General features: G+C 65.2%; 57 protein-coding genes (1 of these 57 cut by a window edge). 23 read left to right on the top strand and 34 right to left on the bottom strand.

Translation table 11 applies throughout. The annotated features are described in order from the left end of the window. Positions 1-228: 228 nt before the first annotated feature. Positions 229-984, top strand: coding sequence for an SDR family NAD(P)-dependent oxidoreductase (locus tag F812_RS0114005; protein ID WP_020086618.1), 756 nt, complete (start codon positions 229-231; stop codon positions 982-984). A 347-nt stretch (positions 985-1,331) separates the two neighbouring features. Here F812_RS0114005 and F812_RS0114000 read toward each other — a convergent pair whose 3' ends face one another. The 7 genes from F812_RS0114000 to F812_RS0113970 form a co-directional block, all read right to left on the bottom strand. Beyond that, a complete protein-coding gene (locus F812_RS0114000) occupies positions 1,332-2,126 on the bottom strand; it encodes an MBL fold metallo-hydrolase (RefSeq protein ID WP_020086617.1) in 795 nt (264 codons plus the stop codon). Beyond that, positions 2,123-2,926 (bottom strand): TatD family hydrolase, encoded by an 804-nt coding sequence (locus tag F812_RS0113995; protein WP_020086616.1) that lies wholly within the window; start codon positions 2,924-2,926, stop codon positions 2,123-2,125. The genes F812_RS0114000 and F812_RS0113995 overlap by 4 nt, the downstream gene beginning before the upstream one ends. A 52-nt stretch (positions 2,927-2,978) precedes the next feature. Continuing rightward, positions 2,979-4,598, bottom strand: coding sequence for a methionine--tRNA ligase (gene metG / locus F812_RS23950; protein ID WP_020086615.1), 1,620 nt, complete (start codon positions 4,596-4,598; stop codon positions 2,979-2,981). Between the two features lie 153 nt (positions 4,599-4,751). Continuing rightward, a complete protein-coding gene (locus F812_RS0113985) occupies positions 4,752-5,879 on the bottom strand; it encodes a DNA polymerase III subunit delta' (protein WP_020086614.1) in 1,128 nt (375 codons plus the stop codon). A gap of 2 nt (positions 5,880-5,881) precedes the next feature. After that, positions 5,882-6,508, bottom strand: a complete 627-nt coding sequence (gene tmk, locus F812_RS0113980; RefSeq protein ID WP_020086613.1) for a dTMP kinase — start codon at positions 6,506-6,508, stop codon at positions 5,882-5,884. Between the two features lie 489 nt (positions 6,509-6,997). Then, on the bottom strand, positions 6,998-8,188 hold the full coding sequence (locus F812_RS0113975; RefSeq protein WP_245257681.1) for a D-alanyl-D-alanine carboxypeptidase family protein: 1,191 nt from the start codon (positions 8,186-8,188) through the stop codon (positions 6,998-7,000). Between the two features lie 121 nt (positions 8,189-8,309). Next, entirely contained in the window at positions 8,310-9,002 is a 693-nt protein-coding gene (locus F812_RS0113970; protein ID WP_020086611.1) for a hypothetical protein, read from the bottom strand. A gap of 349 nt (positions 9,003-9,351) precedes the next feature. Here F812_RS0113970 and F812_RS0113965 point away from each other — a divergent pair, with 349 nt between their 5' ends. Continuing rightward, on the top strand, positions 9,352-11,295 hold the full coding sequence (locus tag F812_RS0113965; protein WP_040498489.1) for an acyl CoA:acetate/3-ketoacid CoA transferase: 1,944 nt from the start codon (positions 9,352-9,354) through the stop codon (positions 11,293-11,295). A gap of 69 nt (positions 11,296-11,364) precedes the next feature. Here F812_RS0113965 and F812_RS0113960 read toward each other — a convergent pair whose 3' ends face one another. Further along, complete coding sequence (locus tag F812_RS0113960; RefSeq protein ID WP_020086609.1) at positions 11,365-12,735, bottom strand: aminotransferase-like domain-containing protein; 1,371 nt, start codon at positions 12,733-12,735, stop codon at positions 11,365-11,367. A 94-nt stretch (positions 12,736-12,829) separates the two neighbouring features. Here F812_RS0113960 and F812_RS0113955 point away from each other — a divergent pair, with 94 nt between their 5' ends. Together F812_RS0113955 and F812_RS0113950 are read left to right on the top strand one after the other, a co-directional pair. After that, on the top strand, positions 12,830-13,237 hold the full coding sequence (locus F812_RS0113955) for a DUF983 domain-containing protein (protein ID WP_020086608.1): 408 nt from the start codon (positions 12,830-12,832) through the stop codon (positions 13,235-13,237). 85 nt (positions 13,238-13,322) lie between these two features. Beyond that, positions 13,323-14,252, top strand: coding sequence for an EamA family transporter (locus tag F812_RS0113950; RefSeq protein ID WP_020086607.1), 930 nt, complete (start codon positions 13,323-13,325; stop codon positions 14,250-14,252). Here the strand turns inward: F812_RS0113950 and F812_RS23945 are convergent. Together F812_RS23945 and F812_RS0113940 are read right to left on the bottom strand one after the other, a co-directional pair. Continuing rightward, positions 14,176-15,966 carry a glucan ABC transporter ATP-binding protein/ permease gene (locus tag F812_RS23945; RefSeq protein ID WP_020086606.1) on the bottom strand — a complete coding sequence of 597 codons (1,791 nt, stop codon included), beginning with the start codon at positions 15,964-15,966 and terminating at the stop codon, positions 14,176-14,178. The two genes, F812_RS0113950 and F812_RS23945, sit on opposite strands and share 77 nt — an antisense overlap. A gap of 122 nt (positions 15,967-16,088) precedes the next feature. Further along, on the bottom strand, positions 16,089-16,475 hold the full coding sequence (locus F812_RS0113940) for a response regulator (protein ID WP_020086605.1): 387 nt from the start codon (positions 16,473-16,475) through the stop codon (positions 16,089-16,091). Positions 16,476-16,755: 280 nt separating this feature from the next. Between F812_RS0113940 and F812_RS26595 the strand changes: the two genes are divergently transcribed. The 4 genes from F812_RS26595 to F812_RS0113920 all read left to right on the top strand — a co-directional run bounded on the left by F812_RS26595 (position 16,756) and on the right by F812_RS0113920 (position 21,132). Next, positions 16,756-17,511, top strand: a complete 756-nt coding sequence (locus F812_RS26595; protein WP_040498487.1) for a Crp/Fnr family transcriptional regulator — start codon at positions 16,756-16,758, stop codon at positions 17,509-17,511. Between the two features lie 75 nt (positions 17,512-17,586). Then, a complete protein-coding gene (locus F812_RS0113930) occupies positions 17,587-18,789 on the top strand; it encodes a putative DNA modification/repair radical SAM protein (RefSeq protein WP_020086603.1) in 1,203 nt (400 codons plus the stop codon). After that, positions 18,789-20,213: a UdgX family uracil-DNA binding protein gene (locus tag F812_RS0113925; protein ID WP_020086602.1), complete on the top strand. Its 1,425-nt coding sequence runs from the start codon at positions 18,789-18,791 to the stop codon at positions 20,211-20,213. Before F812_RS0113930 ends, F812_RS0113925 begins: the two co-directional genes overlap by 1 nt. Positions 20,214-20,304: 91 nt before the next feature. Next, positions 20,305-21,132, top strand: a complete 828-nt coding sequence (locus F812_RS0113920) for a pentapeptide repeat-containing protein (RefSeq protein ID WP_020086601.1) — start codon at positions 20,305-20,307, stop codon at positions 21,130-21,132. A gap of 18 nt (positions 21,133-21,150) precedes the next feature. On the opposite strand, the gene F812_RS0113915 is transcribed toward F812_RS0113920, so the two are convergent. From F812_RS0113915 to ettA, 5 genes are all read right to left on the bottom strand, one after another. Further along, positions 21,151-21,678, bottom strand: coding sequence for a hypothetical protein (locus tag F812_RS0113915; protein WP_198011199.1), 528 nt, complete (start codon positions 21,676-21,678; stop codon positions 21,151-21,153). Positions 21,679-21,688: 10 nt separating this feature from the next. Continuing rightward, positions 21,689-22,345, bottom strand: a complete 657-nt coding sequence (locus F812_RS0113910) for a glutathione S-transferase family protein (RefSeq protein WP_020086599.1) — start codon at positions 22,343-22,345, stop codon at positions 21,689-21,691. Between the two features lie 87 nt (positions 22,346-22,432). After that, positions 22,433-22,675, bottom strand: a complete 243-nt coding sequence (locus F812_RS0113905; protein ID WP_020086598.1) for a hypothetical protein — start codon at positions 22,673-22,675, stop codon at positions 22,433-22,435. Between the two features lie 100 nt (positions 22,676-22,775). Continuing rightward, entirely contained in the window at positions 22,776-23,165 is a 390-nt protein-coding gene (locus F812_RS0113900) for a hypothetical protein (protein ID WP_020086597.1), read from the bottom strand. A gap of 17 nt (positions 23,166-23,182) precedes the next feature. Continuing rightward, complete coding sequence (gene ettA, locus F812_RS0113895) at positions 23,183-24,844, bottom strand: energy-dependent translational throttle protein EttA (RefSeq protein WP_020086596.1); 1,662 nt, start codon at positions 24,842-24,844, stop codon at positions 23,183-23,185. A gap of 172 nt (positions 24,845-25,016) precedes the next feature. On the opposite strand from ettA, the gene F812_RS0113890 reads away from it, so the two are divergent. Then, positions 25,017-25,718, top strand: coding sequence for a DUF1003 domain-containing protein (locus F812_RS0113890; protein ID WP_020086595.1), 702 nt, complete (start codon positions 25,017-25,019; stop codon positions 25,716-25,718). A gap of 42 nt (positions 25,719-25,760) precedes the next feature. On the opposite strand, the gene F812_RS0113885 is transcribed toward F812_RS0113890, so the two are convergent. The 4 genes from F812_RS0113885 to F812_RS0113870 form a co-directional block, all read right to left on the bottom strand. Next, entirely contained in the window at positions 25,761-26,444 is a 684-nt protein-coding gene (locus F812_RS0113885; RefSeq protein ID WP_020086594.1) for a hypothetical protein, read from the bottom strand. Positions 26,445-26,550: 106 nt separating this feature from the next. Next, positions 26,551-27,537: a mitochondrial fission ELM1 family protein gene (locus F812_RS0113880; RefSeq protein WP_020086593.1), complete on the bottom strand. Its 987-nt coding sequence runs from the start codon at positions 27,535-27,537 to the stop codon at positions 26,551-26,553. Between the two features lie 109 nt (positions 27,538-27,646). Beyond that, complete coding sequence (locus tag F812_RS25555) at positions 27,647-28,378, bottom strand: CPBP family intramembrane glutamic endopeptidase (protein WP_020086592.1); 732 nt, start codon at positions 28,376-28,378, stop codon at positions 27,647-27,649. 36 nt (positions 28,379-28,414) lie between these two features. After that, positions 28,415-29,455 carry a mitochondrial fission ELM1 family protein gene (locus F812_RS0113870; protein WP_245257680.1) on the bottom strand — a complete coding sequence of 347 codons (1,041 nt, stop codon included), beginning with the start codon at positions 29,453-29,455 and terminating at the stop codon, positions 28,415-28,417. A 148-nt stretch (positions 29,456-29,603) separates the two neighbouring features. Here F812_RS0113870 and F812_RS0113865 point away from each other — a divergent pair, with 148 nt between their 5' ends. Next, on the top strand, positions 29,604-30,089 hold the full coding sequence (locus F812_RS0113865; protein ID WP_020086590.1) for an Lrp/AsnC family transcriptional regulator: 486 nt from the start codon (positions 29,604-29,606) through the stop codon (positions 30,087-30,089). A gap of 18 nt (positions 30,090-30,107) precedes the next feature. On the opposite strand, the gene F812_RS0113860 is transcribed toward F812_RS0113865, so the two are convergent. From F812_RS0113860 to carA, 6 genes are all read right to left on the bottom strand, one after another. Continuing rightward, entirely contained in the window at positions 30,108-31,358 is a 1,251-nt protein-coding gene (locus F812_RS0113860) for an MFS transporter (protein ID WP_020086589.1), read from the bottom strand. A gap of 65 nt (positions 31,359-31,423) precedes the next feature. Continuing rightward, a complete protein-coding gene (greA, locus tag F812_RS0113855; RefSeq protein WP_026868122.1) occupies positions 31,424-31,897 on the bottom strand; it encodes a transcription elongation factor GreA in 474 nt (157 codons plus the stop codon). 115 nt (positions 31,898-32,012) lie between these two features. Continuing rightward, positions 32,013-35,366: a carbamoyl-phosphate synthase large subunit gene (carB, locus tag F812_RS0113850; protein ID WP_020086587.1), complete on the bottom strand. Its 3,354-nt coding sequence runs from the start codon at positions 35,364-35,366 to the stop codon at positions 32,013-32,015. Between the two features lie 168 nt (positions 35,367-35,534). Continuing rightward, positions 35,535-36,182 carry a hypothetical protein gene (locus F812_RS0113845; RefSeq protein WP_020086586.1) on the bottom strand — a complete coding sequence of 216 codons (648 nt, stop codon included), beginning with the start codon at positions 36,180-36,182 and terminating at the stop codon, positions 35,535-35,537. Between the two features lie 108 nt (positions 36,183-36,290). Beyond that, positions 36,291-36,881 carry a hypothetical protein gene (locus F812_RS0113840; protein WP_020086585.1) on the bottom strand — a complete coding sequence of 197 codons (591 nt, stop codon included), beginning with the start codon at positions 36,879-36,881 and terminating at the stop codon, positions 36,291-36,293. Positions 36,882-37,038: 157 nt separating this feature from the next. Then, positions 37,039-38,241: a glutamine-hydrolyzing carbamoyl-phosphate synthase small subunit gene (carA, locus tag F812_RS0113835; protein WP_020086584.1), complete on the bottom strand. Its 1,203-nt coding sequence runs from the start codon at positions 38,239-38,241 to the stop codon at positions 37,039-37,041. Positions 38,242-38,489: 248 nt separating this feature from the next. Here carA and F812_RS0113830 point away from each other — a divergent pair, with 248 nt between their 5' ends. The 3 genes from F812_RS0113830 to rpoD all read left to right on the top strand — a co-directional run bounded on the left by F812_RS0113830 (position 38,490) and on the right by rpoD (position 43,440). Next, positions 38,490-38,960, top strand: coding sequence for a GatB/YqeY domain-containing protein (locus F812_RS0113830; protein WP_020086583.1), 471 nt, complete (start codon positions 38,490-38,492; stop codon positions 38,958-38,960). A 222-nt stretch (positions 38,961-39,182) separates the two neighbouring features. Further along, a complete protein-coding gene (dnaG, locus tag F812_RS0113825) occupies positions 39,183-41,189 on the top strand; it encodes a DNA primase (RefSeq protein WP_020086582.1) in 2,007 nt (668 codons plus the stop codon). A gap of 271 nt (positions 41,190-41,460) precedes the next feature. After that, positions 41,461-43,440: an RNA polymerase sigma factor RpoD gene (gene rpoD / locus F812_RS0113820; RefSeq protein WP_020086581.1), complete on the top strand. Its 1,980-nt coding sequence runs from the start codon at positions 41,461-41,463 to the stop codon at positions 43,438-43,440. 65 nt (positions 43,441-43,505) lie between these two features. Here rpoD and F812_RS0113815 read toward each other — a convergent pair whose 3' ends face one another. Continuing rightward, positions 43,506-43,955 carry a hypothetical protein gene (locus tag F812_RS0113815; protein ID WP_020086580.1) on the bottom strand — a complete coding sequence of 150 codons (450 nt, stop codon included), beginning with the start codon at positions 43,953-43,955 and terminating at the stop codon, positions 43,506-43,508. Between the two features lie 173 nt (positions 43,956-44,128). On the opposite strand from F812_RS0113815, the gene F812_RS23935 reads away from it, so the two are divergent. Next, complete coding sequence (locus F812_RS23935) at positions 44,129-44,323, top strand: hypothetical protein (RefSeq protein ID WP_051113837.1); 195 nt, start codon at positions 44,129-44,131, stop codon at positions 44,321-44,323. Positions 44,324-44,696: 373 nt separating this feature from the next. Here the strand turns inward: F812_RS23935 and F812_RS0113805 are convergent, their stop codons facing one another. From F812_RS0113805 to F812_RS23930, 3 genes are all read right to left on the bottom strand, one after another. Next, a complete protein-coding gene (locus F812_RS0113805) occupies positions 44,697-45,053 on the bottom strand; it encodes a tRNA-binding protein (protein ID WP_020086578.1) in 357 nt (118 codons plus the stop codon). Positions 45,054-45,233: 180 nt separating this feature from the next. Continuing rightward, complete coding sequence (locus tag F812_RS0113800; RefSeq protein ID WP_020086577.1) at positions 45,234-45,428, bottom strand: hypothetical protein; 195 nt, start codon at positions 45,426-45,428, stop codon at positions 45,234-45,236. A 144-nt stretch (positions 45,429-45,572) separates the two neighbouring features. After that, the gene (locus F812_RS23930) at positions 45,573-45,809 is read right to left on the bottom strand and encodes a hypothetical protein (protein WP_020086576.1); all 237 of its coding nucleotides are present in this window, start codon (positions 45,807-45,809) and stop codon (positions 45,573-45,575) included. A 171-nt stretch (positions 45,810-45,980) separates the two neighbouring features. On the opposite strand from F812_RS23930, the gene F812_RS0113790 reads away from it, so the two are divergent. Then, positions 45,981-46,346, top strand: coding sequence for a hypothetical protein (locus F812_RS0113790; protein WP_020086575.1), 366 nt, complete (start codon positions 45,981-45,983; stop codon positions 46,344-46,346). A 3-nt stretch (positions 46,347-46,349) separates the two neighbouring features. Continuing rightward, positions 46,350-46,958, top strand: a complete 609-nt coding sequence (locus F812_RS0113785; RefSeq protein WP_020086574.1) for a nucleoside 2-deoxyribosyltransferase — start codon at positions 46,350-46,352, stop codon at positions 46,956-46,958. Here the strand turns inward: F812_RS0113785 and F812_RS0113780 are convergent. Further along, positions 46,930-47,913, bottom strand: a complete 984-nt coding sequence (locus tag F812_RS0113780) for a zinc-dependent alcohol dehydrogenase family protein (RefSeq protein WP_026868121.1) — start codon at positions 47,911-47,913, stop codon at positions 46,930-46,932. The genes F812_RS0113785 and F812_RS0113780 overlap by 29 nt on opposite strands. Positions 47,914-48,030: 117 nt before the next feature. Here F812_RS0113780 and F812_RS0113775 point away from each other — a divergent pair, with 117 nt between their 5' ends. Both F812_RS0113775 and F812_RS23925 read left to right on the top strand, forming a co-directional pair. Further along, positions 48,031-48,507: a YbhB/YbcL family Raf kinase inhibitor-like protein gene (locus F812_RS0113775; RefSeq protein ID WP_020086572.1), complete on the top strand. Its 477-nt coding sequence runs from the start codon at positions 48,031-48,033 to the stop codon at positions 48,505-48,507. Positions 48,508-48,639: 132 nt separating this feature from the next. Further along, positions 48,640-50,196, top strand: a complete 1,557-nt coding sequence (locus F812_RS23925) for a diguanylate cyclase domain-containing protein (protein ID WP_020086571.1) — start codon at positions 48,640-48,642, stop codon at positions 50,194-50,196. Positions 50,197-50,220: 24 nt separating this feature from the next. On the opposite strand, the gene F812_RS0113765 is transcribed toward F812_RS23925, so the two are convergent. The 4 genes from F812_RS0113765 to greA (F812_RS0113750) all read right to left on the bottom strand — a co-directional run bounded on the left by F812_RS0113765 (position 50,221) and on the right by greA (F812_RS0113750) (position 52,516). Then, positions 50,221-50,769 (bottom strand): BPSL1445 family SYLF domain-containing lipoprotein, encoded by a 549-nt coding sequence (locus tag F812_RS0113765; protein ID WP_020086570.1) that lies wholly within the window; start codon positions 50,767-50,769, stop codon positions 50,221-50,223. A gap of 150 nt (positions 50,770-50,919) precedes the next feature. Next, the gene (locus F812_RS0113760) at positions 50,920-51,399 is read right to left on the bottom strand and encodes a hypothetical protein (protein ID WP_020086569.1); all 480 of its coding nucleotides are present in this window, start codon (positions 51,397-51,399) and stop codon (positions 50,920-50,922) included. Positions 51,400-51,573: 174 nt separating this feature from the next. After that, complete coding sequence (locus F812_RS0113755) at positions 51,574-51,879, bottom strand: hypothetical protein (protein ID WP_020086568.1); 306 nt, start codon at positions 51,877-51,879, stop codon at positions 51,574-51,576. Positions 51,880-52,048: 169 nt separating this feature from the next. After that, positions 52,049-52,516: a transcription elongation factor GreA gene (greA, locus tag F812_RS0113750; protein WP_020086567.1), complete on the bottom strand. Its 468-nt coding sequence runs from the start codon at positions 52,514-52,516 to the stop codon at positions 52,049-52,051. A 49-nt stretch (positions 52,517-52,565) separates the two neighbouring features. Between greA (F812_RS0113750) and F812_RS0113745 the strand changes: the two genes are divergently transcribed. From F812_RS0113745 to F812_RS0113725, 5 genes are all read left to right on the top strand, one after another. Then, positions 52,566-52,985, top strand: coding sequence for a secondary thiamine-phosphate synthase enzyme YjbQ (locus F812_RS0113745; protein WP_020086566.1), 420 nt, complete (start codon positions 52,566-52,568; stop codon positions 52,983-52,985). Positions 52,986-53,038: 53 nt separating this feature from the next. Next, positions 53,039-53,332 (top strand): hypothetical protein, encoded by a 294-nt coding sequence (locus tag F812_RS23920; protein WP_020086565.1) that lies wholly within the window; start codon positions 53,039-53,041, stop codon positions 53,330-53,332. A 160-nt stretch (positions 53,333-53,492) separates the two neighbouring features. Further along, complete coding sequence (locus tag F812_RS0113735; protein ID WP_020086564.1) at positions 53,493-53,918, top strand: ketosteroid isomerase-related protein; 426 nt, start codon at positions 53,493-53,495, stop codon at positions 53,916-53,918. A 50-nt stretch (positions 53,919-53,968) separates the two neighbouring features. Continuing rightward, a complete protein-coding gene (locus tag F812_RS0113730) occupies positions 53,969-54,559 on the top strand; it encodes a hypothetical protein (RefSeq protein WP_020086563.1) in 591 nt (196 codons plus the stop codon). Further along, a protein-coding gene (locus F812_RS0113725; RefSeq protein WP_020086562.1) for a carbon-nitrogen hydrolase family protein crosses the window boundary here: on the top strand, positions 54,559-54,824 show its 5' portion. 640 nt of this gene lie beyond the right edge of the window; 266 of the gene's 906 nt are visible here — the first part of the coding sequence; it begins with the start codon at positions 54,559-54,561; its stop codon lies off the right edge, out of view. The genes F812_RS0113730 and F812_RS0113725 overlap by 1 nt, the downstream gene beginning before the upstream one ends.

The raw sequence follows: 54,824 nt of genomic DNA, 5'->3' as shown, positions 1-54,824 counted from the left end.
AGCGCGCGTGGTGCCCGGAGCGATAGCTATCCGGAGAGCTGGTGTAGCGACGCCCTAGACTTGCATATGACCCTCTAGAACAAATCCGGCCCTGCGGCGTGCTTTCCTCTTGGAAACTAATCCGAGAGGCGGCACTTCTCTGCCGCAAGCTTCCCGGCTTACAGTCTCCTTCTTGGCTCACGATAAAACCAACGCGCTTCCGCCCGGAAGACGCCTGAAAGGCCAGTCATGGCATCGCGCCCCCGCTTCAAGGACCGTCTCGCCCTCGTCACCGGCGCGTCACGAGGGCTCGGCCGTGAAATGGCGCTGGCGCTGGCGCGCGAGGGGGCTCACGTCGTCATCTGCGCTCGCTCGGCGGGTGCTCTCGAAGAGCTCGACGACGAGATCCGCGCGGTGGGCGGGCACGCGACGATCCTGAAGCTCGACCTGCGTGCCGCCGATCGCATCGACCAGCTCGGTCCGGTGATCTACCAGCGCTGGGGCAAGCTCGACGTTCTGGTCGCGGCCGGCGGCATTCTCGGCTCGCTCTCGCCGCTGCCGCATGTGAGCGCCGATGCCTGGAACTCCGTGCTCGACATCAATCTCACGGCCAACTGGCGGCTCATCCGCACGCTCGATCCGCTGCTCAAGCGGTCTGACGCGGGCCGTGCGCTGTTCGTCACGTGCGAAGCGGCTCACGGAAACGACGCGTACTGGGGGCCGTATGCCGTTTCGAAAGCCGGGCTCGAGGCGCTGGCCAAGACCTACGCGCAAGAGCTCGCGAACACCAATGCGCGCGTTGCGCTGCTCGACCCCACGCCCATGCGGACCGGCCTCCGCGCCAAGGCGTTCCCGGGCGAGGACAAGAGCAAGCTCGCAGATCCGGCGCAGGTTGCGGCCTTCGCGCTTCCCCTCCTCCTGCCTGCTTCCGAGCGCAACGGGGACGTGGTGCGCTATCATCCGGACGGCGTGGCCGCGTCGCTCGCAGCCAGCAACGACGCCTGAGCTTAGCAGCGCGAAACTGCCCAATGCGCGTGCTTCGGCATTTGAACCTCGGGCCTGCCTTCGACGTGTCTGGACCCCGATCTTCATCGGGGTGACGTTGAATGTAGGCTGACGGCCCGCCATACTCCGACGTCATCCCGGCGCAGGTCGGGATCCAGACGGCATTCGTCCACGCGTGGAGGCGTGGTGCTCAGGATGCCTCATCTCGGTCTCGACCGTCACTTGTCGGATTGCTGGCAATCGACGCGTTGGGACATGGGACTCTCAGGCCTGCCTTCGACGTGTCCAGGCTCATGCCTTCGCCGGAGTGACGCCGATGTGGGAGCGGCACGGCCGAAGTTCGCCTGTCAGACTTCGATCACCATGTTGTCGTAGGCGGGTTCGACGTTTGCTGGAAGCTCACGGCGCAGCGCCTCGTAGTCGAGATCGCCGGTCATGTGGGTGAGGATGGCGCGTTTGGCGCGGAGACGCGCAATGTGCTCCAGCGCCTCCTTCACGGAGAAATGGCTGGGATGGGGCGTGTAGCGCAACGCGTCGACGATCCAGAGATCCAGGTCTTCCAGCAACGCCACCGAATCGAGCGGCAACGCCGACACATCAGGCGAATACGCCACGGAGCCGAACCGGAACGCGAGGCTTTCTATATCGCCGTGAAACTGGCGGATGGGCAGCACATCGATCGGACCGCCCGCGCCCTCGACGCTGATCATCTCGCCCGGAGTCAGCGTTTTCGGGACGAGGATCGGCGGGTAGGTGGAGCCGGCCGGCGTCTCGAAGCAATAGGCGAAGCGGGTGACGAGACTTTCGCGCGTTACCGGATCGAAATAGCAGGGCACGCGGCTCTTCATGGCGTAGGCCACCATGCGCAGGTCGTCGATACCGTGCGTGTGATCTGCGTGGTCATGCGTGAAGAGCACCGCATCGAGTGCGTCGGCGCGCACGGAGAGAAGCTGCTCGCGCAGATCCGGCGGGGTGTCGATCAGGATGCTGGTGACGCCGCCCGGGCCGCGCCGCTCGACCAGCATCGCGCAACGGCGGCGGCGGTTCCGGGGGTTTTGCGGATCGCATCTGCCCCACATGGCGCCAATGCGCGGCACGCCGCCGGAGGAGCCGCACCCGAGGATCGTGAGACGCAGGCTCATGGGGCGGCCATCTCCGCCGTCTGCGGCCGCCGCGCCTTGGTGTAGAGGCGGAAAAAGTTGTCGGTCGTCGCGCGCGCGATCTCGGCTTCCGAGACGCCACGGATGCGCGCGAGAGCGGACGCGGTATGCACGACGTAGGCGGGCTCGTTGGTCTTGCCGCGATAGGGCACGGGCGCGAGGAACGGCGCGTCGGTTTCGACCAGGATGCGATCGAGCGGCACGTCGCGCGCGATCTCCTGCAACGCTTCCGTCTTCTTGAAGCTGATCACGCCGCTGAAGGACACATAGAGACCGAGATCGACGGCCCGCAGCGCCAGCTCGCGCCCGCCGGTGTAGCAGTGAAGCACGGCGGGGAACGCGCCTTTCTTGTGCTCGTCCTCAAGGATGGCGAGCGTATCGGCGTCGGCTTCGCGCGTGTGGATCTCGAGCGGGAGGCCGGTTTCTCGCGCCGCCGCGATGTGGGCACGGAAGCCTTCGGCCTGAGCCTCGGGGCTGCCGTTCTTGTAATAGTAATCGAGGCCCGCCTCGCCCACCGCCACCACCTTCGGATGCTGCGAGAGCGTCACGATCTCGCTCGACGGGATGCCGCGCTCCTCGTCCGCGTTGTGCGGGTGGGTGCCGACGGAGCACCACACATCGTCGAAGCGCTCCGCGACGGCGAGGATCTGATCGAACTTCCGGATGCGGGTTGAGATGGTGACCATGGTGCCGACGCCGGCCGCTTTCGCGCGCGCGACCACACCCGCGAGATCTGGCGCGAACTCGGGGAAATCCAGGTGGCAGTGGTGGTCAACCAGCATCGGGCACTCCTCCCTCGCCCTCTTAACGGAATGCGGTGGGCAAGGGGTTGATTTAGGTCGTCTCGGGCTTTCCGCCCTTCTTCTGCTTCGGCGGCTTGGGCGCAGGGGCGGGCTTCGCAGCCTCCTCCGGATCCACGTAGCGCGGGAAGACGCCCTGCGGCTCGGGGATCGCGGCGCCGGGCACAAGGCGGCCGGCGGCTCCGAGCTTCGCGAAGGCGCGCGCCTCCGTATCGCCAGGCAGCAGCAGGTCGAGCAGCTTGCCCGCAAGCTCCGGCATAACAGGCTGCGCGAGGATGCCGAACTGGCGCACGATCTCGGCCGTCACATAGAGAATGGTCTCCATGCGCTTGGGGTCCGTCTTCTTCTTCGCCCACGGCTCCTCGGCCGCGAAGTAGCGGTTGGCGTCCGCGATCACTGCCCACACGGCGTCGAGGTAGCGGGTGACGGCCTGCTTATCCATCGCGGCGCGGGCTTCGCCATAGAGGGCGTCCGTTGCCGCGAGGATCGCGCTGTCCTCAGCCGTGAACGCGCCCGGCTCCGGAATCTTGCCGTCGCAGTTCTTGTAGATCATCGACAGCGAGCGCTGCGCGAGGTTGCCGAGGTTGTTCGCGAGGTCAGCGTTGATGCGGTTGGCGATGGCCTCCGGCGAATAGTTGCCGTCCTGGCCGAACATCACCTCGCGCAGGAAGAAGTAGCGCAGCTGATCGCGGCCATAGGCGCGCACGAGATCGAACGGATCGACCACGTTGCCGACCGACTTCGACATCTTCTCGCCCTTGTTCAGCACGAACCCATGCGAAAAGATGCGCTTTGGCAGATCGACACCCGCCGACATCAGAAAGGCCGGCCAGTAGACGGCGTGGAAGCGCACGATGTCCTTGCCAATGACGTGCACGTCCGCCGGCCAGAAGTCCGCGCGCGGCCCGACCGGCTTGTTGAGGAGGCCGGTCGCAGTGACGTAGTTCGTCAATGCGTCCACCCACACGTACATGACGTGGCCCGGCGCATCCGGTACGGGAATGCCCCAGTCGAGCGTCGAACGGGAGATCGAAAGATCCTCGAGCCCGCTCTTCACGAAGCTCACGACCTCGTTCCTGCGCTCCACGGGCAGGATGAAATCGGGATTGGCGTCGTAGTGGGCGAGCAGGCGATCCTGGTAGGCGGAGAGGCGGAAAAAGTACGTCTCCTCCTCGTTCCAGTCGACGGGCGTGCCCGTCGGGATGGCGTAGCGCACGCCTTCGCGGACCTCGGTTTCCGATTCCTTGTAGTAGGTCTCGTCGCGCACCGAATACCAGCCGCCATACTTCTTCTTGAAGATGTCGCCGGCCTTCTCCATGCGCCGCCAGATCTCCTCGCACGTCTCGTAGTGACGCGGCTCGGTGGTGCGGATGAAGTCGTCGTTGGACAGGCCCAGAGTGGCCGCCATCTCGATGAAGCGCGCGGCGTTGCGGTCGGCGAGCGCGCGGGGTGTGAGGCCCTCCTTCACCGCCGTCTGCTTCATCTTGAGGCCGTGCTCGTCAGTGCCCGTGAGGAAGAACACGTCCTTGCCATCGAGACGCTCGAAGCGTGCGATGGCGTCGGTGGCGATTGCCTCGTAGGCGTGTCCGATGTGGGGAACGCCGTTGGGATAGGAGATCGCCGTGGTGATGTAGAATTTAGCTCGCCCGCTCATGGGACCTCTTGGAGACTTGGTTGTCGCCGGGTTTCACTGGCCGATCGTTCACGCTGCCGAACGCGCGCGGACAAGCCGTCACATTCGGCCGGGGCGCATCGGCACTGACATGAACCGGGTCATCGTCGAGCGGGCCTTCACTGGTAAAACCGTTCACGTGCGCGCGGCCGCCTCAAGGCGGGTAAATACGTCGAGGATCAGGGCCTTCCGGTCGAGGTTGAGGGCCGCCGTCTCGGCTTTGTCCGCGGCCACTCTTTCCCATAAGCCGGCCCAGGTGGCAAGCCGAGCGGGGCCGATCAACCGCCGCGCAAGGGCAATTTCGGCCGGATCCCCCTCGCCCCGGGCCTCCGCGTTGACGAGACGGGCCACCCAGTCGGTCAAAAGCTCGAAGAAGAGCTCGTAGCGCTGGTCGGCCGCCTGGCTGGACAGCTCGTCCCCCAGCGCGTGGACGGCACCCCAATCCACCGTGGGCAGACCGCTCAAGATAGCGGAGATGCGGTCGTGGAGCGCGAGCCCCTTGGCAGCGTGCAGCGACAGGACACGGCGCACGCTTCCGCCCGAGAGGCGCGCCAGCCGTTCCCATTCCGAGGGGGTGGGGGCGCCGCCCGATACCTCCTCCCCGCTCGCCGCGAAGGCCTGGGTCACGGCGCGGCGCAGAGGCTCCTCCGCCAGCGGGGCCAAATCGAGCGTGCGCACGCGCGAGCGGATCGTGACGAGAAGGCGTCCCGGAGCCGACGAAATGAGAAGGAACACGGTGCGCGGCGGCGGCTCCTCGAGCGACTTCAGGAGCGCGTTGGCGGCCGAGATGTTGAGCTCGTCCGCACGATCCACGATCACAACGCGCCAGGCGTCGTCATCTGTGGTGCGGCCGAGGAAGGTCTTGAGGCGGCGCACCTCGTCGACCGGGATGCTCGCCGGGAAGCGCTTGCCCTTCTGATCGTAGGCGCGGCGGATGACGAGCAGGCCCGGATGGGAGAGCGCGAGAACCTGGCGGAAAGCGCGCGTCTCCGGCGCGACGTCGAGGGTCCCGGGCGTTCGCTCGGCGGGATCGGCCAGCACGTAACGGGCGAAGCGATAGGCGAGCGTGGCCTTGCCGATGCCTTCCGCGCCTGCGACCAGCCAGGCGTGATGCATGCGGCCGGATGCGAACGCGGCTTCGAGCATGTGCTCGGCGGCCTCGTGGCCATAGACGCGCTGGGTGGCGCGCGGGTGCGGAAAGCCTTCGAGGCGATCGGCCTCGGGCAGCTCCTCGATCTCCTGGACGGCTGGAGCGCGGGCCATCGCTATGGGGCCTTCACAAGGAAACGCTCCGCGACCGTCCGCCAGATTTCCCCGGCGATGGTGTCGGGATCGCGATCGGCGTCGATCAGGAGGCAGCGCGCGGGCTCGGCGCGGGCGATCTCGCGAAAGCCCTCCCGCAAGCGGCGATGGTAATCTGTGCTCTGCGCGTCGAAGCGCGAGAGGGCTCCGCGGGCCTCCGCCCGCTTCAGGCCGACCTCGGCGGGAAGATCCATCACGAAGGTGAGATCCGGGACCGTGGGCGCGACGGAATGGCTCTCGATGGCGCCGATGAGGTCTCGCGGCACGCCGCCGAGAAGACCCTGATAGACCCGCGTCGAATCGATGAAGCGATCGCAGACGACCCACGTTCCATGGTCCAGCGCCGGACGGATCAGCTTGCCGACGTGCTCGGCGCGTGCCGCCGCGAAGAGCAACAGCTCCGTCACGGGCTCCGGCGAAGAATCGAGCACGAGGGCGCGCACGCTCTCGCCCAGCGGCGTGCCGCCGGGCTCCCGCGTCACCACGGTCTCGATACCGCCGTGGCGCAGCCGTTCGGCCAGCCGAGCCACCTGGGTCGACTTGCCGGAGCCTTCGCCGCCCTCGAATGTAATGAACAGTCCACGTGCCATGCGGCGGAGACTAGTGGGTCGCCGCCCGAGATCAAGCAAATCCCCGCAGCTCATGCCTGGCGGTGAAGAAATGGACACCACAAGCACCTCACCCTGGATGACCGGGTCGAGCCCGGCCATGTTATGAGGGGCGATGCGGGGCTATGGCCTGAATGGCGCCCCTACGTTACACGTTTCTGGACCCCGATCTTCATCGGGGTGACGGAGAGTTTTGGCAACGCGGTCCTACAAGACGTCGCGTCTCGCGAAACAAGCGTCATCCCGGCGCAGGCCGGGATCCAGAGGCGCTGCGGATGTTCCGCCAATCGTGTGGTCGCGCGAGCCGCGGGTGGCTCACGTCGACCGGTCCCAAGATCAAAAGACGTAGTCGCAGGCCCCGTTCGAGCCATGATGTAGACGTAAAACGCATTCGCCACGCCCCCTCCGCCATGGCTGCCCGCAGAGGCGGCCATCCACCGGCCACCTTCACCCGCGCATCCCGACGAAAAATCAGAGCTTCACAAGGCGCAAGGCCAGATGGAGGAGTGAGTCCACGCCGCGCCACATGAACCCGGCCTCGTCGACGTCGATTTCCGCGTAAAGCGGCGTCTCGCTCACGGCGATGGGCTCCGGACTGCCGGGAACCGTGCTGGTGACGCGGAACATGGCCACCTGATCGCCCTTCCGGACCGGCGGCTTCAAGGGACCCTGATAGACGATCTCGCCGCGGATCTTCTGGTTCACCGGGAACTTCGGCAGGATGACCTCGAGATCGCCCTCGCCGGTGAGCGGCACATAGAAATCGGTGCCGCCCCAGACGCGCGCATAGCCGATCGCCTCTCCGGCGTTGAACAGCTTGGCGCGGGCGACACTCTTCGCCCCCCACTCCAGCATGCGCCGCGTCTCGTCCCGGCGGTCCTTCTCGTTTTCGAGGCCCATGATCACGCCGATCAGGCGGCGTCCCTCGGTCACAGACGACACGACCATGCCGTAGCCCGCCTGCGAGGTGTGGCCCGTCTTCATGCCGTCGACGCCGATATCGGCAGAGAGAAGCGGATTGCGGTTGTAGAACTTGTGCTTGCGATACTGAAACTCGCGCTGGCCGAAGACTTTGTACTGCTCGGGATACTTCTTGATGATGTAGCGGGCGAGCAGCGCGAGCTCGCGCGCCGTCATCAGGTGCTCGGGGTCGTGGAGACCGGTCGAATTGCGAAAGGTGGATTTCGGCAAGCCGATGCGCCGCGCCTCGGCCTCCATCATCTTCGCGAACTCCGGCACGGAGCCCCCCATCCCTTCCGCGACGGTGATGCAGGCATCGTTGCCCGACTGCACGACGATGCCCTGGATCAGCTCGCTGATGGGCGTCTTGTTGTGGATCGGAATGAACATCGCCGAGGTGCCCGAGGGCGCGCCGCCGGTGCGCCAGGCGTATTCGCTGGTCTGGAACTCGTCCTCCGGCTTGAGCTTGCCCTCCTTCAGCGCCTTGAACAGCACCGCGAGCGTCATGAGCTTGCTCATGCTGGCGGGAGGAACGAGCTCGTCGGCCGATTTCTGAAAGATGATGGAGCCCGAATCGTAATCCATGAGGATCGCGTTCGGCGCCTTGGTGGTGAAACCGCCCGACTGCTGGGCGTTGGCAACGGACAGTAACGCCGGCAGCAGGCCAAGCAGCACTGCGGCAACCGTCATCATCCGTGTCATGAGCAGGGTCCTCGCCGGAGGGGCAAACCGGCGTTAACTATGGCGCCCCCCGGCCGCGAGTCAATGCGTGGGAGCCCCTAGAACGGTCTCGCGTTTTTCGGAGCGCGCACGGGCACTTGCCTTACTGCGACGTCGCGTTCGTGGAGGTCTGCCAATCCTTGGCGTTCATCGAGATGGTGCCCGACTCGAACGCGCGGGCGTCGTAGAACGGCAGGAGGCGCTCGAAGCTGACGGAAATCGGCTTTGCAGGCGTGGACGTGCCGAACAGAGTGTTCTTGCTCTCGGCCTGTGTCACCGTCAGGGTGAATTCGTAGGGTCCGACCTCGCGAATGATCTGCTCGGGCTTCTCTTCCTCCCCCCGGGTGTAGAACAGCAGCGACTCCGTGCGGCTCGTGCGCCCGGCGAGCGAGATGGGCGCGAAGCCCGTGTAGCTGCGCGTGCGGGTGCGATCCATCGACCAGACGCCGAACTCGGCGGCGTAGAAGTGCTTGGTCTGTTTGGTTCTCGGATCCGTCACGGCGAGATCGAGCTGCAGGACGGTGCCCGTCTCCGCGCCGTCGTTGGTGATCGTCACGGGGATCGAGATCATCTCGAAATTGGTGTTGGTATAGGGCGCGGCGTAATAGATCACGCGCGGCACGAACACCTGAAGGTCGGCACTCTTGAGGGACGTGTCCCACAGGCTGTAGCCCGAAAACAGGACAGCGACCGCCGATAGCACCGTCGCGCCGAGGCCGCCGGAAAAGCGTGTCGCATTTTCGACGGCGATATCCGAGCCGTCCTGAACGCCTTTTGCTGCAGTACGAAATACCATGTTCTTCCCCCAAGACGTGCGGATGGCCGCCGGCCATTCTCGATGCCGGTGCAGCGCGTGCGCTGCCTCCGGCCCCCTGACGGTCGCATGGTCAAACCAGCAATCCGGCGAAGGTGTGGCCCGCCGCGATCATGGTGCAGTGCAGCGCATCGTTAATGGGGAAATGGGGGTGGGTAGGTCCCAACACCACCCCTTAGTGTAGGACGATTGGCAGCGTCGCCAGACCATTGCCCGGCGTTTTGCGCGTGCCTATACCACAGCCTCACAAATCGAGCATTCCACCGGCTTTCCAAGCGACCCTGCTTCCTGGAAAGTGCGAAGAGTGGAGGCCTTGGGGGAAACGAACGAGATGCACAGAAACAAGGTCATTTCTGCCGACGAAGCCATCGCCCGCATCAAGGACAACGACGTCATCGCCACGACGGGCTTTGTCCAAAGCTGCATTCCGGAAATGCTGCATGCCGCGCTCGAGAAACGGTATGTCGAGACGAAGGCGCCTCGCGATCTCACCCTCATCATGTGCGCGGGTGCTGGCGACAGCAAAGGGCTGGGCACCGGCCGCCTGCATCACGACGGACTTCTGAAACGCGTGATCGCCGCCAACTTCGGCCGCATGCCGAAGGTTGCGCAGGCCGCGCAGGACAACAAGATCCAAGGCTACAATCTTCCCCAGGGCGTCATATCGAAACTCTACCGGAGCTGCGCTTCCGGAAGCCCGGGCCTCTTCACGCGCGTCGGCCTTCACACCTACGTCGACCCGCGTCTCGGCGGCGGCAAGGTCAACACCGTCACCAAGGAAGACCTGGTGAAGCTGGTCGAGGTCGATGGCAAGGAGTGGCTGTTCTACAAGGCGACGCCGATCAACGTCGCGCTCATCCGTGCGACCAGCGCCGATCCGCTCGGCAACCTCAGCATGGAGAAGGAGTGCCTGACGCTCGACGTGCTGGCGCAGGCGATGGCCGCGCACAACAACGGCGGCGTCGTCATCGCGCAGGTCGAGCGGCTCGTCGCCGACGGCTCGATCAAGCCGAAGGACGTGAAGGTGCCGGGCATTCTCGTCGATTGCGTCGTGGTGGCGGATCCGCCCGAGATGCATCGCATGAACTACGGCGTCATGTACGATCCCGCGCTCGCCGGCGAGGTGCGCGTCACCGTCGACAGCCTGCCGAAGATGGAGCTCGACGAGCGTAAGATCATCGCGCGCCGGGCCGCGTTCGAGCTGCCGCCGAACGGCGTCATCAACCTCGGCGTCGGCGCGCCGGACGGCGTCGCGAACGTCGCCAACGAGGAGAAGGTTACGCCGCTGCTCGTCATGACGACGGAAGCGGGCGCGGTGGGCGGCGTGCTCGCGGGCGGATCGAGCTTCGGCTCATCGGCCAACGCGCACTCGATCCTCGATCAGAACCAGATGTTCGACTTCTACCACGGCGGCGGTCTCGATCTCACCTGCCTCGGCATGGCGGAGTGCGACAGCCTCGGCAACGTCAACACCTCCAAGTTCGGCGGCAAGCTGAACGGCTGCGGCGGCTTCATCGACATCTCGCAGAACTCGCGCGCGGTGGTGTTTGCCGGAACGTTCACGGCGGGTGGTCTCGAAGTCGCTGTCGAGGACGGCAAGCTCAAAATCGTCAAGGAAGGCCGCGCACGCAAGTTCGTGAAGCAGGTCGAGCAGGTCACCTTCTCCGGCACCTACGCCGCGCAGAAGGGGCAGCCCGTGATCTATGTGACGGAGCGTTGCGTGTTCCTGCTCACGGATCACGGCCTCGAGCTGATCGAGGTTGCTCCGGGCATCGACATCGATCGCGACATCCTTCCGCACATGGCTTTCAAGCCGCATATCCATCGGCCGATCACGATGAACCCTGCGCTCTTCCGCGACGAGCCGATGGGTCTTTTGGCGGATCTGCTCAATCTCAACCTCAAGGACCGCATCAGCTACGACGCTGCCCTCAACGTTCTCTCGATCAACCTCGAGGCTTGGAGCGTGCGCAAGAAGGCGGATGTCACCGACCTTCAAAAGGCGATCATCGACGCGTGCACGGCCGCGGGCCGCCGCGTCAACGCCATCGTCAACCAGGACGGCTGCCGGATCGCGGAAGACCTTTACGACGAGTACGCCGACATGGTGGCGTATGTGAGCAAGCACCACTATGCGCGCATGGCCCGCTATGCGACGAGCGTGATCACGCGCACGAAGCTGCAGGACGCGCTGCGCCGCCGTGGCCTCGAAACGCGGGTCTACGAGAATGCGGACGAAGCCTACAAGGTGATCGAAGAAGCGGTCGCCTCGTAACGCGCATGCCGGAACCGAGAGAGGGCTCGCCTGATTGGCGGGCCCTTTTTTATTGTCCGCCGCGAGACTTCACACCACGGCCTCGCCGGGCGCGCGTGCATTGAGTGCCTCGGACAGGATTTCGAGCGCCTTGGCGAGTTGCATGCGGTTGCGCGCGGCGCCGAGCGCGATGCGAATGGCGTTGGGGGCGGGACCGTCCACGGCGAACGCTTCGCCTGTCACGACGGCGAGGCCTCTCCCATGGAGATGCGCGGCGAAGCCCGCTGCGGACCAGCGATCGGGAATGGGCAGCCATACGTGATGACCGTTCGGATGCGCAGTGAAGGGGTGGCCTGCGAGTGCGTTTCGCGCCAGCGTCTGGCGCTCTTTCGCTTCAGTGCGGATCGCGGCGATGATCTCGTCCGCCGTGCCGTCCCGCAGCCATCGCGTCACGACCGCAGCCATCAGCGGGGCGGGCATCTGCACGGTGGCGCGCAACGTCGTGCAAAAGCGCGCCGCGATTGCGCTATCCGGCACGACGACAAGCGAGGTGCGGAAGCCCGGCGCGATGCATTTCGACAGGCTCGCCGCGAGGTACGCGCGCTCCGGAACGAACGTCGCCACCGGTGGAAGGCCCGGGCAGAGAAACGTATAGGGATCGTCCTCGATCAGGGTGAGCCCCCGCTTGCGGACGACCTCGGCAATGCGCGCCCGGCGCTCGGCCGGCATGGTGGTGGTGGTCGGATTGTGGATCGTCGGCATCAGGTAGACGACCTTGGCCGCGTGCTCGCGCGCCGCCCGGTCGAGGGCTGCCGGCTTCAAGCCGTCGGCATCGCTCTCGACGCCGATCAGCGTGATACCTGCCACGGCGGCTGCGGCCTTGAGGCCCGGATAGGTGAGCCGCTCTGTGAGCACGGCACCGCCCGTGGGAACCAGCATCTGAAGCAGGCAGAAGAGTGCCGGTTGCGTGCCCGGTGCGATGACGAGGCGGTCGGAGCCGACGGCGGGGAAAAGACGATGCAGCCATTCCGCCGCCACCTGCCGCTCGGCCGACGTGCCGCCGGGCTGCTGATACGTGAGATAAGCCGCTAGGCTCTGCTCCGCCCGGATCTCGGACAGGGCCTTGGCCAGACGGCCGTCGAGATCAGCCTCTGCCGGTTGCGGCGGTAGATTCATCGACAGGTCGATGCCGGGAGATGCGGGCGCGCGAAGCGTGCCCGGGCGCGACCTGACGAACGTTCCGCGGCCCACGCGCGCTTCCGTCAGGCCCTGGCGCCGTGCTTCCGTGTAGGCGCGCGTCACCGTTGTCAGGTCCACGCCCAGCGCCGTCGCAAGCGCCCGATGCGTGGGGAGCGCCTGTCCTTGATGAAGGCGGCCGGAGGCAATGTCATCCGCCAGCGCATTGACGATGCGCTGGTAGAGCGGACCTTGGCGGTCGGAGATTGTAGGCGTCCAATCCATACAAGTGGGTCATATCGCGCGTTGCGAACCCATACAATCCGCATTAAACATCGAAAATCAATAGTTGAAAAATCGACCAGCGGGAGGTCTCGGGATGACCACGTCAGAACCGTCCATGCAAGTGGCGTTGATGCGCGGGGCAACCTGCAAGTGTCCGCAGTGCGGCGACGGACGCCTGTTCGGCAAATTCCTCAAGGTTGTTCCAAAGTGCGATAGCTGTGGCGAAGAGCTTTATCACCACCGCGCCGACGACATGCCGGCCTACATCGTTATGTCGATCGTCGGTCATATCGTCGTGGGACTGGTGATGTGGGCCGAGTTCACGTATGCGCCGCCTGTGTGGGTTCACTGGGCGCTGTGGCTGCCGCTCACCCTCATCCTGACGCTCGCGCTCCTGCAGCCCGTGAAGGGCTTCATCGTGGCGCTGCAGTGGAAGCTGCGCATGCACGGCTTCGGCACCAGCCGAGCAGCACTCGCGCCCGTGCGCACGCAGGCCTCGTAAGGCGCTCAATCCTGCGCGCGATGGGAGCTAGGTTCAAAAGCCCATCGCGTCGCGTTTCGCGATCCTTCTCGAAAGCCCCCATTCGGTGAGCGCCCAGCCCGACAGCCTGTCCTGGCGCCACGCGCTCCTCGCCCTGGCGGTGACGGCCGTGTGGGGATCGAACTTCGTCGTCATCCACGCCGCGCTCGAGCATCTTCCGCCGCTGCTGTTTGCGGCGTTGCGATTTGCCTTCTCGCTTCTGCCGGCGGCGCTCTTCCTCAAACGTCCCGCGGTTCCCTGGCGCAATCTCGCGGCCTATGGACTGCTCGTCGGCGCTGGCCAGTTCGGCCTTCTCTACATCGCCATGAACGGGCACATCACGCCCGGCCTCGCCTCGCTCGTCGTTCAGACGCAGGTGTTCTTCACCATCGGGCTCGCGACGATGATCAGCGGCGAACGCGTTCGTCCCTTTCAGGTTCTGGCGCTCATCGTGACGCTCGCTGGCGTCGGGATCATTCTTCATCACACCGACAAGACGACGACCGCGCTGGGGCTCGGGCTCGTGCTGGTGGCCGCCGCAGCGTGGGCCGGCAGCAACATCGTGGTGCGGGCGACGCCCAACGCGGACATGCTCGCCTACGTGGTGTGGGCGAGCCTCTTCGCCGTGCCGCCGCTGCTCGCCTTCTCGCTCGCGTTCGAGGGCTGGCCGCAGATCCGCGCCGGCCTTGCTTCGGCGGACGCCGCCACGTGGGGCGCCGTGCTCTGGCAAGCCATCGGCAACACGCTCTTCGGCTATGCCATGTGGGGCTGGCTGCTGTCTCGCTATCCAGTCGCGGCCGTCGCTCCGATGGCTCTGATGGTGCCGGTATTCGGAATGGGGTCGTCGGCGCTGGTGCTGGGCGAACCGCTGCAGAGCTGGAAGCTTCAGGCAGCCGGTCTCGTGATGACGGGTCTTGCGATCAACCTGCTGTGGCCGCGCCTCCGGGCGCGGCTTGCTGCGGTGACGTCTCTTCCTCTGCCGCCTTCGGCACGGTGAACCCGCCTTCCGTCACCATCCGGGCGAACAGCCCTTTCCCTGCCGCCAGTGTCTCGAAGCGTCCGCGCTCGACGATCCGGCCCTGATCCAGAACCAGGATTTCGTCGGCGTTGGCGACGGTCGAGAGGCGGTGCGCGATGATAAAGGTGGTGCGCCCTTTCCGCAGGCGGTCCAGGGCGCGTTTGATACGCGCTTCGGTCTCCGCGTCTAGCGCGCTCGTCGCCTCGTCGAGCACGAGGATCGGCGCATCCTTCAAGATGGCGCGGGCGATGGCGATGCGCTGACGCTCGCCGCCGGATAGCGCGACGCCCCGCTCGCCGATCACGAACCCATAGCCGCCGGGCTTGCGCGCGATGAAGTCGTGCGCCTCCGCAAGGCGCGCGGCGGCTTCCACCTCTGCGAGCGACGCGCCCGGGCGGCCGATGGCGATGTTGTCGCCGATGGAGCGATTGAACAGGCCCGCATCCTGAAACACGACGGCGATGGACTGGCGGAGCGAGTGCAGCGTGACATCCGCGATGTCGTGGCCGTCGATGAGGATGCGCCCCCGGTCGGGCGCCCTCAGCCGCATGAGCAGCGAAAGGGTCGTGGATTTGCCGGATCCGGTGGGCCCGACGAGCGCGATGGTCTGGCCCGGCGCGGCCGTGAGCGCTATGCCGCCGACGCCCTGCTCGGTCCCCGGAAAGCGGAAGCTCACATCCTCGTAGCGCACCTCGCCGTTCACTTGCGGCAGCGGCGGGGCGCCCGGCTTCTCCGCGATGCCGTCCGGCTCGTCGATGAGGGCGAAGTAACCCTTGAGGACGGGGGCCTGACGATGGATCGCGGTGATGAAGCCCGAGATCTGATCGAGCTTCGAGATGAGAAGGTTGGCGAAACCGACGAACGAGACGATCTCGCCGACGGACAGCTCTCCGCGTCCCGCGAGCACGGCTCCCATTGCGAACACCGCGACCATCGTGATGGTGGCGGCGGCGCGCTGCAAGACAGTGAGGATGCCCCACCAGGTGAGCACGGGATACTGTGCGGAGAGCAGGTCGCTCATGACGGCGCGCATGGCGTCCGTCTCCGCCTTGAGGCGCGCGAAGCTCTGCACCACCGTCACGTTGCCGATCACATCACCGACGCGCCCGTAGACAGCCGAGTTGTATTGCTCGACGTTGGCTTGCCCGGCCTTGGTCTTGCGCATGACGTAGGTGTTCATGACGACATAGGAGACCGCGAGCACAGCCAGGATGGCCGCCATGCGGATGTCCATGCCGATGGCCGTCGGCACCAGCAGGACGATGCCCGCGACTGCGGTCAACTGCTCGCGCATGGCGCCGAGCCACAGCCAGAACAGAGCATCTGTGCCTTGCAGGATGGAGCGAACCACCGCGCCCGAGCCGCGCTCGGCGTGATAGCCCTGCGGCAAGGTCATGGCCCGCTCGAACGCCTCCGCCATGGCCGCGAGGTGGCGGCGATGCGCGAGACGGTCGGCGAACACGGCGACCACGACGCTTGCGAGGATCCCGAACAGGCCCAGCGCCGCCCAAAGCGCGATCGTCGGAAACGCGGCGTCGCCGCGCGAGAGGGTGTCGACGACGCGGCCGAAGAGGATGGGCTCGGCGAGCTGCACGAGGCCTATGGCGACGGACGCGACGGCAAGAACAACGGCGAGCGTCTTCTCGGCTGCGAGCATGCCGAGCGCGCGCTGGTAAAGGCGGATGAGGTCCATCTGGCGTCGAGAAATCCCCTGTGCCGTCCGCTTTGTGCGGCAGCACATCTTAGACGGGGATCACCCAGGGTGGAATTGCGGCATTCGTGCGAGGGGCGCGAGCGCGATCCCCGCGGCTTTGCTCAGGGGACGACGATGGCGTGGCGCAAATCGTCGATGGCGTAAGGCTTGGCCACGATGGCGGCGTTGGCGAAGTGCGGAGGGAACGTGAGCTGGTCGCCGTAGCCCGTCGCGAAGGCGAAAGGGATGGCGAGCTCGCGCAGGCGGTCAGCAACGATAAAGCTTTTCTCGGTTTCGAGATTGACGTCGAGAAGGCAGAACTCCGGCGGCTGCAGCGTGATTGCGTTCAAGGCGTCCAGAACGTTCTTCGCCGTGCGCACGCTGATGACGCCGATCTCGCGCAACATGTCCTCCGTATCGAGGGCGATGATGAAATTGTCCTCGACCAGCAGCACGTCGGCAGGCGTGCGGGTGGTTGGAGTCGGCAGGTCGTTCGGCGTGTTGCCCATTGATGATTGGCTACCTCATATGGAAGGATGCGGACTTGGATCGGGGTCAGCGCATCCTCTTCCGCCGCAGGGCCAGCAGAGGCTGCATCATTGGTGCAACGGAGCTTGCGACCGCCCTCAGGGCGCCTCGCAGCATAGCGCTCGACATATCCGACCGCAGCCACCGGATTGCATTTCAGGCCGCGTGTCATCGGACCGCGCCCACTCAATCAAATCCCACTTGCTCTGTCTGTGCACTTGTGCACACAAGAGGGTGATTGCGAGCAAGGACGAGAGCCCCGTGGCCGCTCACCAAAGCCCATTTCTTCCGGATGACCCGCTTGTCAGCAACCTGCTCGGCGCGCTGCGTCCGGCCGACTACGATCTGCTTTCGCCCCACCTCGAGATGACGGAAAGACGAGCCGGGGAGCTGCTTTACAACCCCGGCGACAACGTCGCGACGGTGTATTTTCCGTATGGTCCGAGCCTCGTTTCATTTCTCGTCGCCAACGCGGACGGCCGCGACGTGGAAACCATACTGGTGGGCCGCGAGGGGGCCGTAGGCGGCATCGTGAGCTCCGGCAACCTGCCGGCCTATTGCCGTATCCTCGTGAAGTTCGGCGGCCCGTTCGCCTCGATCTCCGTGAGCCATCTCGAGGCCGCAAAGAAACAATCACCGAGCCTCAGGGCGCTATTCGCGCGCTATGCCGATTGCATGCTTGCACAAATGTTCCAGGCCACCGCCTGCAACGCGATCCATTCCATCGAGCAGCGCACCGCCAAATGGATCATCTCGGCCATGGATCGCACCGGCGACCATCTCGTGCCGCTGACCCATGACGAGCTGGCTTCCATGCTGGGCGTGGGGCGCAGCTACACGAGCCGCGTCATCCAGGTGTTCAAGGCAGACGGCATTCTCGAAACGCGCCGCGGCGCGCTCATGGTGCGTGATCGCGATGCGCTCTACGCCCGCTCGTGCCTCTGCAATGAGAGCGTCAAGGAGCACTTCGAGGATGTGCTGCGCGGCGTCTATCCAAGCGAGAGCGAACGCGCATAGGCGCTTTGTGCTGTCGCCACCTTGACGGTGGCTTTATGAGAACATATAGAGAACAACAAAGCTGGAGGCTGCTCCATGGAGTTGTTCGAGAAGCTCGCAATCCTCGCTGCCGCTGCGAAATACGATGCGTCCTGCGCCTCGTCCGGCGCGCCGAAGAGAAAAGCCGCCGAGGGCGGGCTGGGCTCGACCACGGGAGCCGGCATCTGCCACGCCTACACGCCGGATGGACGCTGCGTTTCTCTGCTCAAGATCCTGCTCACCAACTACTGCCTGTTCGACTGCGCGTACTGCATCAACCGCCGCTCCTCGAACGTGCGCCGTGCGCGCTTCAGCGTCGACGAGGTGGTGCGGCTGACCGTTGAATTCTACAAACGCAACTACATTGAGGGCCTCTTTCTCTCGTCGGGGATCATCCGTTCGGCGGACTACACGATGGAGCAGCTCATGCTCGTCGCGCGGAAGCTGCGCCGCGAGCATGGCTTCGCCGGTTACATTCACCTCAAGACCATTCCCGAGGCGAGCCCCTGGCTGATCGAGCAGGCGGGGCTTTGGGCCGACCGGATGTCGATCAATCTGGAGCTGCCGACGGCTGCCAGCCTTGCGAAGCTCGCTCCGGAGAAAAGCGGGGCGACCATCGAGAAGGCGATGGACCAGATGCACGCGCGTATCGCCGAGGCGCGCGAGGAAAAGCGCCGCTTCTCGCCCGCGGGACAGAGCACGCAGGTGATCGTCGGTGCCGATGCGACGACGGATACGGAGCTGCTTACCGCCAGCGCGACGCTCTATCAGCGATTCAAACTGTCTCGCGTCTACTATTCGGCTTTCAGCCCCATCGACCACGCAAGCAGCCTGCTGCCGCCCAAGGCGCCGCCTCTGGTGCGGGAGCACCGCCTCTACCAGGCCGACTGGCTGCTCCGGAACTATGCGTTCTCCGTCTCCGAGATCGCGGCGTGCAGCAACGACAACATGCTGGATCTCGAGATCGATCCCAAGCTCGCGTGGGCACTCAAGAACCGCGGATCGTTTCCCGTGGATGTGAACACGGGACCGCGCGAGATGCTGTTGCGGGTGCCGGGCCTCGGCACCCGCGCCGTCGACCGCATTCTGAGCGCGCGCCGTCATAGGCGCCTTCGCTCCGAAGACGTGCGCCGGCTGACGAGCTCGTTCCGGCGGGCCGCGCCGTTTCTCATCACGGCCGATCACCGGCCCACGCGACTGACGGACCGGGTGGATCTTCGCGAGCGCGTCGCTGCACCCCGCCAATTGAGCCTGCTCTGATGGCGCCGAGGAGCGTCACCTTGCGCGAGGGCGCAGATCTCGATGGGTTTCGCCTCGCCGCGCGCGGGTTGATCGCGGCGGGCGTCGCGCCCTGCGACGCGGTCTGGCAGACCGCAGCGGCGCCGTCGCTATTCGACGGGCCGAGCCCGGAAAATGCCGCTCCCATCGTCTTGCCGCGCGAGGTGAGAGATCTCATCCAGAGCGTCGTCTGCCACCGCGATCCGGAACGGTACGGGCTGCTCTACACTTTGATCTGGCGCGTGACGCAAGGTGAGCGGAGTTTACTCGAGATCGCGAGCGATCCGCTCGTTTACCGCCTCATGGCGATGGCGAAGTCGGTTGCGCGAGACCTGCACAAGATGCACGCGTTCGTGCGCTTTCGGCGTGTGGCTGCGGAGGGCAGCGAGCGTTTCGTCGCGTGGTTCGAGCCTGATCATTACATTCTCGAAGCAACGGCAGGGTTCTTCGTCGACCGCTTTCGCGCGCTCGACTGGTCGATCCTCACTCCCATCGGGTCGCTGCATTGGAACCGGGAGGCGCTCACACTCGGCCCGCCGGGAGAGCGGAGCGACGCGCCGGAGAGCGACGATCTCGAGGCCGGCTGGGGTGTCTACTACGCCAGCACCTTCAACCCGGCGCGCGTGAACGTCGCCGAAATGCAGAAGCAGATGCCGAAAAAGTATTGGCGCAACATGGCGGAGACGAAATTGATCCCGGACCTGCTACGCTCGGCCGGTTCGCGCGTTGAGTCCGTCATGACCAAGGCCCCTGCCCCGCCCCGAAAGAAGGACCCGGCGAAAGCCGTCGCCGCCATGCACGATGGAGACGTGCGGACGCTCGCGGATCTGAACGCGATCATCTCGGCCGCCGACCCGTTCGTGCCGGGTGGCAAGCGCGCCGTGCTGGGCGAAGGCCCTCTTTCGCCCTCCTTGGCGTTCGTCGGCGAGCAGCCGGGCGACCAGGAGGATCTCCAAGGGCGGCCGTTCGTGGGGCCAGCCGGACAATTGCTCACCCGCGCGCTCGCCGAAGCCGGAATTGCGCGAGACGCTTGCTATCTCACCAATGCGGTCAAGCATTTCAAATACGAGCAGCGCGGCAAGCGCCGGCTTCACCAAAAGCCCACTGCGGGGGAAGTGCGCCACTATCGCTGGTGGCTAATGAAGGAACTCGAAATCGTCCGGCCTTCCTTGATCGTCGCGCTCGGCGCCACGGCGGTGCTGGCGCTCACGGATAAAGCGCTTCCGATTACAAAAGTGCGCGGGCCTGCCATGTTCGATGCGGGCCCGGGCTTCATCACCGTGCATCCCTCCTATCTCCTTCGGTTACCGGACGAAAGCGCCAAGCAGGACGCGTATCGCGCATTCGTCGCCGATCTCGCCCATGCCCGTTCGCTCGCCGTCCAGTCTCGTGCCGGTGCTGCCTAGCCGCATCGGTCACACCCGCGTGACCCAACCGCTGAGCGCTGGCGCCCGGCGCCCCTGAAACGCTAGCATGCGGGAAAAAGGACCTCGCCACATGCGTTCCAAGCCCGCCTTCGCTGCCAGACTTTCCGCCGCCCTCATGGCCGGCTCCTTGCTGACCGGGTGGGCTTTCACGCTCTCGGCGGCCGCACAGGATCTCTGGCAGTACATCGACCTCAACTCCGACGCGTTCACGAAAGCCGACGTGACGCGCGCCGAAGTGGAGGCTGCCATTGCCGCCGCCGGAAGTGCGGGGAGCGTCGACTTCAGTGGCAAGCAGCTCAACAGGCTCGATCTTTCCGGGCTCGACCTGCACGGCGCCAACCTGCAGGCGTCGCGCCTCAACGGCACGAAGCTCACGGGCGCCAATCTCTCCGGCGCGCGGCTCGATCAGGCGTGGGGGCTCGAAGCGGATCTCACGGGAGCCAATCTCGAAGGAGCGAGCCTCGTCTCCGCTCAGCTCATGCGCGCCAAGCTCGACGGCGCGAACCTTTCGCATGCGCGCCTCGCCGGCGACTTCTCCCAAGCAAGCCTGATCGGGGCGCACCTCGACGGCATCAACATGGCCGATGGAAAGCCCGCGCGGGACAGCCGCCGTCATCCCTTCGTGATGCGCTCGGCGAAGCTCGACAAAGCCACCATCACCAACGCGGGGTTGATCGGCGCGATCCTCGACTTCGCCTCTCTGAAGGACGCCGACCTTTCGGGCAGCATTCTCGCGGGTGCGTCGCTGGCTGGTGCCGATTTCACCGATGCCAACGTGGCGAAAACGGACTTCAACGGCGCCGACGTCGGCTCGGCTCATCTCGAGACGCTCAAGGGACGGGAGGCCGCGGTCAACCTCGACAAGGCGCGCAATCTCGAAGGCGCCTACCAGAAGTGACGCACGATCGCGTGGGCGCTACGGCGTCTCAGGCGAGAATTTGGCTCCGCGCGCGAGTTCCTCCAGGGGATCCACGCCGGAGAACGGGCTGCGCCCACCGTCCCGGCAACTGGAGCGCGTCGCAGCGATCAGATAGACCCCGTCGCGGCGCGGCACACAGATGACAATGCCCTTCGGCACGGCATTGCGGCAGCGCGTATCCGCCACGAAGCGCTCGGCCGCGATGCCTGCGATCTCGACTGAGGTCGCGACAGGCTGCTCGTACATTTCGCTCCATAACACCTCGCGGACCTCTGCCTGGCATCCTTCGCCGCGTTCGCTCGGCTTCCACGTCACGCGGACGTCTTCGTGATCCGGTGAACTCTTGTCCACCGGCTTGAAATCGAAGGCGTGCTCGCCAGCTCCCTGCATAGTCCAGCGTGCCGTGTCGTAGGAAAGCTCGAGGCTTCCCAGGCGCAGCACCCAGGGCTCATGCGCCGCCCCTTGCGCCACGCACGCGATAACGGCGAGCCCTGCCAGCAAACAACTCCGTATGCCTGTCCGCATTCGCACGCGCTCAATCCCGGTCTGGTGCGCCGGGCGGAAAATACGGGCGGAACGGGCGGGCCTCATCGACGGCGCGCGCAAACGACGGGCGCGCGAGCAGGCGTGCGCGATACGCCTTGAGCGTCGACAACTCCGCCGGGATCTCGTGCACCCAATCGGCGTAGAACAAGGAGGGCGCGGCGGCGCAATCGGCCAGGCTGAACGTGTCGCCCGCAGCCCATTCCCGGCCGGCGAGCTTGGCGTCGAGCCAGGGGTAAATCGTGTCCAGCATCTCATGGGCCTGCGCGACGCCATAGGGATCGCGGCCCTCCGGCGGGCGCAGATGATCGAGCACGATCTTCTGCATCGGTGTCATGACGTAGTTGTCGAAGATGCGATCCAGGGTGCGCGCTTCCAGCGCCGCATCCGCGCCGGCCGGCACGAGCTTCACGGCTCCCGGGTGATGCAGGTCCAGGTACTCGATGATGGCGGTGGATTCGAGAACGGTTCGCTCGCCGTCGGCCAGCACCGGCATTTTTTTGAGGGGCCACAGCGCGGCCCACTCGGCGCCCGTGGCCGGATCTTCGGGCCCGAGCAGACGATAGGTGAAAGCCGTCGCGTTCTCGTAGAGGGCTGTCTCGACCTTCTGACAGTAAGACGAGAACGGGTGGGCATAGAGCGTCAGCATAGAGTGCGGCTCCCTCCTCGCGCTGGGGCATCAGCACACAGCTACAGCTCTATACGACGTTCTCGTGGCGGCCCGCGAGAAAACCGCTCAGGCCCCTTTCGCGTCCGAGACGCACTTCTTCACGAAGCTGGTTTCGGCGGCGCCATGCAGGTTCTTTGTTTTGGCGTCCGTCTCACACTTCGCCTTGGCGTCGGACGCGCATTTCTTGAGGAAGCTTGTCTCGGCCGCGCCGTGCAGACTCTTGGCGGTAGCCTGGGCCTTGCACGTATCGGCGGATGCAACGCCGGCGAAACTGGCGAGAATGAGAAAGGAAACAGCGAGCCTGATCATGGGATCCTCCTGTGATCCCCCCTGCCTCATCATAGGGAGCATCCCAGGCGATGCCTCATACAAATCCGTAAGCTGCTTTAACGCGACGGACGGCAACGCTTCAGGAGCGCGCCGCGAAATCCTTCGCGAGCAGGTCAATGCCCACGAGCAGCAGGAGCTGGTGGAGCCCCCACAAGACGAACAGCACTCCGAACGTCATCGCCGCCGTCCGCGCATAGTCTTGCGTGATCAGCGGCTTGCGCCCGTTCAGCGACACCGCGAACGCGAGCGACGCGATCGCGGCGATGGCCAGCAGCGACCACGGCCGATCCAACGTTTCGACGGCCAGAAACCCCAGCACATAAGCGATGAAATACGCCGCTACGTGACGCAGGGCCGGCGGATTGCCTTCGCGGTCGCCGCGGAGCCGTGACTTGAGGTCGAGCGCCACCACCGACGCGATGGCCGCTCCGAGCGATATGACGAGGATGAGGGTCCAGTCGCCCGTCATATCGCCCCCCAACTGACCTAGCGCTCGAACCGCTTGTACTTGATGCGGTGCGGCTCGACGGCGGCGTCGCCGAGGCGGCGCTTCTTGTCCTCCTCGTAGGCTTCGAAGTTGCCCTCGAACCACTCGACGTGGCTGTCGCCCTCGAAGGCCAGGATGTGGGTCGCGAGACGATCGAGGAAGAAGCGATCGTGCGAGATCACCACGGCGCAGCCAGGGAAATCCTCGAGAGCGGCTTCGAGCGCACCCAGCGTCTCGGTGTCGAGATCGTTGGTCGGCTCGTCGAGCAGCAAGAGGTTGCCGCCCTCCTTCAGCATCTTGGCGAGATGCACGCGGTTGCGCTCACCGCCCGAGAGAAGGCCGACCTTCTTCTGCTGGTCCGGCCCCTTGAAGTTGAACCAGCCGCAGTAGGCGCGCGAGCTCATCTCCCGCTTGTCGCCAAACTTCATGATGTCGAGGCCGCCGGAGATCTCCTCCCAGACGGTCTTCTTGTCGTCGAGGTGCGCGCGGCTCTGGTCGACGTAGGAGAGCTTCACGGTGGGGCCGAGCTTGATGGTGCCCTTGTCCGGCGTCTCGACACCGGTCAGCATCTTGAACAGCGTGGTCTTGCCCGCGCCGTTCGGGCCGATGACGCCGACGATGCCGCCCGGCGGCAGCTTGAAGGAGAGATCGTCGATCAAAAGGCGATCGCCGAATGCCTTCGAAAGCCCCTCGGCCTCGATCACCATGTCGCCGAGGCGCGGGCCCGTCGCGATCTGGAACGAAGCCTTGCCGACCTCCTCGCGCCCGGCCTGCTCGACGAGCTTGTCGTAAGCGGAGATACGCGCCTTGGACTTGGCTTGGCGGGCCTTGGGCGAGGAGCGGATCCACTCCAACTCGCGGGCCATCTGCTTCTGGCGGCCTTCCTCGGCGGCCTTCTCGCTCTCGGCGCGCTTGGCCTTCTGCTCCAGCCAGCTCGAATAGTTGCCCTTCCACGGCACGCCCTGGCCGCGATCCAGCTCCAGCGTCCATTCGGTGATGTTGTCGAGGAAGTAGCGATCGTGCGTCACGAGGATGACGCAGCCGGTGTACTCCTTGAGGTAGCGCTCGAGCCAGGCGACGCTCTCGGCGTCGAGGTGGTTGGTCGGCTCGTCGAGCAGCAGGATATCCGGCTTCGAGAGCAGGAGGCGGGTCAGCGCCACGCGGCGCTTCTCACCACCGGAGAGCTTCGTCACGTCCGCATCGCCCGGCGGACAACGCAGCGCGTCGAGCGCCTGCTCGACCTGCGTGTCGAGGTCCCAGAGGTTCAGCGCATCAATCTGATCCTGGAGCGCCGTCATCTCGTCGGCGGTCTCCTCGGAGTAGTTGGCGGCGATCTCGTTGTAGCGGTCGAGGATCGCCTTCTTCTCGGCGACGCCCTCCATGGCGTTGCCCAGCACGTCCTTCGAGGGGTCGAGCTCCGGCTCCTGCGGCAGGTAGCCGACCTTGATGCCGTCGGCCGGTCTCGCCTCCCCGAGGAAATCGTCGACCGTGCCGGACATGATCTTGAGCAGCGTCGACTTACCGGCACCGTTCAGGCCCACGACGCCGATCTTGGCGCCGGGCAGGAATGACAGCGAGATGTCCTTCAGGACCTGCTTGCCCCCCGGGTAGGTCTTGGAGAGCTTGTGCATGTGATAGACGTACTGGTGGGCCGCAGCCATTCGGGCGCCTCTCGGGTTGCGCGGTTTCGGGATTTGCGGGGGTTTTAACCGATCGTCGGGTCAATCTCAATCGCCGGGTGGGGGCGAATTACAGATATGTAACTCCCTGATCCTATTGCTGTTGTTCCGGGCCCGCTCCACGTCACGCATTGAACCCCGCCGAGGACTGCGCATGTCGAACCACGCCAACGGGTCCAGAACCGACCGGTGCGCCATCACCGGGCGCGAATGGACACGCCGCCAGCTCGTGAATCTGGAGACGGTTCGTCCCGCCCTCGTCGAGCGGATGCGGCGCGACTATCCCGATCTCGCCCCCGACGCGCTCGTCTCGCGGCAAGAGTTGCAGAGGTTCCGGGGGCTCTATGTGGAGGAGCTTCTGCGGGACGAGAGCGGCGAGATCAGCGACCTCGAGCGGCGCGTCGCGGAGAGCCTCGCCACGCACGACACGCTGAGCGAAAACGTCGAGGCCGAGTTTGAAGAGAAGCGAACGTTCGGCGAGATCGTCTCCGATCACCTTGCCTCGTTCGGCGGAAGTTGGGTGTTCATCATCAGCTTCCTGGTGATGCTCGGGGTTTGGATGGCCTACAACGCGGCGCGTGGAAGCGACACGTTCGACCCTTACCCGTTTATCCTCTTGAACCTCGTGCTCTCGTGTCTTGCCGCATTGCAGGCCCCCATTATCATGATGAGCCAGAAGCGGCAGGAGGCGAAGGATCGCGCGCGCTCGCTCAACGACTATCAGGTGAACCTCAAGGCCGAGCTCGAGATCCGCCACCTGCACGAGAAGCTCGATCACCTGATCAGCAAGCAGTGGCAGCGGCTGGCGGAGATCCAGCAGCTTCAGCTCGAGATCATGCAGGACCGCCGGCGCTAGAGGAAAGCGGAAGTAACCGCTCTCCCCTTGCCGTGTGCCGCGTCAGTGAACCAGTGCGACGGAGGACGGCGAGACCGCCTGCTCGGGAAAGGCAAGCTGCTCTTTCGCGCGCCATTCGCTGGTGACGTAATTGACGACGAGCAGCTTGCGTACACCGTCTATCCTGCGCCGCTCGAAGCCATGATACGTGATCGTGGAGGGCACGAAAATCATGCCGGAGTTGCTGGAATAGGGCGTGCGGCCAACCCAGTTCTTGCCGGCATCGTAGATGTCCGTGCCGAGATCGGCGTGCGCGTTTCCCTTCGACAGGTAGATCAGGAAGGTGAACGCCTTGACGCCGATGTCGGTGTGCGGCTCCAGCCAAAAACCATCCACATCCTGTGCGAACTCGATGCGCAGGTGCGTGCCGTTGAGCCTCGCGTCGAAGGATTTCTCGATCGCCGCCGTCACGCGCTGATCCTGAAACGCGGCTGCGACCGCAGACACGCATGGGAACTTGGTGCGGTTCTCGACGTCGAAGTAGCGCCGGCTCTGATTGTGCAGCTCGCGCTTGCCGGACACGCCATCGAGATCGGCGGCACCGAACGGCAATCCAAGGACTTCGTCGACGATGCGCTCCGGCAGGCAGTCGGCGAGCAGCCAATATCGGTAAGGTGTCTCGCTTTTCTCGGCTCGCCCGAAAGCCGCGACGAGAGACAGTGCAACATCATTCCGCGACGTCGGCATAATTCATGCTCCCCCGCTTCAATGCTGAAGGCAGGAGTCATGGCGCATCGCAGCAAGGCTGGCACCATACAAATTCGTAAGGTTGAAGAAACTTGTGAATGAACGCTTAAATTGAACGTCCGTTCACAATGCGCATCTCTGCAAACCGCCGATCAATTTCGCCGGCGATGGCAGATGCCGAACTCAACGGCTCGTAGTCCCACGTCTCGAGCGCATCAACGCGCTCCGGCATGGCGCGTGTTGCGCCGTACTGCATCAGGGCTTCGTGGAAGCGGGTGAATTTAGGCGAACCGCCATCGGGGTGAAAAACATAGACGGGCCTGCCGGTGACGCACGGCTCGCCTGTCATGTTGATGCTGTCGGCGGGCGCAAGAAAAATGTCCGCTTCCGCAACGAAGAATGGGTAGGGATTGTCTCCACTCATGTTCCAGAAGAAATGCGGAAAGGGCTCCACGGCTTGCCGCGCGCATTGAACGATCGCGGGCTCGGTGCGCCGAGACGGCGTGACGAGTAGGCTCGCGCCTTTCTCGCCGAACGCGCGGATCGCGCGGCCCAAGCGCTCGAGCGCAGCCGGCGAATAGACGTAATCGCCGTTCGAGCCGCCGAGCATGATCGCCACGCGCGGACGAGGCAACACGGCGATGTGAGCGGGGATCGCGCTCTTGAGCGCCTTGAGACGCTGCTCCGAGAAGCCGTGCGGGGCAGTAAGCGTTGTGATGACGTTGGGTCCCCGCAGGCGATCGTGCTCGGGAACCCAGAACAGATCGGCGGTCGCCAGCGAAACCTTCGGATCCTGCAGGATCACCGTGAACGTCGCCTCGCGCGCCATCTGCTTCAGCCTACGGATATAGGGTGTGGTGAGGCGTCCGATGGCGATCGCGACATCCGGCCAGGGCGGCGCGAACGCGCTTCCGGGCGCACCGAAACGCTCGCGGCGCGCTACGCCGATCCAGGGTGACAAATGCTTGTGGAGCCCTTTCGGCGCAATCCGCTTCACGGTCACGTCGAGGCCGAGCGCATTCGCTATGCCGAGCGATTGCACGTCGTTGCCGGCCTTCCCGTCGCTGAAGAGCCAGGCCTTGCGGCCACGCAAATCGTTGCCCAGAGCCGATCCCCTCTTCGCTGATCGCTGCGCGAGACTAATCCCGCGGGGGGAAGCGCGTCACTTTACAAACCGGCAAAGAAGACGCGCCGCCCACAGCTCAGGGATTTTGAACGCCCGTGAAGAAATAGCGGCCGAGACCGATGGTGAAGATCAGCCATCCCCAAAGCGTATGCTCGATGAACACCGCCCAGAACGAGCGCGACATGGCATAGCGCGCGGCCAGGATCATTCCGCCGAGCGCGGTTGCGGCGATGGCGAAGGCCGAATTCATGACGATGTGCGCATAGCCGAACAGCAGGCCGTTCACGATCACGATCAGCCACGCATGGGTGCCGAAGAGCGGCCCGTAGCGATGAAAGAAGAACGAGCGGTAAAGCAGCTCCTGCGCGGCGACGGAGAACACCGGATAGGCCAGCATGATGCGCGTGTAGGTCTCCGGCCGGTTGGTCGGAAACTCCAGGAACCACGACGGATGATAGGTCTTGATCCACCACGTCGCCGCGCCGCCCATGATGAGAAAGATGAGAACGATCGAGAGCGCGTTGCGCCAGCCGAGACCACGGCGGAGCTCATCGCGCAGACGGAACGTGGGATCGGCGAGCAGGAGGAAGGCGGCGATGAACAGGACCGGCAGCAGGGCGATGAAGATCGGGATTTTGGTGCCGGCCGGTATGTACTCGGAGAGCAACGGAACCCGCTCTCCGTGCACGACCCACGACATCACGATGGGCGCAGCGCCAAACAGCAGCGCCATCTCGATCCACCGCAAGAGGCGCGCGAGAAGGGAGACCTCTTGCGCCGAGGTTGTCGATCCGCCGGCCGTGATCATTCTCGTCTCTTTCCGATTGCTCGCTGAGGACAGGCGTCAGGTCAGCCCCGCCAGCAGGCTCTTGCGGCGCTGCCAGCGCTGCTCGACTTCATCAGCGATGACGTCGGCGGCGTAAAGGGGTGTGTAGCTCCAGGTGTCGAGCCCGCCGAAGCGGTCCGGCGCGATGCGCGTCACGCCCTTCGCCCGCAGCGCGGCATGGAAAGCCGTGAATTTGTCGGCGCCGCCTTCCGGCTCGAACACATAGATCGGGCGCCCGGTGGCCGCCGCCTCACCCGCCATGTTGATGCTGTCGGCGGTAACGAGGAAGGCATCTGCATTGGCAAGAAACTCCGGGTAGGGATTGGGTCCCTCCCCTTTCCAGAAAAGCGCGCCCGCCTCGCGCGCCACGTCGTCCAGCGTCGCAACGAGCTCGGGCGGCGTGCGGCGGGACGCGGTGATCATGAGGCCCGCTCCGAGACCGGCAAGCGAGCGCACCGTCTCCGAGAGCTTGTCGATCACGGGCTTCGGATAGCGGTAGCGGTCGTTCGGCCCTCCGACGAGCACCGCCACGCGCGGGCTCTTCAAGGCTGTGATCGCTCCGCTCGGCCGCGCACGCAGATCGGCGAGCCGCTCCGGCGAGAGCGGATGGGGCGCGGTAAGCGTGACCACGACGTTGGGTCCGCGTGGCCTGTCGTGCTCGGGCACCCAGACTAGGTCCGCCGTCCTGGGGCCGGTCTTCGGGTCCATGAGCACGACCGTGAAAGTCTTGAGGCCGGCTTTCTTCTTCAGCGCACGTATGTAGGGGGTGGTGGTGCGCCCGGCGGCGATCGCGATCTGCGGCCAGGGCGGCGCGAACGGGGTGTGAGGCGTTCCGAACTTCTCGCTCGGCGGGACAGGGCCCCAAGGCGCGAGCGCTCTCCAAAGTCCCGCGGGCGAAACGCGCTTCACTTCGGCAGCGAGCCCCAAGGCCTCGGCGACGCCGCGGCAGAGCGCTTCATGGCCGGCCTTGCCATCGCTGATGATCCATGCGCTCGCCCCGGCGAGGGGACGCGCATGCCCCGAGCGCATTCGTCCCGTCACCCGTGTCGCATTCTGCATGCCTCACCTTCCCCGGTAGCGCTCGCTCTGTCGAGTCCTGCCGGACTCGGCATGCGAAGCAATAGTGCAATGGTCCACGACAGGTATTCTTTGCATTTGTTGCGCGTCTGCCCTTAGGTCATGCAGCAATTCTTTTCGAGAAAGACCGATGTCCCTCCGTCTCGACGCAACCGACCGGCGCATCCTGCGCGAGCTTATGGCCGATGGGGCGCTCACCAATGTGGCGCTTGCCCAGAGAGTGGGGCTTTCCGCACCTCCCTGCCTGCGGCGCGTGCGCGCGCTGGAGGATGCGGGGGTCATCCAGGGGTATACGGCGCTGGTCGACGAGGCGGCGCTGGGTTTCGAGCTGACCGCGTTCGCCATGGTCGGGTTGCATAGTCAGGCAGAAGGCGATCTTCGTGCGTTCGAGAACCGGGTGCTGGGCTGGCCCATGGTGCGCGAAGCCTACATGCTCTCGGGCGAAAGCGACTACGTGCTCAAGTGCGTGGCGCCGGACCTTCGCTCGTTCCAGGATTTCATCCTGAAGGAGCTGACGGCCGCCCCCAACGTGGCGAGCGTGAAGACCAACCTCGCCATCCGGCGCGCCAAGCGCGTGCCCGGCGTGCCGCTCACGGGGCCGGACGAAGAAGCCTGAGACACGCGCGCGATCAGATCAGGTCAATCGCCGCTTTGCGTAGAGGCCCGGGAACAGGCGGGTCCAGATCGCGGTGACCACCAGCGTGCCCGCGCCGCCGATCACCACCGCGGGGACAGCGCCGATGAACGCGGCCATGGTGCCGGCCCGGAACTCGCCCAGCTCGTTGGATGCGCCGATGGCGACGCTGTTCACGGCCGTCACGCGGCCGCGGACGTCATCGGGCGTCGCGAGCTGAATGAGCGTGGCGCGGACGTTGACGCTCAGCATGTCGGAGGCGCCCATCAGGAACAGCGCCGGGATCGAGATCCACAGCGTCGTCGAAAGGCCGAACACGATGATGGACAGTCCGTAAGCGGCCACGCCCGCGAACATCACCCGCCCCGCGTGGTCGCGGATGGGGTGGCGCACCAGCCAGAGCGCGACCACGAGGGCGCCGACGCCGGCGGCCGAGCGCAGAAGACCGAGCCCCCAGGGTCCGACCTCCAGGATGTCGCGAGCGAATACCGGTAGAAGCGCCGTCGCGCCGCCGAGCAGCACCGCGAAGAGATCGAGCGAGACGGCGCCCAGCACGACCGGGTTGCTCCAGATGTAACGGACGCCCGCGAGCATGGTCTCGATCGAGCGGGCCTCGGAGATGGTTTTCTGCGCGGGCTTCGGGATCATCGCCACCAGGACGACCGCGATCGCGAACAGAACGAAGGCGACAGCATAGGGAACCATCGACGAGAGGCCGTACAGCAGGCCGCCAATGGCTGGGCCGATGGTGAAGGAGGCCTGCATGGCCGAGGAGTTCCACGTCACGGCGTTCGGGAACACCTCGCGCGGAACGAGATTGGCGGAGAGCGACTGCACTGCAGGCGTGAGGAACGCCCGGGCCACGCCGAACAGGGTCAGAATGATGAAAACCGGCCAGATCGGATGGTGCTCGCTCGCGCGGGCAGCGTGCAGGATCCAGAACCCCGCGAGGGCGGCTACGCAGAGCGCCTCGAGCGCGATGCAGAGCGCCATGACGGCGCGGCGATTGTAGCGGTCGGCGACCGTGCCGGTTGCGAGCACGAAGACGAGCGCGGGTGCGAACTGGACGAGCCCCACGAGGCCCAGCAGAAAGGGATCGCGCGTCTCGTCGTAGATCTGCCAGCCCACGGCGACGGAGACGATCTGGATTGCGAACCCGTTGAGGAAGCGCGCAACCCAATAGAGGGTGAAGGCCCTGTAGGCGAAAGCCGACGGCGGCCGGGCCGCCTCGGCGCTTGCGTCCTGATCCAACAGACCACCTGATACGGCGTTACGAGGCCCGGGCCTGCTGCTCCGGGCCGTCCGGCCGCTTCACTCTACTTCCATTCGACCTTGAGAACTTCGTAGGAGCGCGCCCCCTTGGGCGTCGTCACCTCGGCCGTGTCGCCCTTTGACTTGCCGATGAGGGCGCGGGCAATGGGGCTCGATATCGAGATCTTGCCCTCGCGCACGTTGGCCTCGAGGTCGCCCACGATCTTGTATTTCACCTTCTCCTCGGTGTCCTCGTCGACGAGGGTGACGGTGGCGCCGAACTTGATCGAGGCGCCCGACAGCTTCGAGGTGTCGACCACCTCGGCGCGGCCGATCTTGTCCTCGAGCTCGGCCACCTTGGCCTCGTTCATACCCTGGGCTTCCTTGGCGGCATGATATTCCGCGTTCTCGGACAGATCGCCGTGCGAGCGTGCCTCCGCGATTGCCTGGATGATGCGGGGACGCTCCTCGGCTTTCAGGCGGTGCAGCTCCGCCTCGAGGAATTTGAAGCCCTCGACCGTCATCGGAACACGTTCCATCGACATCGCTAAAGTCTCCCATTCGGCCTGGCCGGTAGCCAGCACCCTAATTCGCGAGATCCCGATACTCTAATGGGACTTGGCCGTCAGATAATGCCCGGAGCGGCTCTACGTTTCACGAAGCGCGGCCCACATAGGCCTGCAACGGAGCCACCTTGAGGATATCGGCCTTCAAGGCCTTTATCGCGCGGGTCACGGCAACCGCGCCTGCAAAAGTTGTATAATAGGGGACGTGGTGAAGCAAGGCCGTGCGGCGGATGTCCTTGCTGTCAGCCACCGCTTTTGCACCTTCGGTTGTATTGAAGACCAAGGCTACTTCGCCATTCTTAATGGCGTCGACAATGTGAGGCCGGCCCTCCAGGACCTTGTTCACAATCTCGGATTGTAGCCCGTGCGCCTCGAGGTGACGGCGGGTGCCGCGGGTGGCGATAATCTTGAAGCCGAGGTCCGCAAGCTCGCGCAGCGGCCCCACGATGCGGTCCTTGTCGCTGTCCTTCACCGAAACGAACACCGTTCCGGAGGTAGGCAGCTTCTGGCCGGCACCGAGCTGGCTCTTGGCGAAGGCCACAGCGAAATCGCGGTCGATGCCCATCACCTCACCGGTGGAGCGCATCTCCGGACCCAGGATTGGATCCACGCCCGGGAAACGGGCGAACGGGAACACGGCTTCCTTGACGGCGACGTGATCGACCTTGGCCGCCTGCAGGCCGAAGCTCGCCAGCGGCTTACCTGCCATGATCTGAGACGCGATCGCCGCGATCGGCTTGCCGATCACCTTGGCGACGAAGGGCACGGTGCGCGAGGCGCGCGGATTGACCTCGAGAACGTAGACCTCGTCGTCCTTGATGGCGAACTGGACGTTCATGAGGCCGACGACGCCGAGAGCCAGGGCCAGCTCGCGCGCCTGGCGCTCGAGCTCGGCGATGATCTTCGGCGAGAGAGAGTGGGGCGGCAGCGAGCAGGCCGAGTCACCCGAGTGGATGCCGGCTTCCTCAATGTGCTCCATGATGCCGGCGACGAAGGTGTCCTTGCCGTCCGAGAGGCAGTCGACGTCCACCTCGATGGCGTCCGCCAGATAGCGGTCGATCAGCAGCGGGCGCTTGGCCGAAACCACGAGCTCCGACGGACGGTCGAGCGTCGCGGAGAGGCGCGCGATGTAGCGGTCCACCTCGGCGCGGTCGTGTACGATTTCCATGGCGCGGCCGCCGAGCACGTAGGACGGACGGATCACGACCGGGAAGCTCACGCGCTCGGCAATGGCGGCAGCCTCCTGCGGGGTCGCGGCGATGCCGCTCTCCGGCTGGCGCAGGCCAAGCTTCTCGATCAGCGCCTTGAAGCGATCGCGATCCTCCGCGAGGTCGATTGCGTCCGGAGACGTGCCCAGGATCGGCACGCCGGCTTCCTCAAGTGCGCTCGCGAGCTTCAGCGGCGTCTGCCCGCCGAACTGAACGATCACGCCTTTGAGGGTGCCGTTCTGCTGCTCGCGGCGGATGATCTCCAGCACGTCCTCGGCAGTCAGCGGCTCGAAATAGAGGCGGTCCGAGGTGTCGTAGTCGGTCGACACGGTCTCGGGGTTGCAGTTGACCATGATGGTCTCGTAGCCCGCGGCGGTGAGCGCGAAGCAGGCGTGGCAGCAGCAGTAGTCGAACTCGATGCCCTGGCCGATGCGGTTCGGGCCGCCGCCGAGGATGATGATCTTCTCGCGGTTCGACGGATCGGCCTCGCACACGGGAGGACCGGTGAGACCACGCTCGTAGGTGGAGTACATGTAGGCCGTGGGCGAGGCGAACTCGGCCGCACAGGTGTCGATACGCTTGAAGACCGGATGCACGTCGGCCGCCTGGCGCGCAGCACGCACCTCGGCCTCCGTCTTGCCCGAGAGCTTCGCGAGGCGGGCATCAGAGAAGCCCATGGCCTTGAGCGAGCGGAGATGCTCGGCCGACGTGGGCAGGCCGTGCGCCTTCACGCGCTCCTCGACGTCGAGGATCTCCTTGATGCGCGCGATGAACCACGGATCGATCTTGCAGAAGGCGTGCACCTGCTCGGCATCGAGGCCGAGGCGAAGCGCCTGGGCGACCTTGAGCAGACGGTCGGGCGTGGGGCGGCCGAGGGCCGCGCGGATGACGTTCTTGTCGTCGCCAGCTCCGAGGCCTTCGAGCTCGATGTCGTCGAGGCCCGTGAGTCCAGTCTCCATGGAGCGGAGCGCCTTCTGCAGGCTTTCGCCGAAGGTGCGGCCGATGGCCATCGCTTCGCCCACCGAGCGCATGGCGGTCGTGAGCGTGGTGTCGGCGCCCTGGAATTTCTCGAAGGCGAAACGCGGAATCTTGGTGACGACGTAGTCGATGGTCGGCTCGAAGGACGCGGGTGTCGCGCCGCCGGTGATGTCGTTCTCGAGCTCGTCCAGCGTGTAGCCGACGGCGAGACGGGCCGCGACCTTGGCGATCGGGAAGCCGGTTGCCTTGGACGCGAGCGCGGAGGAGCGCGAGACGCGGGGGTTCATCTCGATGACGACGAGACGGCCGTCCTTCGGGTTCACCGCGAACTGGACGTTCGAGCCGCCGGTCTCGACGCCGATCTCGCGCAGAACGGCGAGCGAGGCGTCGCGCATGATCTGGTATTCTTTGTCGGTGAGCGTGAGGGCCGGCGCGACGGTGATGCTGTCGCCGGTGTGAACGCCCATCGGGTCGAGGTTCTCGATCGAGCAGACGATGATGCAGTTGTCCGCCTTGTCGCGGACGACCTCCATCTCGTACTCCTTCCAGCCGAGCAGGCTCTCGTCGATCAGGATCTGGCCGACGGGCGAGGCATCGATGCCGGAGCGCGCGATCTGCTCGAACTCCTCGCGATTATAAGCGACGCCGCCGCCCGTGCCGCCGAGCGTGAAGGCGGGGCGGATGATTGCGGGCAAGCCGATCTGGTCGAGCGCCTTCATGGCCTCGGCGAAACCAACCGCGGTGTCGTAGCGGACGATGTGGCCCTTCTCGTCGCGAATGGGCGGCGAGGAGGCGATGGACGCGCGCGGGCTTTCGAGGCCGATGCGGTCCATGGCCTCGCGGAACAGCTTGCGGTCCTCGGCCTTGTCGATGGCCTCGGCGCGTGCGCCGATCAGCTCGACCCCATGCTCCTCCAGCACGCCCTGGCGCTCGAGCGCGAGCGCCGTGTTGAGGGCCGTCTGGCCACCCATCGTGGGCAGCAGCACCAGCTTGTCGTTGGGGCGCTGGCGGCGCTCGTCGGCGATGATCCTGGCGACGATCTCGGGGGTGATCGGCTCGATATAAGTTGCATCGGCCAGCTCCGGATCTGTCATGATCGTAGCCGGATTGGAATTGACCAGGATGATCCGATATCCCTCAGCCTTCAGGGCCTTGCAGGCCTGCGTTCCGGAATAATCGAACTCGCACGCCTGGCCGATGACGATCGGGCCGGCGCCGATGATGAGGATGGAGTCGATATCTGTGCGTTTTGGCATGGCGAGGCCGGTTCTATTCGACGGTTTCAGGTTTGGCTATAGCTGAGACGCCGCGATGCACGCCTCTCTCCTGCGTCGTGTTGAACGCATCCGGAGGAGCCTCGACAGCAAACGAGGGTGCCTCTGGACACCCTCGCTCTTCGCACAGTTCTATGCGCTCCCGCTTTACTATTTCACGACATCCTTAGGAGCTTCGATCACGATGTTGTCCGGGTACGTGTAAACTTCCTTGAAGATCGGCTTATCCAGGAAGCCCGCGCGGGCCAGAATGCTGCGGGCGGGCAGCCCCGTCTTGGGATCGAGATAGATCATACGGACGGCTTCGTTCTTGGGCGGCTTCGCGCCTTCCTTGCTGTCCTTCGCCGCTTCGTCAAGGCCACGATAGGCGCGCAGCTCCCGGCCTTCGACGGTCTCCGTCCCGATGCACTCGAACTTGCCGACCTCCTGGTAGACCTGGGCGATGCTCTTAATCATGAACTGAACGAGCTGCTCGGCCTCCTGCGCCGGGGCCTCCTTCCAGCCGTCCCCGCTGTTCGTCCAGGCCTTCTCGCCGACGACGATGCTCTCTACGGGCTTTCCTTCGGTCAGCGGCGTCAGCACCTGGCGCATGCGGTCCGGGGTCTGGTACTCGACCACCATGTTGGCGGGGCCCGCCTCGGTGATCATGCTCGTCTCCTTGCGGAGGAATTTCTGCTTGCCCTGCGAATTGACCGCCAGGGCCACCTCGGTCGAGCAATCCGCGAGCGCAGGCCCGGCCGCGGCTAGGCCGAGGACGCCCGCCAAGGCGATGGCAGCAATGCCGTACTTCGAACGCATCGTGTCGTTTCCTTCCTCAACTCTTTCAGCCCGGCGCCGCGACGCGCGAGGCGGGCCTTCTTGTTCTTCTCTCAGTTGCGCATGGTCCGGCGGCGCAACAATGGCCGTCTAGAGCGGCTTTTCGATCTTGATGTCGGACGGGTAGCTGAAGACCTCCTTCGCCACCGGCTCGCCCGCGAGGTCGGGCGCTGCGACGAGATTCAAGGCGGGCAGCTTGGTATCCGGGTCGACGAGAATCGTGCGGGCCAGCTCCTTGTCCTGAACCTTCTCCGGCGTCGTCTGATAGCCGAGGTAGCTCTTGCCATCATAGGAAACCGTGCCGAGGCATTTGAACTCGGTGGTGATCTTGGGCGGCGCGAATGCGCTCTTCATCTGCGTCACCACCAGATGTCCGATAGCGGCCTTCATCTCCTGCCAGCCCGATCCCTCGTTGCTCCAGGTGAGATTGCCGACGGCGATGGTCTCGATCGACTCATCGCCTGCCGTCACAGTGCGGTGAACACGATCAGGGGGCAGATAGTCGATCGTCTGCTTCTGGACAAGACCGGTGTCGCTCGTGGACTGGGTCTCGGTCCGCCAGGGCTGCTTCTGCTGGCTGGTAAAGATGGCCTCCAGCTCTGCCTTGCCGTCACAGGCGGACACTGAGGGAGCCGCCGCGACAAGGGCGAGCATCGAGTAGGCAATCAGGCTTGGGCGCATTCGGCGTCTCTTTGTTTCTGCTTCTGGTTCCTCGTTCGCCGCGCGCCTCCGTCGTCGGGAGGCGCGACAACCGGCGCGCATCCTATACGCGCAGGCGGGAAAAAGTCGATCATCGGCAGGAAGTTTCGGAGACTATGATGAGTGTCCGTCCGCCCGGTCAGCGCTCCGACTGGGGAGGCATCGAGCGGCGCTCGCGCATCTTGTTCACGAACCGGGTGAACAGGTAGTGGCTGTCCTGAGGGCCGGGCGAGGCTTCGGGGTGATACTGCACCGAGAAGACCGGACGCCCCTCCAGCTCCAGGCCGCAGTTGGTGCCGTCGAACAGCGAGACGTGGGTTTCCACCACGCCTTTGGGAAGCGTGTCGCGGTCCACCGTAAAACCATGATTCATGGACGTAATTTCCACCTTGTTGGTGGTGAAGTCCTTGACCGGGTGGTTCGCGCCGTGGTGGCCCTGGTGCATCTTGCGGGTCTGAGCACCCAGGGCGAGACCGAGCATCTGGTGACCGAGGCAGATGCCGAAGAGCGGCAGGCCCGAGTCGATGAGCTTCTTGATCTCCGGTACGGCGTACTTACCGGTGGCCGCCGGATCGCCGGGGCCGTTCGAAAGGAACACGCCGTCGGGCTTACGCTCCAGGATGTCCTCGGCCTTCGTCGTGGCCGGGACGACCGTCACCTTGCATCCGGCGGACGCGAGGCAGCGGAGAATGTTGCGCTTCAAACCGTAATCGATGGCCACGACATGGAAGTCGGGCTTCTCGTTGCGTCCGTAGCCCTCGTTCCAGACCCAGCGGGTCTCGTCCCACGAATAGCTCTGCCCGCTCGTCACATCCGGCACGAGGTCGAGACCGAGCAGGCCCGACCAAGCCTTTGCCTCGGCGGCGAGCTTGGGGATGTCGAACTTTCCTGACGGCTCGTGGGCGATGACCGCGTTCGGCATGCCCTTCTCGCGAATGCGGGCCGCGAGCGCGCGCGTGTCGATGCCCGAAATGGCGATGATGCCACGTGCCTTCAGCCACTCGTCGAAGTGGGCGAGCGCGCGGTAGTTCGACGGCTCGGTGATCTCGGCGCGCAGGACGCAGCCGCGCACACCCGAGCGGGAGGCAAGGTTCGACGTCTCGGTGTCCTCGGCGTTGGTGCCGATGTTGCCGATGTGGGGGAACGTGAAGGTGATGATCTGGCCGGCGTAGGAGGGATCGGTGAGGATCTCCTGGTAGCCGGTCATGGCCGTGTTGAAGCACACTTCACCGACGGCGGTGCCGACGGCACCGAGGCCGATGCCGGAGATGACGGTTCCATCATCGAGCACCAGGCGGGCCGTTTCGGGCGTGTCGGACCAAGGCGCGGGCGTGGATTTCATCGGGCGACGAGCTCATTCTGGGCTCGAAGGGGCGCTTTCGGCACGCGCAAGGGAGCAGTTCGCGCGCTAAGGAAGTGGCGTCCGCTCGAGGCAGGGTCCATGGATCGCGGCGGAACCTATGCGAGGGCGCCCACCACGTCAAGGAATGGGGCGTCGTTAAACGCTGGCTTGATAAACAAGACTTCTCCGGACGGGCAAGCCTCGCCCTCGGCGCCCGCATCGCCTATATAGCGCCGAACCGAACTCCGATGCTGAAAGAGGGCTTCCCCATGCGCCAGCGCATCACCCAGGACGTGAAAGACGCCATGAAATCCGGCGACAAGGCGCGCCTTTCCACGCTTCGCCTGCTCACGGCCGCTATCAAGGACCGGGAGGTGGGGGTCGGCGGTGCCGCGCCGGTCGAGGTCGGGGACGCGGAGGTGATCGCCATCCTACAGAAGATGGTGAAGCAGCGCCGCGAAAGCGTCGCCACCTATGAGAAAGCAGGCCGGACCGACCTCGCCGATCAGGAAAAAGCCGAGATCACGGTCCTCGAAGGCTACCTGCCGAAGCAGATGGACGAGGCAGGCACCAAGGCGGCAGTGGCGGCGCTCGTGGCCGAGCTGGGCGCGGCCGGCCCCAAGGACATGGGCCGCGTGATGGGCGCGCTGAAGGAGCGTTATGCCGGCCAGATGGACTTCGGCAAGGCGAGCGGTGTTTTGAAAGACTTGCTGAAGTAGGCAGCAGCCAACCGGCAGCGGGCAGCGGCAGGTTCGGATTGGGGCCGCCTGGTCCGTGCCGTCCGTTGCCCCCCTGTGGATTGTGCTCACAACGGCGCTGGGAGCGGGAGCCGGTCAGCGAGGGTGAGGCGAATCACGTACAGTCCGGTCACGCAAAGCGGGCAGCTTTAAGCCCTCGCGTTGTATCGGTTTTCTGGCCTTTCCGGACCCAACAATTACCCCATGCGATTTTCGCCGCACCTTCTGGACGAGATCCGCGCCCGGCTCCCGGTGAGCCAGGTCGTGGGCCGCAAGGTTGCGCTCAAGCGCAAGGGACGCGAATACGCCGGCCTCTCACCGTTCAAGATGGAGAAGACGCCGTCGTTTTTCGTGAACGACCAAAAGGGCTTCTATCACTGCTTCGCGTCGGGCGAGCACGGCGACATCTTCAAGTTCGTGATGGCGACCGAGGGGTTGAGCTTTCCGGAGGCGGTCGAGAAGCTGGCCGCCGAAGCCGGGGTGGTGCTGCCCAAGGCCGAGGTCGAGGACAAGGAGCGGGCGGACGAGCGCACGCGGCTGCTCGCGCTCATGGAAGAGTCGGCGAAGTTCTTCGAGGCGGCGCTTTCCGGCGCCAGCGGAAGCGAGGCGCGCCGCTACATCGAGAAGCGGGGGCTCAAGCGGGAGACGCTCGCGGCCTTCCGCATCGGCTATGCGCCCAATTCGCGCTCGGCCTTGAAGGAGCATCTGGCTAAGGCCGGCTATACGCTGGAGGAGATGACCCTTTCGGGCATGCTGATCGCAGGCGACGACATTCCCGTTGCCTACGACCGCTTTCGCCATCGCGTGATGTTTCCGATCGCGGATGCCAGGGGCCGGATCGTCGCGTTCGGCGGCCGTGCGCTCGATCCCGACCAGAACGCCAAGTACCTGAACTCGCCGGAGACGCCCCTCTTCCATAAGGGGCACCTGCTGTTCAACGCCCACCGCGCCCGTCCCGCCGCGCACGACAAGGAACGCGTGCTGGCCGTCGAAGGCTACATGGACGTGATCTCGCTTGCGGAAGCTGGTTTCACGGAAACCGTGGCCCCTCTCGGCACCGCGCTCACCGAGGACCAGCTCAAGCTGCTCTGGCGGATGTCGGCCGAGCCGATCCTCTGCTTCGACGGCGATAGCGCGGGCAAGCGCGCGGCATTCCGGGCGGTCGACACCGCCCTTCCCCATCTGAAGCCCGGCGCGAGCCTGATGTTCGCCTTCCTGCCGGACGGACTCGATCCGGACGATCTGGTACGCCAGCAGGGACCGGCCGCGCTCGACGCCTGCCTCGGGCGGTCGCGTCCGCTGATCGATGTTCTGTTCGAGCGGGAATGGGGCCAGGGTGACTGGTCGACGCCCGAGAGGCGGGCCGGTCTCGAAAAGACCCTCAAGGGCCTGATCGCCCGAATCGAGGATGAAAGCGTGCGCGCCCACTACCGGCACGCCCTGAAGCAGCGCCTCGACGCGGCCTGGGGCACCGGGGAGAGCGGGTGGAAAAACTCGGGCGAAGGGTCGCGGTCCGGCGGAGGCGGCGGGCGCTGGGGCCACGGAGGCGCCACTTGGCCGCGCGGGTCGGGCGGACAGGGCGCCCGTGCGGGCGGAGCCGCTGCAGGCGGGCGCCGGGGCGCACCGGGGCGCAACTTCGCGCCCGGCCTCGGGCAGTCGCCGGAGCACGTTAACCCTAGCTCGAGCCTCAGAAAAAGTGCGCTCGTCTCGGGCGAGAGCAGCCTGCCTCCCCAGCGGGAGGCCCTGCTGATCAAGGTGATGCTGAATCACCCCTGGCTGATCGACGATCAGGCCGAATCCATCGCCGCGCTGCCGTTTACGTCGACTGCGCTTTCCGGGCTACGGGACGCGATCCTTTCTGCCCATGCCCTTGACAATTCACTTGACACGGAGACTCTTCGAACCCACTTGAACAAATCGAGCGTAGGCAAGACCTTGACCCTTGTCGAACGCGCGGTTTCGCACAAGTGCGATCGATTTGCTGAGCCCGACGCCGGGCGCACCGAGGTGGAAGATGGCTGGCGCCACGCCCTCGCGATGCACGAACGGCACGTGGGACTTCAGCGATCGCTCGAGGCGGCTGAGCAGGCTTGGCATGAAGACCGCAGTGAGGTGTCCTTTGCACGCATCTGCGATCTCAAGCGTCAGCTCGAGCTTTTGAGCGGTGCAGATTCATTCGATACAGCGGCCGTGTTCGGCCCAACGCCTTGACGATAGGGGGAGCGCCACGTTCGGAACCGCGACCTGCTCGGCCATTTTGGGTCGGGGGCTTCACCTCAGCGAGGTCGACGCCGCCGGGTTCGGGACGTATGGCGCGGCTTCCTGGTCTTCGATGCTTGGCGCCCGCTGTGCTCCTTCCGACAGAACCGGCACCTTCGACGGCCGGTTCCACCGCAGCCTCTTGGCTGGCGGTGCTTCACTCTAGACAACATGGGCGCCCAGGCTGCGCCCTTCCCTCACTCTTTGGCGACGGTTGAGACACATGGCAAACGCTGCAAAGAACGAAGAGCAGGATACCGCGACGGCGGAGACCACGGAGCGCGACAGTCCGCTCCTGGACCTCTCCGATCAGGCGGTAAAGCGCCTGCTCAAGACGGCGAAGGCACGCGGCTACGTCACGCTCGACGAGCTGAACTCCGTGCTGCCATCCGAGGAGGTCTCTCCGGATCAAATCGAAGACACCATGGCGATGCTCTCCGATATGGGCATCAATGTGGTGGAGACGGAAGAAGGCGAGGAAGGCGCGGATGCAGCCGCGCCCGACGCCGATGAGGAGGACGGCCGCGCCGTCGTCTCCGCGGGCCTGCCCGCGCGCTCCGAGACGCGCGCGGAACCGGCCGAGCGCACGGACGATCCTGTCCGCATGTACCTCCGCGAGATGGGCTCCGTTGAGCTGTTGTCGCGCGAGGGCGAAATCGCCATCGCCAAGCGCATCGAGGCCGGCCGCGAAGCCATGATCGCGGGCCTCTGCGAGAGCCCCCTCACCTTCCAGGCCATCATCATCTGGCGCGACGAGCTCAACGAAGGCAAGATTCTGCTGCGCGACATCATCGATCTCGAAGCCACCTACGAGGGTCCGGAGGCGAAGGCGCCTCCGCAAGTCGCGGGTGACGGCGAGGGCGAAGAGGAAGCCGCCGCCGAGGAAGGCGCGCCGCCTGCCCAGGGCGAAGGCGAGGACGAGGACGAGTTCGAGAACGCGCTCTCGCTCGCCGCGATGGAAGCCGAGCTCAAGCCCAAGGTACTCGAGACGTTCGACAACATCGCCAGCACCTACAAGAAGCTGCGAAAGCAGCAGGACAAGAAGCTGGAGCAGCAGGTGGCGGGCGAATCCGGCTCGCGCCAGCAGCAGAAGGCCTACGAGAAGCTGCGTGACGAGATCATCGCCGACGTGAAGAGCCTCTCGCTCAACAACGCGCGTATCGAAAGCCTCGTCGAGCAGCTCTACTCGATCAACCGCCGTCTCGTCGGCCTCGAGGGCCGCCTGATGCGCCTCGCCGACAGCTACGGCGTGCCGCGCCAGCAGTTCATCGACGAGTACTTCGGCAACGAGTTGGACCAGACCTGGCTCGACCGCATGGCCGAGAACGGCAAGAAGTGGTCGAACCTCATCAAGAACGAGCGGCCCGGCATCGCGCAGATCCGCAAGGACATTCACGAGCTCGCGACGGAAACGGGCCTCGAGATCACCGAGTATCGCCGCATCGTGAAGGCGGTGCAGAAGGGCGAGCGCGAGGCACGGCAGGCCAAGAAGGAGATGGTGGAAGCCAACCTCCGCCTCGTGATCTCGATCGCGAAGAAATATACCAACCGCGGCCTGCAGTTCCTGGATCTCATCCAGGAGGGCAACATCGGCCTCATGAAGGCGGTCGACAAGTTCGAGTACCGCCGCGGCTACAAGTTCTCGACGTATGCGACGTGGTGGATCCGTCAGGCCATCACCCGCTCGATCGCGGACCAGGCGCGCACCATCCGCATCCCCGTGCACATGATCGAGACGATCAACAAGATCGTGCGCACGAGCCGCCAGATGCTGCACGAGATCGGCCGCGAGCCGACGCCGGAAGAGCTGGCCGAGAAGCTCGCCATGCCGCTCGAGAAGGTGCGCAAGGTGCTCAAGATCGCCAAGGAGCCGATCTCGCTCGAAACGCCGATCGGCGACGAGGAGGACAGCCATCTCGGCGACTTCATCGAGGACCGCAATGCGGTGCTGCCGGATCAGGCGGCGATTGCGGCCAACTTGCGCGAGACGACGACGCGGGTGCTGGCTTCGCTCACGCCGCGCGAGGAGCGCGTGCTGCGCATGCGCTTCGGCATCGGCATGAACACCGACCACACGCTCGAAGAGGTCGGCCAGCAGTTCTCGGTGACGCGCGAACGTATCCGCCAGATCGAAGCCAAGGCGCTGCGCAAGCTCAAGCACCCGAGCCGGAGCCGGAAGCTCCGCAGCTTCCTGGATAACTGACCGAACGAAAAACCCCCGAGGAAACTCGGGGGTTTTTTGCTTCGCCGAGGGAGGGCGGAGCCCAGCTATTTTCGGAGCCCGCGCAGTCTCCAGATCGCGAAGCCGAAGAAGATCGCCCAGACCGTGATCGCACCCCCCGCGAGCGCGATCCTGCGGCCGGTGGCGGAGCCTTCCTCCGGATTGAGAGCGACCCAGCTCGCGACCGCCACCAGCATCGCGACGATGCCGAGGCTCAGAAGGATCTGCAAAGCGCGAACGGCGTAGGGTGCCTCGTCAGTGAGGCTTCCGTCCGGGTTGGCTTTTGCGCCGTAGACGATTCCACCGATGGCACTCAGCGCCATGCTGCTCGCCGCGAGCAGGAACGCGGATCCAGCGGCGATCAAAACCCAGCTCGGCGCATCGCCATCGCTTCTTCCAAAGCGGCCGAGGCCCGTCATGACCACGTACAGGCCGATGGCCGCGATGATGGCGACGAACGCGAGCCCGATGATGTTGCCTTTGGTCTCCAGTGTCATGAACCAAAGACTTGCAGATCGGAGTTTCGATTTCGTTGCCGCCCGCTTCAGGCACGGAGAACGAATTCCCTCGCGCGCGCTTTTCGTTCACATACGGCGCTGGTAGAGTCGTGCTCAATCAAAAAAATGCCGTTCTGCTTCCATGTCCTCACAAAGTCTTGGAGGTTTCGATCGTGCACGCGAGCCGTAAGCGCTACGGCAACTTGGGAAGGAATTCGGGGGTTCGCTTCTACGCGCTCGGGCCTTCGTCCATTCGCGTGTGGTTCAAGGATGGCGACGGCTATGACTACGACTATCGTCATCCGGGCCGCGAGCACGTGGAGACGATGAAGCGTCTCGCTGAAGAAGGCCGAGGGCTGTCCACCTAGATCAGCCAGCACGTTCGGAAGAACTACGCCCGCAAACTTTGACGTTGTGCCCGCTCAAGCACCCGACCCGATCAACACAGCCTCTCGATAACCAGGCTTCGATCCCCTTCTCCGGCCGTTCCATTCAAAGGCGGCTGGATGCCGGCCTACGCCGGCATGACGTTGGTGGTGATGGCTCGCCGCAATTGAGGCCGTCACACCGGCGTCTTGGCGGAGCCATGCTCCGCGTCACGGCGAAGCCGTGCTGCGCACGGACGACGGCCGTTACTCAGATCTATCGGCAGCGGTCCGCCCGGATCAGCCGCATGGCGAACTGCTGCCTATCAGGGTAATGGCACGCACGAAGGTGCGCGTGCCTGCGATGATCAGCGGGTCAAAACATCCTCCCGCCATTCGGCACCGCGCGCTCGGGATGGATGAGGACGACCTCGCCGTCTGCGTCGGGGAAGCCGAGTGTCAGCACTTCCGACAGGAACTTGCCGATCTGGCGCGGAGGGAAATTGACGACGGCGGCGACCTGGCGGCCGAGCAGGCTCTCCGGCGCGTAGTGCCTCGTGATCTGCGCCGAGCTTTTCTTCACGCCGATCTCGGGGCCGAAGTCGATGCGGAGCTTGATCGCAGGCTTGCGCGCCTCGGGAAACGGCTCGGCGTCCACGATGGTGCCGACACGGATGTCGACCTTGAGGAAGTCGTCGTAGGTGATCTCGGGGGCCTTGGCCGCAGTACTCATGGGATCGTCTCGCTCAAAAACTATAGTGGCGAGACATACGTCACACGTCCTTCACCCGTCGAGATGCGGAAAAGCGCACTTCTCCCGTGCTGACCGTTTCGCGCCTTGCCTCCGGGCTGCCAAACAAAAGCCCCCGAGAGAACCCGGGGGCTTTGTCGTCCGGCGCACCGGAGCTTCGGACTAGGCGTTGAGCCTGCTGCGGCGGGCGCGGAGGCTGCGGGCGAAGCGCAGCACGGCGACGGCGGCGGTGCGCCCTTCCCGCGTATCCAGCGCCGCATACCGGCGCGCCTGCGCCTTGGCGTGCTCGATGATGCTCTTGTAAGTCTCGTCGCGAACCTGGGCGGCGTTGGTCTGGAACACGCTTGTGGTCTGCATGGATGTCCTCCGAGCTGTTGAGCTACCGGTGGACATGTAGGAAGCGGACGTGGCGCCGCAACGGCGTTCCTGTGGCGAGAACATTACAAAAAATTCAAATCATTGCAGATGGTTGTAACAGACCTCACGGGGCCGGACACCGCCTCAGCGCAACTTCACGCGAGCAGCCTCCCAGCGGTCCCAGCGCTCCTGCTCGGCAGGCGAGCACCACGGATTGGCGTAGTAGCCGATGCGCCCATTGATGCGGGTGCAGTCCTTGACCGGGGGCGAGACCAGAGGCTGGCGAACGGCCGTGGTTCGTCCGCGCTCGGCCAGCGCGGCGGGCGGGAGGGCGCTCACCGCCAGGATCACGGCGATTGCGGCACGCAGGCTCAGCGGCATGGCGCTCCTTTCAAGCTGCTGTTCTCTCGTTCACGGCAGTCTCGCAGAGATAGCCCTGCTCTGTCGATGCATCCGTTCGGGCGCCCCGAGGCTGGAGGATAGACGCAGCACATCGTAAGTTGGCGCGTTGCGTTCCCCTTTCACTGCTTCGAGGCCGGCCGGAGACGAGATATGCGCGGGTTGACCCAGTTCGAGAGCCGCACCCAAACCGTGATCCCGCGGCACGCCTTCCTGAACCGGATGGCGCGCGCGATCGGCCTCTGGTCGTTGCTGACGCTCGGCGGGCTCGCGCTCGGAATGGCGGGCTATACGATCACCGAGGGCATGGGGCTCGCGGATGCGTTCGTGAACGCGGCGATGATCCTCTCCGGCATGGGACCGGTCTCGGAATTGCACACCACGGCGGGCAAGATCTTCGCGGGAAGCTACGCCATCCTCTCGGGGCTCATCATTGTCATCGGCGCGGGGTTCGTGCTGGCGCCTATCGCGCATCGCGTGCTGCACCGTTTTCACGTCGAGAGCGGCAAGGAGCGCTAGCGGGTGACGGAGAGCACGAAGGTAAGCGGAGCGCCCAGGGTCTATCTTGCGGGACCCGAGGTTTTCTTTCCGGACGCGCTCGCCCAGGGCGCGGAGAAGAAGCGGCTCTGCGCGAAGTTCGGGTTCACGGGCGTCTTCCCCCTCGACAACGCCATCGCGGACGCGGCCTCGCTCTCACCGGAAGCGCTCGCACGCGCCATCAGCCACGGCAACGAAAGCTTGATGCGGAGCTGCGACCTGATGATCGCGAACTGCACGCCCTTTCGCGGCGTGAGCATGGACGCGGGAACTGCGTTCGAGATCGGCTTCATGCGCGCGCTCGGGCGGCCCGTGCTCGGCTACAGCAATGTCGCGGCCGACCATGCGGCGCGCGTGCGGGCGACGCCGGAGGCCGCGCGGGCGTGGTGGGATCAGGAGACGAGGCAGGCCGACATCGAGGATTTCGGTCTCGCCGAGAACCTGATGATCGCGATCGCGGTGCTCGATACGTGCGGGCGCTTCGTCCTGCGCGACGTGGCGCCCGATCGCGTGCTCTCGGATCTGGACGGCTTTCGCGATTGCCTCGCGCTGGCCGCAGACATGTTCAGGGAACGAGAACGAGTGCGCCGGTGAGATCGCCGCGGCGGAGACGATCCAGGGCCATGTTGGCTTCTGCCAAAGGCACTGCGGTCGTGTGCGTGCGCACGGGCACGCGCGGCGCGAGGTCGAGGAACTCCTCGGCATCCTTGCGCGTGAGGTTAGCGACCGAGCGGATCACGCGCTCCTCCCACAGGATGCGATAGGGCATTGGCGGGATTTCGCTCATGTGGATGCCGCCGAGCACGACGGTGCCGCCCTTTCGCACCGCTTTCAGGGCCAAGGGCACCAGGGCGCCGACGGGTGCAAAGATGATCGCCGCATCGAGCGGCTGGGGCGGGGCTGCATCCGACGCACCAGCCCAGACGCAACCGAGCTCGCGGGCGAAGGTTTGCGCCTGGCTGTCTCCGGCCCGCGTGAAGGCGTAGCTCTCGATGCCTTCGTGCCGGGCCACCTGAGCGACGATGTGGGCTGCGGCGCCGAACCCGTAGATACCGAGCGTGCGGCACTTCCCCGCCATGCGCAGCGAGCGATAGCCGATCAGCCCGGCGCAGAGCAGAGGTGCGGCCTCCACATCGCCGAGGCCCTGGGGAATTGGAAAGCAGTAGTCCGCATCCGCGACGGTGTACTCGGCATAGCCGCCGTCGATCTGATAGCCGGTGAAGCCCGGGTGATCACACAGGTTTTCATGGCCCTCGCGGCAGTAGGGGCAGGTCCCGCAGGTGTGGCCGAGCCAGGGGATGCCGACGCGCTGCCCCAAGGTGAAGCGCGTGACACCGGCGCCCATTGCGTCCACCCGTCCCACGATCTCGTGGCCGGGGATTATGGGAAGCTTCGGCTCCGTCAGGTCTCCATCGGCCACGTGCAGGTCCGTGCGGCACACCCCGCAAGCCGCGACCTTCACCCTCACCTGGGCCGGGCCGGGCTCCGGGCGCGGCACTTCCGCGAACCGCAACGGCTTTCCCGGCGCATCGAGCAGCATGGCTTTCATGGTCGGCATACGGCGCTCCTTCATGGAACCGTGCGGAAAGGAGAGGCATTCGATATCATGTCAGGGGAGCCTGCCTTGATCGAGATCTGATCTCGACCCAGCGACGACGGAGGTGCCATGACGCTAACCCTGATCTCCCCGGCCTTCGCCGACGGCGCGGCCATTCCGAGCACCTACACCTGCGAGGGCAAGGACGTCTCTCCGCCGCTGATGTGGGATGGCGCGCCAGCGGGCACGAAGAGCCTTGTCCTGATCGTGGACGATCCGGATGCGCCCGACCCCGCCGCGCCCCAGCGCACCTGGGTACATTGGGTGCTCTACAATCTGCCGCCGGGATCGAAAGGGCTGGCCGAGGGCGTGAGCGCGGCAAGCCTGCCGGAAGGGACCGCGACCGGCCTCAACGACTGGGGCCGGGCCGATTTCGGAGGCCCCTGCCCTCCCATCGGGCGACACCGGTATTTTCATAAGCTCTATGCCCTCGACACCCGCCTCGAAGGCCTTTCCAGTCCCACCAAGGCGGATGTGGAAACGGTAATGAAGGGCCACGTTCTGGCCCAGGCGACGTTGATGGGCACCTATCTCAAGAGCCAGTGACGCACGAGCGCGGACGTCTTGGTCAACAAAAGCTTTCCGCAAAGGGCGGCATTTTAGGTCCCGTGTTGTACGCCCCTCAAGGACTCCCGGATACCCTTGGCAGTTGATCAGGGCAAAACGGGGGGATCCGCTATGACTCACGGTCACAGCTCGAATGGCGTTGCACTTGCGCGATGGGTTGGTCTGGCTATCGGCCTGCCGGCGCTCGTGGCTGTGATCCTGCTCGGCAAAGACGCCTTGATGGTCGTCAACAAGATCAACGAGAACGCGCTCAAGCGCGAGACGGCGGCCCTCGAGCGCGGCATCAAGCTGCTGGGCGAGCTGCACGCCTCGGAGCTGCTGTCGCAGACCATGTGGGACACCGCGTTCCGCAATGTCGTGCTGTCGAAGCGGCAGGATTGGATCCGCGAGAACTTCGGCAAGGATGCGATCTCTCCGGAAGGCATCCAGCAGCTCTATATTGTGGACTCCCGCAGCAACGTGATCTTCTCGAGCGAGCTCGAAGGCGCGCCCTCGCCGGAGCGCGGCGCGGCGCTCATCGCAGCGGCCTCGCGCCCGATCGAGCGGGCGCGCATGCTCTACAAATCGGCTCGCGCCGCAGGCGACGGGTTCGGAGAGCGCATGCCGGGCGCCATGACCGACGGCATCTACGTCAACGACCTGATCGGGCTCGACGGGCAGTCGGCGATGGTGACCGTATCGCCGTTCACGCCCGATGTGGAGGACCACGAGACACCGAACGAGCCGACCCTGCTGCTCGGCGTGCAGTTCCTGACCGAACCGCTGCTCGACAAGCTCGAGTCGCTCTCGCATATCGATGGCCTCGAGCACGTGCCGGCGAACCACACCGAGGCCACGGGCGAGCATACGCTCGCGCTCCGCGATGCGAACGGCAACGTTGTGACGCACGTGACGTGGGACTTCTCCTCGCCCGGACATGCAATCCTGCTGGCGGCCCTGCCGGCGATCGCGCTCTCGCTCGGTCTCATCGCGATGATGACGCTGCTCGCCGCATTTACCGTGCGCCGGCTGACGCAGCGCCTCTCCGAAAGCGAGCAGGCCGCCATCCATGCGTCACGCCACGACGCGGCGACGGGGCTCGCGAACCGCGGCTGGTTCATGAGCGTGTTCGCAAACCTCCTCACGCGCGCGGGCAAGCAGGACGGCGTATCGGCGGTGATGCTGATCGACTGCGACTACTTCAAAGCGGTGAACGATACCATGGGACACGCAGCGGGCGACGCCGTGCTCTGCGCAATCGCAGGCCGGCTCAAGGCGCTGAACGAGCGCCTCGTGATCGCAGCCCGCCTCGGCGGAGACGAGTTCGCAGCCGTCACCACGCCGATGGCAAGGCGCGAGGATGCGGCGCTCATTGCCGAGATCGTGGAAAAAGCGCTCACGCAGCCGGTCCTGTTCGACGGGCGTCTGCTCAATGTCAGCGTCAGCATCGGCGTGGCGGCATTCGAAACGCCGTCCACGCTCTCGATCGACGCCTGGCTCGCGAAGGCGGATGTGGCGCTCTACCGCGCCAAGCGTGACGGACGCGGCTGCTCGCGCGTTTACGACGAGGCCCTCGACACGGACATCGCGTCGGAGCTTGCCCGCACGCTGCAGCGCGCGATCGGATCGAGCGCGGTGGCGGCTCGTCAGCCCGAGGCGGTCTCGAGCCCGTCCGTCGAGGCCGCTTGAGACCAGCCGCGACCCGAACGACGCTCAGCGATCGATGCGGGAGATCTTCGAGCCCTCGAGCGTAAGATTGTACATCAGACCCTTCTGATCGAGAATGAAGCCGATGACGGGCTTCGTGATCTGATTGGTGTCGACCGACCCGCCGACGCCCACGGTGACGAGCGCCACGGAGCCGTCCACGCCGACCTTCCAGCCGTGCTTGCGGCGGAAGCTGCCGAGCGCCTCCTCGGTCATGAAGAGGATGATGACGGTACGCGCTTGCACGCCGAGCTGGAAGCCGACGGACGCGGAGACCGTGTTGTAGTAGGCTTCTGTGCGCCCGTGGCGGCGCAACGCGCCCTCGCCGTACTCGCCGCCGAAGCCCATTCCCGCCTTCACGACGGAGGGAAACACCAGAACGGCGGCCGCATCGCGCACAAGCTCCCGGGACCCGCCGACGGTGCGATAAAAGCGGTGGAGCGCGGCGTCGACATCGGTATCGATCTCGTAGCCGGAGGCGGCGCTGGCATCCCGTGCCGCCCCGACCAAAAGGGCTAAGGCCAGGACGACGTTGAGGGCGAGCATCTTCGGCATAGGTCGTCTCTTCCTGTTCTGGCAGGCGCAAAGCCCGCGAATCAATCCGGTGCCGCTCACCGGTGCGTAAAAGCTACGGATATCCCGTGGAGCCAATGTGGCACGGATTTGCCGGGAACATGCCATCGGGAAGGCAGAAACGGGCTAACCTCAGCAGAACAGGCACGCGCTGCACATGGTTTTGGCTTCCGAGATGTGCCCGTCGATGATGCGCGCATACTCGGTGAGCTTCGACTTCCAGCTCTCGCAGAGCGCCTTCTTCTTCTCGGGCTCTCCGTGGGCCGTTTCCCAGCCTTTGAGATATTCGGATTTCTTGGCGCGGAAGACGGCCGCCACCCTGCGCAGCGAACGAACCTCGACGCAGGGGCTTACCGCCGCCCAGGTGCGTCCCTGAAGGTTGAGCTTCTTGCCGCAGAACTCCTGCAGGGCGTCCACGGTCGCGTATTCGTCGACGCGGCGCCACAGCGTCTCGCGCTCGGTCTTGCTCATGCTGTTGAGGCCGAGCTTCACCTCGACGAGGCGAGCGTCCGCCTGTTCTTGAGCACGTGCCAAGCCGACCGCTGCGGCGAGCGCCGCCGCCATCAGCAACAGCGCCCCGTACCTGATCGTAGACCGTCCCAGAGCCTGCATGCTCACCCCCGGACCGCGTATCTTTCCTTAAGTGCCGACTCTAAATCTTGCGCGGACCCTTCGGCAAGTCTTCCGGCCACCCGGCGGCACGCGCGGGGGAGGCCGTGTGTCCAAAAAATCAGGGCCGGGGCATGCTCGCACGCCTCGGCCCCGATGGGAAAATTCAATGCCCGATCAGAAGTTGGGACGAGCCTTGACCTCGCATTCGGTCTTGCGGCCGCGCTCGATTTCGCACTCGATCTTCTTCTCGGTTGCGGTGCGCCAGCGCGGGGTGTGGCCGGTCTCTTCGCGCACCTCACGCTTCCAGTCGGCGATGGCGGCCGAGATGGCGGCATCGCGTGCCGCAGGGCCGACGCCCATCACCTCTGCCTCGCCGCTCTCCCGGTCCGCGCGGTGGCCTGCGACCGCGGCGGTGGCGGCCGTGACTGCCAAACAAGAAACTGCAAGCGCGGCGATGCCTGCGCGGAGGACGGTGCTCATTCTGAAATCTCCTGGATACTGAGTGATTGCCGGGCCCCGACGGCACCGAGCAAAAGCGTGATAGGCCGCCTCGCTCGTTGATGCTGTTTCCTAAGGAACAGGACCAACTTCGGCTGCCGGCCTTCTTAACCACGCCTTTTCCGGGGTGGCGCTTTTGATGCGGAGCGCGCTAGGCGATGGCGATGATCTCGACCTCGCCCGCTCCAGCGGTGGCCGTGTCGCCCACGGACTTGCCGAGGAGCGCGCGCGCGAGCGGCGACACATAGGAGAGCGTGCCTTTGCCGGGATCCGCCTCGTCCTCTCCGACGATGCGATAGGTCTGGCGCCGGCCGTCGGCGCGCTCGATCGTCACGCGAGCGCCGAAGCGCACCTCGCTGGTGTCGGATTGCGCGGGCACCAACTCGGCGGAGGCGCGGCGCGCGGACCAATACCGCAGATCGCGCGCGGCGGCGTTGAGGGCGGCGCGATCACCCGCGCTCTGCGCTTCCGCATAAGCGCGCGACAGGCGTGCGACCTCGCTCTCGATCTGCGCGAGGCCTTGCTCGGTGACGAGGTTGGGGTTCTCGGACACCAGACGCTCGGGAAGCTCCTCGAACGCATCGAGGCCATCCGGTTCTTTGACGAATGCTCTGCTCATGGGGCTAATATAAGCACGACAAGGGAAAAATCACGAGGAACACGCGCGGATGCGCCAAGCGCAAAAGGAAATCACGGTCGCGACATCCGGTCAGGGTCTGTACGAGATCAGCGCGACCGCACACGCGTTCACGCGAGAAAGCGGCATCGGCATCGGGCAGCTCACCGCGTTTTGCCGCCACACGTCGGCATCTCTCGTCATCCAGGAAAATGCGGACCCTGACGTTCAGCGTGACCTCGTCGCGTTCTTCCGCAGGCTGGTGCCGGACGGCGATCCGCTGTTCGTGCACACGATGGAGGGACCCGACGACATGCCCGCGCACGTCAAAAGCGCGCTGACGCAGACGTCACTCACGATTCCGATTCATAACGGCAATCTCGTGCTCGGCACCTGGCAGGGACTTTATCTCTTCGAGCATCGCCGACAGCCGCATCAGCGAAAGATCGTGTTGCATGTGTTGGGCGCGTAACCCACACTCACAAGTCTGACAATCGCATTCGCATTTCGACAGGAGATCATCACATGGCGAAGAACAAGGAAGCGGGCGACGATCGCCGCGTGGGCGCGGTGAAGAAGCGCTCGCAGATCAAGAACAAGTTGACCGGCACCTGGACGAAGCGGGACGACAAGACCGGCAAGTTCCTCGACGTCAAAGCGGACAAGAAGCCGTTCAAGGGTGTCCGTAAGAAGGTCAAGGCCGCCGCGAAGCCGACTGCTGCCAAGAAGTCTGCCGCCAAGAAAGCGCCGGCCAAGAAGGTCGTTAAGCGCGTCGTCAAGAAGGCGCCCGCCCGCAAGACGGCCGCCAAGAAGCGGTAGCACGGGGCCGATCAGCGTTAACGAATCGGCCGACAATCCAGGGGCGGCGGACGGTTGCCGCGCGATGCTCTTTGTCGCGCAGCGATTCTCCGCCGCCCCTTTGAGTAGCAGGCCGCAACCTGCTAAGGAGGCCTCCAATCTCAATTCAAGGGAGGCTCCCATGAGCGACGCCGAAAGCAAGACCCGCATCGAGACGGCCAAGCTGATCCGCAGCTATTACGACGCCTTCAACTCGGGCGACAGCGAGGGCATGCTCGCCCACCTCACCGACGACGTGATCCACGACGTGAACCAAGGTGAGCGCCGCGTCGGCAAGGACAAGTTCCGCGCGTTCAACGCGCGCATGACGCATCACTACAAGGAGCTCCTGACCGAGATCGTGGTGCTCGTCTCGAAGGATGGCACGCGGGCTGCCGCCGAGTTCAACGTGAACGGCACCTACATCAACACCGACAGCGAGCTGCCGCCTGCCAAGGGCCAGACCTACGTTCTGCCGGCCGGCACCTTCTTCGCGATCCGCGACGGCAAGATCTCGCGCGTCACCACCTACTACAACCTCACCGACTGGATCGCTCAGGTCGCCTGATAGTTCAGCCTAATTGGTCTGGCCCGCCTCCCCTTCGAGAAGGAGACGAGATGAGCATCGACGTTCGCGCGCTCACCGGAGACGACATCAAGACGGTTCTTCCCGATCTTGCCCGGCTTCGCATCACCGTGTTCCGCGACTGGCCGTACCTCTACGACGGCACGCTGGAGTACGAGGAGGAGTATCTCGCCAAGTTCGCCAAGGCGAAGGGCGCCGTTTGCGTGGTCGCGCGCGACGGCGATCTCGTGGTCGGCGCCTCCACGGGGGCGCCGATGATCGAGCACGCGGACGAGTTCGGCGAGCCGTTCCGGAAAGCGGGCTACGATCTCTCCAAGATCTTCTATTGTGGCGAGAGCGTTCTGCTCACAAGCCATCGCGGGCATGGGCTCGGGCACAAGTTCTTCGAGCTTCGCGAGGCGCAGGCCTACGCCCTGGGCGGCTTCACCCACTCGACCTTCTGCCGCGTGGTGCGCCCTGACGACCATCCCCTGAAGCCCAAGGACTACATCCCGCTCGATGTGTTCTGGGGCAAGCGCGGCTATGCTCCGGTTCCCGGCCTCACCGCCACCTACGACTGGAAAGACGTGGATCAGGCCGAAGAAACCACGCACGTGATGCAGTTCTGGATGAAAAAGCTCTGATGGCCGCTCCGCAAACTCTCAAGATCGCCGCTGCCCAGTATCCGATCGGCCAGCCCGGCTCGCTTGGCGAGTGGGAAGACAAGATCGCGACGTGGGTGCACGCGGGCGCGGCAACGGGCGCCGAGCTTCTCGTCTTTCCGGAATACGCTGCGATCGAGCAAGCCGCCTGCTTTGGCCCCGAGGTCTACAACGATCTCACCACGACGCTCGAACGGGTGGCGGAGCTGGCGCCGGCGCGCGTCGCGCTTCACGCTGCGCTCGCGAA

The organism is Hyphomicrobium zavarzinii ATCC 27496, from assembly GCF_000383415.1.
GTDB classification, from domain to species: domain Bacteria; phylum Pseudomonadota; class Alphaproteobacteria; order Rhizobiales; family Hyphomicrobiaceae; genus Hyphomicrobium_C; species Hyphomicrobium_C zavarzinii.
Note: the sequence above shows the minus strand (reverse complement) of the source record. Positions and strands in the feature narration are given on the sequence as shown.

Excerpts from the sequence above, each read along its gene's own strand:
- F812_RS0113925 (WP_020086602.1), top strand. The coding sequence starts at position 18,789 with ATGGCGCCGAGGAGCGTCACCTTGCGCGAGGGCGCAGATCTCGATGGG.
- dnaG (WP_020086582.1), top strand. The coding sequence starts at position 39,183 with ATGCGATTTTCGCCGCACCTTCTGGACGAGATCCGCGCCCGGCTCCCG.
- greA (WP_026868122.1), bottom strand. The coding sequence starts at position 31,897 with ATGGAACGTGTTCCGATGACGGTCGAGGGCTTCAAATTCCTCGAGGCG.
- metG (WP_020086615.1), bottom strand. The coding sequence starts at position 4,598 with ATGAGCGGGCGAGCTAAATTCTACATCACCACGGCGATCTCCTATCCC.
- F812_RS0113730 (WP_020086563.1), top strand. The coding sequence starts at position 53,969 with ATGAGCATCGACGTTCGCGCGCTCACCGGAGACGACATCAAGACGGTT.
- F812_RS0113910 (WP_020086599.1), bottom strand. The coding sequence starts at position 22,345 with ATGCTGACGCTCTATGCCCACCCGTTCTCGTCTTACTGTCAGAAGGTC.
- rpoD (WP_020086581.1), top strand. The coding sequence starts at position 41,461 with ATGGCAAACGCTGCAAAGAACGAAGAGCAGGATACCGCGACGGCGGAG.
- F812_RS0113960 (WP_020086609.1), bottom strand. The coding sequence starts at position 12,735 with ATGGATTGGACGCCTACAATCTCCGACCGCCAAGGTCCGCTCTACCAG.
- F812_RS0113775 (WP_020086572.1), top strand. The coding sequence starts at position 48,031 with ATGACGCTAACCCTGATCTCCCCGGCCTTCGCCGACGGCGCGGCCATT.
- F812_RS0113885 (WP_020086594.1), bottom strand. The coding sequence starts at position 26,444 with ATGCCGACGTCGCGGAATGATGTTGCACTGTCTCTCGTCGCGGCTTTC.
- F812_RS0113940 (WP_020086605.1), bottom strand. The coding sequence starts at position 16,475 with ATGGGCAACACGCCGAACGACCTGCCGACTCCAACCACCCGCACGCCT.
- F812_RS0113805 (WP_020086578.1), bottom strand. The coding sequence starts at position 45,053 with ATGAGTACTGCGGCCAAGGCCCCCGAGATCACCTACGACGACTTCCTC.
- F812_RS0113915 (WP_198011199.1), bottom strand. The coding sequence starts at position 21,678 with ATGCGGACAGGCATACGGAGTTGTTTGCTGGCAGGGCTCGCCGTTATC.
- F812_RS0113985 (WP_020086614.1), bottom strand. The coding sequence starts at position 5,879 with ATGGCCCGCGCTCCAGCCGTCCAGGAGATCGAGGAGCTGCCCGAGGCC.
- F812_RS0113905 (WP_020086598.1), bottom strand. The coding sequence starts at position 22,675 with ATGATCAGGCTCGCTGTTTCCTTTCTCATTCTCGCCAGTTTCGCCGGC.
- F812_RS0113780 (WP_026868121.1), bottom strand. The coding sequence starts at position 47,913 with ATGAAAGCCATGCTGCTCGATGCGCCGGGAAAGCCGTTGCGGTTCGCG.
- F812_RS0113955 (WP_020086608.1), top strand. The coding sequence starts at position 12,830 with ATGACCACGTCAGAACCGTCCATGCAAGTGGCGTTGATGCGCGGGGCA.
- F812_RS25555 (WP_020086592.1), bottom strand. The coding sequence starts at position 28,378 with ATGATCACGGCCGGCGGATCGACAACCTCGGCGCAAGAGGTCTCCCTT.
- F812_RS23930 (WP_020086576.1), bottom strand. The coding sequence starts at position 45,809 with ATGCCGCTGAGCCTGCGTGCCGCAATCGCCGTGATCCTGGCGGTGAGC.
- tmk (WP_020086613.1), bottom strand. The coding sequence starts at position 6,508 with ATGGCACGTGGACTGTTCATTACATTCGAGGGCGGCGAAGGCTCCGGC.
- greA (WP_020086567.1), bottom strand. The coding sequence starts at position 52,516 with ATGAGCAGAGCATTCGTCAAAGAACCGGATGGCCTCGATGCGTTCGAG.
- carB (WP_020086587.1), bottom strand. The coding sequence starts at position 35,366 with ATGCCAAAACGCACAGATATCGACTCCATCCTCATCATCGGCGCCGGC.
- F812_RS23945 (WP_020086606.1), bottom strand. The coding sequence starts at position 15,966 with ATGGACCTCATCCGCCTTTACCAGCGCGCGCTCGGCATGCTCGCAGCC.
- F812_RS0113800 (WP_020086577.1), bottom strand. The coding sequence starts at position 45,428 with ATGCAGACCACAAGCGTGTTCCAGACCAACGCCGCCCAGGTTCGCGAC.
- F812_RS0113995 (WP_020086616.1), bottom strand. The coding sequence starts at position 2,926 with ATGCTGGTTGACCACCACTGCCACCTGGATTTCCCCGAGTTCGCGCCA.
- F812_RS0113920 (WP_020086601.1), top strand. The coding sequence starts at position 20,305 with ATGCGTTCCAAGCCCGCCTTCGCTGCCAGACTTTCCGCCGCCCTCATG.
- F812_RS0113760 (WP_020086569.1), bottom strand. The coding sequence starts at position 51,399 with ATGCAGGCTCTGGGACGGTCTACGATCAGGTACGGGGCGCTGTTGCTG.
- F812_RS0113970 (WP_020086611.1), bottom strand. The coding sequence starts at position 9,002 with ATGGTATTTCGTACTGCAGCAAAAGGCGTTCAGGACGGCTCGGATATC.
- F812_RS0114005 (WP_020086618.1), top strand. The coding sequence starts at position 229 with ATGGCATCGCGCCCCCGCTTCAAGGACCGTCTCGCCCTCGTCACCGGC.
- F812_RS23925 (WP_020086571.1), top strand. The coding sequence starts at position 48,640 with ATGACTCACGGTCACAGCTCGAATGGCGTTGCACTTGCGCGATGGGTT.
- F812_RS0113890 (WP_020086595.1), top strand. The coding sequence starts at position 25,017 with ATGTCGAACCACGCCAACGGGTCCAGAACCGACCGGTGCGCCATCACC.
- F812_RS0113865 (WP_020086590.1), top strand. The coding sequence starts at position 29,604 with ATGTCCCTCCGTCTCGACGCAACCGACCGGCGCATCCTGCGCGAGCTT.
- F812_RS0113755 (WP_020086568.1), bottom strand. The coding sequence starts at position 51,879 with ATGAGCACCGTCCTCCGCGCAGGCATCGCCGCGCTTGCAGTTTCTTGT.
- F812_RS0113965 (WP_040498489.1), top strand. The coding sequence starts at position 9,352 with ATGCACAGAAACAAGGTCATTTCTGCCGACGAAGCCATCGCCCGCATC.
- F812_RS0113845 (WP_020086586.1), bottom strand. The coding sequence starts at position 36,182 with ATGCGTTCGAAGTACGGCATTGCTGCCATCGCCTTGGCGGGCGTCCTC.
- F812_RS0113870 (WP_245257680.1), bottom strand. The coding sequence starts at position 29,455 with ATGCAGAATGCGACACGGGTGACGGGACGAATGCGCTCGGGGCATGCG.
- F812_RS0113790 (WP_020086575.1), top strand. The coding sequence starts at position 45,981 with ATGCGCGGGTTGACCCAGTTCGAGAGCCGCACCCAAACCGTGATCCCG.
- F812_RS0113840 (WP_020086585.1), bottom strand. The coding sequence starts at position 36,881 with ATGCGCCCAAGCCTGATTGCCTACTCGATGCTCGCCCTTGTCGCGGCG.
- F812_RS0114000 (WP_020086617.1), bottom strand. The coding sequence starts at position 2,126 with ATGAGCCTGCGTCTCACGATCCTCGGGTGCGGCTCCTCCGGCGGCGTG.
- F812_RS23920 (WP_020086565.1), top strand. The coding sequence starts at position 53,039 with ATGGCGAAGAACAAGGAAGCGGGCGACGATCGCCGCGTGGGCGCGGTG.
- ettA (WP_020086596.1), bottom strand. The coding sequence starts at position 24,844 with ATGGCTGCGGCCCACCAGTACGTCTATCACATGCACAAGCTCTCCAAG.
- F812_RS0113735 (WP_020086564.1), top strand. The coding sequence starts at position 53,493 with ATGAGCGACGCCGAAAGCAAGACCCGCATCGAGACGGCCAAGCTGATC.
- F812_RS0113745 (WP_020086566.1), top strand. The coding sequence starts at position 52,566 with ATGCGCCAAGCGCAAAAGGAAATCACGGTCGCGACATCCGGTCAGGGT.
- F812_RS0113900 (WP_020086597.1), bottom strand. The coding sequence starts at position 23,165 with ATGACGGGCGACTGGACCCTCATCCTCGTCATATCGCTCGGAGCGGCC.
- carA (WP_020086584.1), bottom strand. The coding sequence starts at position 38,241 with ATGAAATCCACGCCCGCGCCTTGGTCCGACACGCCCGAAACGGCCCGC.
- F812_RS0113930 (WP_020086603.1), top strand. The coding sequence starts at position 17,587 with ATGGAGTTGTTCGAGAAGCTCGCAATCCTCGCTGCCGCTGCGAAATAC.
- F812_RS0113815 (WP_020086580.1), bottom strand. The coding sequence starts at position 43,955 with ATGACACTGGAGACCAAAGGCAACATCATCGGGCTCGCGTTCGTCGCC.
- F812_RS0113830 (WP_020086583.1), top strand. The coding sequence starts at position 38,490 with ATGCTGAAAGAGGGCTTCCCCATGCGCCAGCGCATCACCCAGGACGTG.
- F812_RS0113765 (WP_020086570.1), bottom strand. The coding sequence starts at position 50,769 with ATGCCGAAGATGCTCGCCCTCAACGTCGTCCTGGCCTTAGCCCTTTTG.
- F812_RS0113975 (WP_245257681.1), bottom strand. The coding sequence starts at position 8,188 with ATGACACGGATGATGACGGTTGCCGCAGTGCTGCTTGGCCTGCTGCCG.